We start from the raw sequence: 57027 nt of genomic DNA on the forward strand, positions 1-57027 counted from the left end.
CATGGACGAGCCGTTCGGGGCCCTCGACGTGCAGACCAAGGCGATCATGCAGACCGAACTGCTCGGGCTGTGGGAGCAGTCGCGCCCGTCGGTCCTGTTCATCACCCACGACCTGGACGAGGCGGTGGCCCTCGCCGACCGCGTGCTCGTCATGACCAGCAGCCCCGGGTCGATCAAGGAGAGCTTCGACATCGACCTGCCGCGCCCGCGCGGCGAGGTGCAGGAGATCCGCCACGAGCGGCGCTTCCTCGAGCTGCAGGGCCAGATCTGGGCGTCGCTCAAGGACGAGGTCGAGCGGGCGTACGCCCTGACGGCAGGTGCGGCATGACCGACACCGCACTCCAGCTCGAGCTGGCGTCACGCGCGGGCGGGGAGGCCGGCATCAAGGCCGCCGCCGTGCACGCGAGACGACGCCGGACGGTGCTGCTGCGCCTGACGCAGGTGGCCGTGGCCGTCGTCATCTTCGGCGGCTGGCAGTGGTTCACCACCGAGAACTGGCTCGACCCTTTCTTCTACGGCCAGCCGTCGGGCATCTGGCACTCGCTGGTGCACCTGTTCACCAAGGGCACCGAGTTCGGCTCCATCTGGGACGACCTCGGCGTGACCCTGCGCGAGGCCGTCTACGGCTTCGGTCTCGGTGCGCTGGTCGGCGTGTTCTTCGGGCTCGTGCTCGGCCAGAGCCGCTTCCTCGCCGACGTGCTCGGGCCCTACATCAAGATCGTGAACGCCGTCCCGCGCATCATCCTGGGCTCGATCTTCCTCGTCGCCTTCGGGCTCGGGACGCTGCCCAAGGTGCTTCTCGCGGCCGTCCTCGTCTTCTTCATCGTCTTCTTCAACGCCTTCCAGGGCGTCCGCGAGGTCAACCCGAACCTGGTCGCCAACCTCAAGGTGCTCGGCGCCTCGCCGGTGCAGATGGCCCGGCACGTCACGATCCCGTCGGCGCTGACCTGGATCATCGCCAGCCTGCACACCGCGTTCGGGTTCGCGATCATCGGCGCCCTGGTCGGCGAGGTGCTCGGCTCGCAGCGCGGCATGGGGCTGATCATCAGCCAGGCCCAGAACCGCTTCGACCCCGACACCGTCTTCGCCTGCATGGCGATCATGGCCGTCGTCACGCTCGTCGCCGAGTTCCTGATCTCCCGCTTCGAGCGACGGGTGCTGTCCTGGCGCCCGCCGACGCACACCGCAGCCGCCGGCATCTGAGCCGACCGGGCACCGCACCCGCTCAACCCTAACCAATCGAAGGGAACACCCATGTTCAAACGTGCCATCACGGCCGTGGCGATCGGCGCCCTGGCCCTCGGCTCGACCGCGGCCTGCTCGAGCAGCGGCGCCGGCAGCTCGTCGCTGCCGACGGTCCGGCTCATGGTCGGCGGCATCGACAAGCAGATCTACCTGCCCTACGAGCTCGCCCAGAAGCTCGGCTTCTACACGAAGTACGGCGTCAAGATGGAGCTCTCCACCGAGACCAACGGCGGGGTCGGGGCCGAGGACGCCATGGCCTCGGGCCAGGTCGACATGGCCGGCGCCTGGTACATCCACACCATCGACTTCCAGTCGAAGGGCAAGAACGTCATCGACGTGGTCCAGCTCTCCGGCGCCCCCGGCGAGCGGATCATGTGCTCGCCCAGCAGCAACGTCACGACGGCCGCCGACTTCAAGGGCAAGACGATGGGCGTCACCGACCTCGGGTCGGGCACCGACGAGCTGACCCAGTTCCTCGCCGCCCAGAAGGGCGTGAAGCGCAGCGAGTACCACACGCTCGCGGTCGGCGCGGGCACGACGGCGATCGCCGCGATCCAGCGCAAGAGCGCGCAGTGCGTCATGACGACGCAGCCCACGGTGGGCGCGCTCGAGAGCAAGAACCTGGCGACGTCGGCCGTCGACCTCGCCACCACCCAGGGCGCGCAGGCCGCTCTCGGCGGAGCGTGGCCGGCGGCGAGCGTGCTCGCCCAGGCCAGCTGGGTGAACAGCCACAAGGGCACGGTGCAGAAGGTCGTCGACGCGCTCGTCGCTACGATGCACTGGATCAGCACGCACTCGGCCGCCGACATCGCGAACAAGCTGCCGAGCGACTACGTGCAGAACGCGACGATCACCAAGGCGCAGTACATCGCCGGGCTCAGCACCGACAAGGCTCAGTTCCTGCCCGACGGCGTCATGCCGGCCGGCGGCCCGAAGACCGTCTACGCGATGGAGAAGCTGATCGGCACCGACGTGTCGAAGGTGACGATCGGCAACACCTTCACCAACGAGTTCGCCATGCAGGCCAACAAGACCGAAGGCTTCACGCCGTCGACGCCCCCGGCGGGCCCGACCGGCTGAGGTTCACGACCCCCGGCGACGGCCGGCTGCCCACGAGGCGGCCGGCCGTTGCCGCGTTCAGCCGAGCGCGATGGTCACGTCCCCCGCTGCGGGCTCGACGGCGCCGAGGATCGCGGAGGGGACGCGGAAGACGCGGCCGGGGGAGGCGGGCCAGGGCAGGCGCCGGCGGGCGATGACGGTGCCACCCTGACGCAGCACCACCGTCGGGCGGCGGACGAGCGCGCCGGTCGAGAGGAGCAGGCGCCCGCGCGCCGGCGTTCCCGCGGCCGGGTCGACGACGCCCGGCGAGACCCACTGCAACGGTGCCTCGGGCCGGAGCCGCACGCCGTCGGCGCGCCAGCGGCGCGTCCCGAGCCAGTCCTGCACCGGGGCGACGAGGTGGCGGCCGTCGAGGGCGGCGACGTCGGCGGTGTCGACCGGGTGGATCACGTTGCCGGCGGCGAAGAAGCCCGGCCGGCTCGTGCGCAGCGCGGCGTCGACGAGCGGGCCGCGGGTGCCGGGGTCGATGAGCAGGTCGGCCTGGCGGGCGAGCTCGCTGTCGGGGATCCAGTCGCCGGTGAAGACGACGGTGTCGCAGTCGACCGTCCGGCGCGCGCCGGTGCGGGTGTTCTCGACCTCGACCGCCTCGAGCCGGCCGAGCCCGACGAGCCGGACGACGCGCGTGGTCGGCGCGACCGGCGTGCGCAGCAGGGTCCGGCCGGCGACGGTGAACGCGGCGTAGGACTCGGGCCGGCGGTGTGTCGTGGTCATGAGGACGGTGCGGCACCCCGCCTCGCGCAGCGTGAGGACCGCCGACCAGCTGACGAGTTCGGCGCCGACGACGACGGCGCGGGTACCGGGCACGCCGTGGTGGAGATGCACGAGGTTCTGCAGCTGCCCGGTCGTGTAGACGCCGCGGGGCCGGTCGCCCGGCACGAGCCGCGCCGCCCGTGGACGTTCCCGCGCCCCGGTCGCGAGCACCACCGCACCGGCGGCGATCTCGAGCCGGCCCTGCGGTGTGGTGACCGATGCCGAGCCCGTCGGGGTCCAGGACGTCACCATCGCCTCGGTGCGCACGACGGCCCCGGCCGCGAGGGCACGGTCGACGAGGCGGTGCGCGTACTCGGGGCCGGAGACGAACCGGCGCAGGTCGCGCAGGCCGTAGCCGGGGTGATCGCTGTGCCGCGGGATGCCGCCCGCCTCGCGTTCGCGGTCGAGCACGAGCACCGGACCGGTGCCGGCGCGGGCGAGGGATGCGGCCGCCGTCAGCCCGGCCGGCCCGCCGCCGACGACCAGCACGGCCGGCGTCAGTACCTCGCTCATGAGGGCGTCACCGCCGCGTCCAGCCGGGCGCTCACCTCGGCGCCGCAGTAGAACCCCTGGCACCGGCCGTTGAGTGCGCGGGTCCGGCGGCGCAGCCCGTCGAGCGTCGTCGGCGGGATGGGCGAGGCGAAGGCGTCGCGGATCTCGCCCGCGCTCACCCGCTCGCAGAAGCAGACGATGCGGCCGTACTCGGGATCGCCGGCGATCAGCGCGCTGTCCTGGTACGGCCGGCGGAACGCCTCACCGATGTTCGGCACGCGCGGCGGCGCCGGCAGCGAGGCCTTCGGCGTCAACTCCGCGCCGCCCTCGCGCAGCCGGTCGCGCACGTACTCGGCCACGCCCATCGACGACGACAGCCCGGTCGAGCGGATGCCCCCGACGAGCAGGTAGCGCAGCTCGGCCGAGCACTCGATCAGGTAGTCGCCGTGGTCGACCGCGGCCCGCAGCCCGGCGTAGGTGGCGGTGACCTCCTCCTCCAGCAGGCGGGGCATGAGCTGCTCGGCCCGGCCCCGCAGGAACGCGAGGCCGGCCTCGGACGTCGCGGTGGCGGTCTTGTCGGTGAGGTCCTCGGCGGTCGGGCCGAGCATGACGTTGCCGTAGATCGTCGGGCTCACCAGCACGCCCTTGCCCATCTTCGACGGCACGGGCAGGACGATCGTCGGCGCCAGGGGGCGGGCCAGCTTGTCGAAGACCAGCAGCTCGCCGCGGCGCGGGGTCACGGTGAAGCGGTCGAAGCCGAACGAGCGGTCGATCTCGTCGCTGCCGAGCCCGGCGGCGTTGACGACCCATGTCGCCTCGACCCGGCCGGCGTCGGTGTGCAGCACCGTGGAGGCGCCGCCGGCCTCGACCCGCTCGACGCGGTGCCCGAGCAGCAGGTCGGCGCCGCGCATCCGGGCCTCGGTGGCCAGCGCGAGGGTGGTCGTCCAGGGACAGATGATCGCCTCGTCCGGCACGGTCATCCCGCCGAGCGCACCCGGCCCGAGGGCGGGCACCTGCCGGTAGACCGCGGCGGCGTCGATCAGCTGGCAGGACGGGTAGCCGTTGCGCCCGGCCTTGGCCCGCAGGCCGGGCAGGGCGGCGAGCTCGTCGGGGGTCCAGGCCACCATCAGCGCGCCGGTGCGCTCGACCGGGATACCGGTGACCCCGGCGTACTCGGCGAGCAGTTCGCTGCCGCGCCGCACCAGCCGCGACTCGAGCGTGCCGGGGGAGGCGTCGAAGCCGGTGTGCAGGATCGCCGTGTTCGCCTTGCTCGTGCCGTCGCCGACGTCGTCGGACGCCTCGACGATCGCGACGCGCAGCTCGTGGGCGAGCAGCTCGCGGGCGATGGCCACCCCGACCACGCCGCCACCGATCACCGCGACGTCGTACCGGACCCCGGTCATCGGCCCTCCGGGGCGAGGTTGGCCGCCAGCGCCGCGTTCCAGCGCTGCCGGTAGGCGGTGGCCCGCGCCGGCGACCACTGCGGTTCGTAGCCCTGCGCCGGCGTCCAGGCCAGGGCGGCGGTCGCCGTCGGGTCGAGGGCCCGCTGCCCCGCCGCGGCCGCGCCGAGCGCGGTCGCGTGCACGTAGGGGTAGACGTCGACGGGCACCTGCAGCAGGTCGGCGGTGGCCTGCATGAGCGTGCGGCACCGGGCCAGGCCGCCGTCGACCCGCAACCGTTCGATCGGCGCACCTACGTCCGAGCCGACGAGACCGGCGAGCTCGGCCACCTGGGCCGCGATGCCGAGCACGACCGCGAGCACGAGCTGCTCGCGCGAGGTCGACAGCGTCAGCCCGACGAAGCTCGCCGCCGCGTCGGCCCGCCACCACGGCGCGCCGAGTCCGGCGAGGGCGGGCACGCACAGTACGTCGTCGGCCGCCCCGACCTCGATGCCGTCGATGTCGCGCACGTCGGCGATCAACCCGACGTCGACGAGCCAGCGCACCGCCGACGCGGCGGTGAAGACCTGACCGTCCAGGCAGTACGAGGTCTCGCCGGCCAGACGCCACGCGACCGAGCTGCTCAGCCCGGACGGCGAGCGCACCGCCCGACCGCCGGTGTTGGCGAGCAGGAAGGCGCCGGTGCCGAACGTGCACTTGGCGCTGCCGGCCGTGGTGCAGCCCTGGGCCAGCAGCGCGGCCTGCTGGTCGACGATCAGCCCGGCCACCGGCACCTCGGCGCCGAACGTGCTCGTCGTGCCCACCACGGTGTCGCAGTCGACGATCGCCGGCAGCGTCTCGTCGCCGAGACCGAACAGCGCCAGGAGCTCGGCGTCCCAGCGCACGGAGTCGAGATCGACCAGCAGCGAGCGGCTGGCGGTCGAGGCGTCGGTCACGAACGCGCCGGTCAGCCGGTGCACCAGCCAGCTGTCGCTCGTCGTCACGACGCCCGCGCCGGTGAGATGGCGGCGTACCCACGCCATCTTCGGGGCGGAGAAGTACGGATCGAGCACGAGCCCGGTGCGCTCGTGCACCCACTCGCCGGCACCGGCCAGCGACGCGACGAGCGACTCGCTGCGCCGGTCCTGCCAGACGACGGCCGGCGACAGCGCCGCGCCGGTCGCGGGATCCCACGCCAGCACCGTCTCGCCCTGGTTGGCCAGGGCCACCACGTCGACCGGGCGACCGGCGGCTGCGATCGCCCGGCGACCGGTGTCGAGGACGGACTCCAGCAGCTCCTCGGGGTCCTGCTCCACCCCGCCGCCGGGCAGGTAGACCGGCCGGATCGCGGCCTCGGCGAGCCCCACCACGCCGTCGACGGGGTCGACGACGACGGCCTTGGTCCCGGACGTCCCCTGGTCGAGCGCTAGCACCGTTGGCACGCGCGCACCCGACGAATCAGCCTTCGGCTCACGCCGACACGGTACGGCCTTCCGAAACCCTCGGTGCATACGGATGTCGTCACTTTTTCCCGACGCGCCGGCCCGACAGCCAGTCGTCAGCCATCCCGGGCAGATCCTCGACGCGGTCGCTCTCGTGCAGCATCTGCTGGGCGAGCAGGGCGATCTCGCGGGTGGCCGGCGACAGCGGCCGGTTCTCGCGCCGCACCAGGGCGATCGTGTCGTAGATCGGCGGGTCGAAGGCCACGCTGCCGAGCCCGGGAGGGCAGCCCGGGCTCGCCGCCACCGCGCGCGAGGTGAACGTGTCGCCCGCCCCGGCCGCCACCAGGTTGAGGGCGGTCTCCACGTGCTCGACCTCGATCCAGGGCTGCAGCTTGAGCCCGGCCAGCGCGGCCCGTTCGGCGATCTGACGCCGCGTCGGGTCGTGCCAGCCGGAGTGCGCGTCGTAGAGGATCAGCCGCATCTCGGCCAGGCGCTCGACCGTCATCGGCGCGGCCACCCGGGCCGGGTCGGAACTGACGAAGATCACCTCGTCCCGGACGAGGGGGGTGACGATGAGCCCCTCGGTGGCCACCGGCAGCACGACCAGCCCCGCCTCCAGCGTGCCGGCCGCGACCTCGCCGGCCACCTGCACCGAGTTGAGCCCGACCATCCGGGTGCGCACGTGCGGATGGGCGGCGTGGAAGCGCGCGACCAGACCGGACAGCAGGTAGTAGTCGGCGTTGCGCAGCACCCCGAAGGTCGCGACGCCACCGCGCAGCGATTGCACCGAGCGCAGTGCGCGGCTCGCGTCGTCGGCCGCGGCGACCGACTGCTCGGCGTGCGGGACGAGTTCCTGACCGGCGTCGGTGAGCACGAGGGTGCGCCGCCCGCGCTGGAACAGCGTGACGTCGTGCTCCTGCTCGAGCCGGCGCACGAGCTCGGAGACCGCGGCCTGCGACAGCTGAATCTCGGCCGCGGCCGCGGTGAACGAGCCCGTACGCGCGGCCGCGAGAAAGGCGCGCAGCTGGTTGAGCGTCACAAGGAAACCCTATGGCAATCACGGGATCACTGGGTGTTGTTACTGGAAAGTCCCGTCAATACTGTCGCCGCATGTACTTCACCCCCGCCGCACTGACCGAGCTCGACGGACCGTGCACCTTCGTCAAGCTGCCCGGTCACGACGGACCGCCGGCCCAGCGTGACCCGGCCGTCATCGCGACCGTGTCGGAGATGCTGAGCGCGATCTCGGCCAACGGCCTGGACGCCGTGCTCAAGTACGCCGAGCAGCTCGACAATTTCACCGGCCGCGACATCGAGCTCGACGCGAAGACGATCGCGGCGTCGGGCGACCGGCTCACCCCCGAGCTGCGCCGCTCGATCGAACTCGGTGCCGAGCGCACCAAGGCCTTCGCCGAGGCGCAGCGCGCGCACCTGTCCGACTTCGAGATCGAGCTCGTGCCCGGGCTGGTGACCGGCCAGCGCTACATCCCCATCCAGCGGGTCGGGGCGTACCTGCCGGCCGGGCGCTTCCCGCTCACGGCCAGTGCGTTCATGACCGTCAACGTGGCCAAGGTGGCCGGCGTCGACTCGGTCATCGCCTGCACCCCGCCGCAGCCGGACGGTCACGCGAACGCGGCCGTGCTGTACGCCGCCCACGTCTCGGGCGTCGACCGCGTCTTCGTGCTCGGCGGGGTCCAGGCCCTGGCCGCGATGGCCTACGGGCTGCTGGGCGAGCGGCCGGCCGACATGATCGTCGGCGCCGGCAACGCCTACGTCGCCGAGGCCAAGCGGGCCCTGTTCGGCCGCAGCGCGATCGACCTGCTGGCCGGCCCGTCCGAGGTCGCGGTCATCGCCGACGAGACCGCCGACGTCGAGCTCGTCGCGGCCGATCTGCTCGGCCAGGCCGAGCACGGTCTCGATTCGCCGGCCGCGCTCATCACCACTGACGAGGCGTTCGGCCGCGCGGTCGCCGCCGAGGTCGAGCGCCAGATCCCGACGCTGTCGACCGACTGGGTGTGCGGCCCGGCCTGGCGCGACTACGGCTCGATCACCGTGGTGTCCAGCCGCGAGGACGCGGTGCGGCTGATGGACGACCTCGCCCCGGAGCATCTCGAGATCCAGACCGCCGACGACGCCTGGTACCACGACCACCTGCGCAACTACGGCTCGATCTTCCTCGGTCCGTGGAGCACGGTGGCCTACTCCGACAAGGGCATGGCCGGCACCAACCACGTGCTGCCCACGGCCGGCGGGGCCCGGCACAGTGCCGGGCTGTCCGTCTCGCGCTTCCTCAAGCCGCTGACCTACCAGCGGGTCAGCAAGGAGGCGACGCACGACCTCGCCGATGCGGTCGACGTCATCTCCGAATCCGAGGGAATGGCGGCCCACCGGGCCACCGCGACGCTGCGGCTGACCCGACTGGACTGACGCTGCACCCCCGCCGGGAGGCGCGGGATCTCGGCTGGGAACGCATATGTTCCAAGGCGATTGCACCTGTTGACACCGGTTATGCATACGTATACGTTCTCGCCCGAGCCACCACAACGTCGTGATCGAGAACGAGCCAGGCACGGACGCGAGCACGCGTTGCTCGACCACCCAGTACGCATCGAGCAGTTGACGATCGACGGAGGCCTTACGTGGTGTACCAGCTGGAAGCACGCGGAATCGTCAAGCGGTACGGGCACGTCGAGGTGCTCCGCGGCACCGACTTCACCGTCGAGGCCGGCAAGGTCACGGCCCTGATCGGCGACAACGGGGCCGGCAAGAGCACCCTGGTCAAGATCCTCTCCGGCGTGATGCCGCCGCAGGGCGGCGAGATCCTGCTCGCCGGCAAGCCGATCAGCCTGAGCTCACCGAGCCATGCCCGCGAGCTCGGCATCGAGACGGTGTACCAGGATCTCGCCCTGGCGCCCGACCTCGGCCCGGCCGAGAACGCCTACGTCGGTCGGGAGCTGGTCAAGCCCGGCCTGCTCGGCAAGCTCGGCGTCCTCGACAAGAAGAAGATGCGGACCGAGGCGTTCAAGACCTTCACCGCCATGGGCACCGACGTCAAGGACATGGATGCCGCGGTCGCGGCGCTGTCCGGAGGCCAGAAGCAGAGCGTGGCCATCTGCCGCTCGGTGATGTGGGCCAAGGGCCTGATCTTCATGGACGAGCCGACGGCCGCGCTCGGCGTGCGCCAGACGCGCCGGGTCCTCGACCTGATCCGCCGCGTGGCCGACCGGGGGATCGCGGTCGTGCTGATCAGTCACAACATGCCGGAGGTGCTCGAGGTGTCGGACTCGATCCAGGTGCTGCGCCTGGGCCAGCGGGTCGCGGAGTTCACCGCCGCCGAGGCCACGGTCGACCAGCTCGTCGGGGCGATGACGGGGTCGCTCGAACTCAGTGCCAGCACCCAGGCGAAGTTGGGTGACTCCTGATGAGCATGTTCGAGAAGAACGACGGTGTCGGGACGACCGCGGCCGAGGCGCCGTCGGAGTGGATGATCACCACGCCCAGCGGCGGACCCGACGACGGCGTCGTGAGCGAGCGGGCCGACGGCGGCGACATCGGCCTGCCGCTCGACGCGGTCGCGCTGAGCGGCATGTCGCCGCGGGCCCGCATGATCCGCCGCGGGCTCAACTCCTCGCCGGCGTACATGTTCACCGCCCTCGTCGTCATCTTCGCCGTGTTCTCCTTCCTCGCCCCCGACACGTTCCCGCACTGGGACAACGTCCAGCTGGTCATCTCCAACTCGGCCGTGCTGATGACGATGGCCGTCGGCATGACCTTCGTGATGGTGGCCGCCGGGTTCGACCTGTCGATCGGCTCGGTGCTCGTCTTCAGCGGCGTGATGGCCTCCAAGGCGATGACCAGCTTCGGCGGCCAGGGCTACGGCACGTTCGTCGTCGGCCTCGCCGCCGCCCTCGTCAGCGGTGCGGCGTGGGGACTGTTCAACGGCTTCTGCGTGACCCGCCTCAAGGTGCCGGCGCTGATCACCACGCTCGGCTCCCTCGGGGCGGCACTCGGCATCGCGAACCTGATCACCAACGGCAACGACGTGTCGACGGTGCCGAACTCGCTGATCTCGATCCAGACGCAGAGCTGGTTCGGCTTCCCGCCGATCTTCTACATCGGCCTGCTCGTCGTGCTCGTCGGCGGGGCCACCCTGCGCTTCACCAAGTTCGGCCGGCACACCTATGTCGTCGGCTCGAACGACGAGGCCGCCCGCCGCGCCGGCATCAACGTCAACAACCACCTGCTCAAGCTGTACATGCTCAGCGGCACGCTCGCCGGGCTCGCCGGGATGATGTCGCTGATCCGCTTCTCGACCACCACCATCGGCGGTCACGGCGACGACGCCCTGAACGTGATCACCGGCGTGATCCTCGGTGGCACCAGCCTCTACGGCGGCGCCGGCACGATCCTCGGCACGGTCATCGGGTTGTTCATCCCGGCCGTGCTGCAGGACGGCTTCAACATCAAGGGCCTGCAGTCCTTCTGGCAGCAGGTGGCGACCGGCTTCATCCTCGTGCTCGCCGTCTACATCGACCAACTCAAGCGCAAGTCGCGCGATCGAGCTTGACCCGCAACAACCACGTCCGCCCAGGCACCACCCCGAGAGGAATGTCATGAGAGCAGTAAAGAACTGGACCGTGCTCGGCGCGGCCGTGGCCGCGACCGCCCTGGTGGCGGCGTGCAGCAGCAGCGGCGGCACGACGACCACGAGCAGCACCGCCGGCGGCGCCAGCACCCCTGCGGCGGGTGGCTCGTCCACCTCGTCCGGTGGGAGCACGACCAAGGCCGGCAAGATCGTCTACATCCCGGGCCTGACCGGCAACCCGTTCTACAACACGGTCAGCTGCGGCGCCGGCACCGAGGCCAAGGCCAAGGGCGTCGACTTCGAGTACCTGGGCTCGCCGACGTTCGACGTGCAGAAGCAGACCGCGGTCGTCCAGCAGGTCACGCTGACCAAGCCGGGCGCGATCCTGATCTCGGTCACCGACCCGAAGGCCATGGAGGCGCCCCTCAAGGCGGCCAAGGACAAGGGCATCAAGATCATCACGATCGACGGCGACCTCGCCGACACCAGCGTCGGCATCTCCAACATCCAGTCCGACAGCCTCGCGGGTGGCAAGCTCGCCGGCATCGCGATGGCGCAGGCGGTCGGCAAGAAGGGCACCGTGCTGCCGATCGACAACTCGACCGGCTTCGTCCCGTCCAAGCAGCGCACGGACGGCTTCGCCGCCGGAGTCAAGTCGGTGTCGCCCGACATCACGGTCCTGCCGGTGCAGTACTCCAACAACGACCCGGCCAAGGCGGCGAGCTTCGTGCAGCAGGCCGCGGCGGCGCACCCTGACCTGGTCGGCGTGTTCGGGGCCGAGACCAACAACACGCAGGGCGCCCTGACCGGCGTCCGCGAGGCCGGCAAGCAGAACAAGATCAAGGTGACCGGCTACGACACCTCGGACCCGATCGTCACCGCGCTCAAGCAGGGCCAGCTGCTCGGCGTCGTCGTGCAGAACCCGCGCGGCGAGGGCGTGCAGGGCGTCGACAGCGCGCTCGCGGCGATGCAGGGCCAGTCGGTTCCGCGCAACCAGGCGGCGGATGCCCTGTTCGTCACGCCGGCAACGGTGAACAGTGACAAGGCGAAGTCCTACATCTACGACGTGAACTGCAAGATCCAGTAGTAGCCCGCACCCCCACCGCACCAGTCGGCCCGCAGGGCCAGAAACGGCCAGGATCGTGACCGAGAAGACCGCGGCATCGGAGGCGGCGCGCACCGCCGCCTCCGATGGCGCCACCCCCGTCCCGGCAGTCCAGCGCAACGGGGTCGCCACCCCCCGTCCCCACCACCCCCCGATGCAGGCATCGTTGGTGGGCGACGGGCCGTCGCGGCGCACGATGCCCACGGACTTCTCGATCGCGGTCCGGCCCAACGCCGGATCCGACACCCTGCGGGCCGAACGGGCGCGCGGCGAGCGCGTCCAGTCGATGCGGGGGTTCGAGGACACCTTCACCGACATCGTCGACTACATCGTGCGGATCACCGACCGCATCTGGGAGTTCCAGGACGTCGGCTACATCTACGACACCTACGCCCCGGGCTGCATGGTGTACGACGACCACGGCCCGAACATCGGCGTCGAGCGGGTCGTCACAGGCACGATCAACTCGATCAACGCGTTCCCCGACGCCACGCACATCGCCGACGAGGTCATCTGGGCCGGCAACGACGAGGAAGGCTTCGTCACCTCGCACCGCTACGTCGGCACCGCCCACCACCTCGGCGCCTGGCGCTACGGCCCGGCGACCGGCCGCAAGGTCAACCTCTGGGGCATCGCGAACTGCGTCGTCAGCGAGAACGAGATCTACGAGGAGTGGGTGCTCTACAACAACTGCTCCCGCTTCATGCAGCTCGGCATCGACGTGCGCTGGGCCGCTCGCGAGTACGGCAACGAGCTGCTGGCCACCGCGGCCGACCGGCAGGTGCCCGAGATCCAGCGCCTCGACGGCGGGCGCCACCCCGAGTACTACCCCGAGTCGACGTCGTCGCACTTCGACGTCGAGCACTTCGTGCGCAAGCTCTGGCACGACGCCTACAACCGGCGCGACCTCAGCGCGGTCGACCGCGCGTACACCGCGACGGTGCGCTGGAACGGCACCTCGAACCGTTCGGGCTACGGCCGCAGCTTCGTGCGGGGCCAGGCGCTGAGCCTGCTCGCGACCTTCCCCGACCTCGGCATGCACGTCGACGAGGTCTACTGGATGGGCAACGACGTCGACGGCTACCGCGTCTCGGTGCGCTGGACCGCGATCGGTACCCACCGCGGCTACGCGATGTACGGCGCCCCGACCGGCCGGCGGGTGCACCTCTGGGGCATCAGCCAGCTCTACCTGAGCGACTTCCGGATCACCGAGGAGTGGTCGTGCTTCAACGAGTTCGACGTGCTGTGCCAGCTGCTGGCCGACGAGCCGCCGACGATGATCAGCTGACGCGGTGACCCGCCCGTGATCACGGTGACCTGCGTCCAGCTCGCGCCGGTCGCGGGCGATGGCGCGGGCAACCGCGCGCGGAGCACCGCCGCCGTCGCCGCCGCGGCCGGCGCCGACGTCATCGTCCTGCCCGAGCTGACGACGAGTGGCTACGACTTCGAGAGTGTCGAGCAGGCCCGGGCCTCGGCGATCACCGCCGACGATCCGGTGTTCGACGACTGGGCCCGCGCCGCCGGGGGCGCGGTGGTCGTCGGCGGCTTCGCCGAGCGCGACGAGAACGGCGTGCTGCGCAACAGCGCGATGCTCGTCGACGGTTCGGGCCGGCGGGTGCGCTACCGCAAGACGCATCTCTGGGACGAGGAGGCGCTGTACTTCACACCCGGGGACGAGTCGCCGCCGGTCGTCGACACCCGGGCCGGGCGGATCGGCGTGATCGTCTGCTACGACCTGGAGTTCCCCGAACTCACCCGCTCGCTCGCCCTGCGCGGCGCCGAGCTGCTCACCGTGCCCACCAACTGGCCGCTGGTCGACCGGCCCGAGGGCGAGCATCCGCCGGAGCGGATCATCGCGATGGCCGCGGCGCGGGTGAACCGCATAGCCGTGGCCTGTGCCGACCGCACCCACCTCGAGGGCGGGCGCCGCTACACCGAGGGCACCGCGATCGTCGACGCCAACGGGTGGACGGTGACCGAACCCCTCACCGGCCCCGGTTCGGTGACCGCCCGCATCGACCTCGGTGTCGCCCGCGACAAGCGCATCTCGACCCGCAATCACCTGTTCGACGACCGTCGACCGGAGATCTATCGCTAGCCCTGTACGACACCGACGATCGGATACCGTGTCCGAGTCGTCCGGCCGACACTCCGTGTGCCGCCGGGCGGCTTCGGGTCCCGGGGAAGGCGGCGGACGTGAGCGTGACGAGCCGCGATGTCGCACGTCTCGCCGGCGTCTCGCAGCCGACGGTCTCGCGGGCCCTGCGCGGCGACGGCCGCATCGCCGAGGCGACGCGGGCCCGCATCGAGCAGGTGGCGGCCGAACTCGGTTACGTGCCGAGCGAACCGGGCCGCAGCCTGTCGACCCGCTCGACCCGGCAGATCGCCATGGTGGCCGACTTCGAGAACCCGCTCTACCCGACGCTCGTCGGGCCGCTGCACGACACCTTCGCCGAGCACGGCTACCGCATGGTGCTGCTGGCCGAGCGCGGCGACGACCAGGTGACCTATGCGCGGTTGCTCGACCGTTCCGTCGACGGCGCAGTGCTCACCACGACGCTCGTCGACTCCTCGCTCTCGCAGCTGCTCATCGACCGCCGACTGCCGTTCGTCGAGCTCAACCGGCGCAGCGGCCTGCCCGGCGCCAACAGCCTGACGGCCGACAACGAGGGCGGCGCGGCGTCGTGCGCCGAGCTGCTGGTCGGCCTGGGGCACCGCCGCATCGGGGCGATCTTCGGGCAGGCCCGCACCAGCACCGCGCGCGATCGCGAGAACGGGTTCCGCTCCGCGCTCGGCGCGGCCGGGCTGGCCCTCGCCGACGACCACGTCAGCAGGGGCAGCTTCGCCTACGAGGACGGCGTGCGCGGCCTGTCCGAGATCATGAGCTCGCCCACGCCGCCGACCGCGATCTTCTGCGGCAACGACATGGTGGCCGTCGGGGCGCTCAACCAGGCGTTGAACCTGGGCATCGACGTGCCGGGTGACGTGTCGATCGTCGGCTTCGACGACCTCGCCATCGCGTCGTGGCCCTGCTTCCGGGTGACGACGGTGCGGGTCGACCTCGCGAGCATGGCCCGCGCCGCGGCCGAGGCGATCGTCGGGCAGCTGCAGGGTCGGCGGGTCGTCGCCGCCAAGGCGTACCCGACCGAACTCGTGCTGCGCCGCACCCACGCGTCGATCTCGTAGCTCACAAACGCCCGGTCCGAGGCTTGACTCCGCTGTGCGCATACGTATACATTCCCGGGCAGCCGCCACCGACCGGAAGGGCCACCGTGCCGACCTACCTGAAGACGCCCGTCGCCACCGTGAGCGATGCCATCGCCAGCCGCGACGAGGTCGCCGCCACCGTGCGCGACGTCATCGCCGACATCCGCGAGAACGGCGACTCGGCCGTCCGGGCGTACTCGGAGAAGTTCGACAACTGGAGCCCCGAGTCGTTCCGCCTCTCGCCGCAGCAGATCGACGAGATCGTCGCGACCGTGCCCGAGCAGGTCATCCGCGACATCGAGTTCGTGCAGGCCCAGGTGCGCAACTTCGCGACCAAGCAGCGCGAGTCGGTCGTCGACTTCGAGGTCGAGACGCTCCCCGGCGTGCGGCTCGGCCAGAAGAACATCCCGATCCAGGCCGTCGGCGCCTACGTGCCCGGTGGTCGCTACCCGCTGACCGCCTCGGCCCACATGACGATCGTGACGGCCAAGGTGGCCGGGGTGCCGCGGGTCGTGGCCTGCACGCCGCCGATCCGGGGCGAGATCCCGGCCGCGACAGTGGCCGCGATGGCGATGGCCGGCGCGGACGAGATCTACCTGCTCGGCGGCGTCCAGGCGATCGCCGCCCTCACCGTCGGCACGGAGACGATCGAGAAGGTCAACCTGCTTGCCGGTCCTGGCAACGCCTACGTCGCCGAGGCCAAGCGCACACTGTTCGGCGAGGTCGGCATCGACCTGTTCGCCGGCCCGACCGAGATCCTGGTCATCGCCGACGACGACGCCGATCCCTTCGTCGTCGCGGTCGACCTGCTGAGCCAGGCCGAGCACGGGCCCGACTCGCCCGCGGTTCTCGTCACAACCAGCGAGAGCGTCGCCCGCGCGGCGATGGCGCACATCGACGAGATCCTCGTCGACATGCCGACGAAGGACTTCGCCGAGCCGGCCTGGCGCAACCACGGCGAGGTCGTCGTCGTCGACACCCTCGACGAGGCGTTCGCGGTCGCCGACAGCTACGCCTCCGAGCACGTCGAGGTGCTGACGGCCGAGCCGCGCCAGGCGCTGGACAAGATGCACGACTACGGCGCGCTGTTCCTCGGCGAGGGCACCTGCGTGAGCTACGGCGACAAGGTGATCGGCACGAACCACGTGCTGCCGACCCGCGGCTCGGCTCGCTTCACCGGCGGCCTCTGGGTCGGCAAGTACCTCAAGACGGTCACCTATCAGGAGGTCACCGATCTCGGGTCGAGCGCGATGCTCGGCGAGCTGTGCGGCCGGGCCGCGCGCGTCGAGCTGTTCGAGGGCCACGCCCGTTCGGGTGACGTGCGCGCGGCGAAGTACCGCGGCGCGACGCTGAGCTGGACGGAGCACGAGTTCGATACCGTCGGCGCCGGTTCGTGACGGGCGGCCGACGACGAGGGCGGGGAGCGCATCGATGATCGAGGGCCGCACGGCGCTGGTCACCGGTGCCGGCAACGGGCTCGGCCGGGCGATCGCGGTGGCGCTGTCCACCGCCGGGGCCCGCGTGGTGCTCGCCGGGCGAGGGGTCGACGCGCTCGAACAGACCCGGGCGCAGCTCGACGGTCCGGCGCGCGTCGCGGCGGTCGACGTCGCCGACCCGGACTCGGTCGCCGCGGTCGCGCGGAGTCTCGTCGACGAGACGATCTCGATCCTGGTGAACAACGCCGGCGTGCCCGGACCGGTCAAGCCGCTTGTCGAGATCGAGCCCGACGAGTGGGACGCCGTCTTCGCCGTCAACGTCCGCGGCATGTACCTGATGTGCCGGGCCTTCCTCCCGCCGATGATCGAGCGGGGCAGCGGCGACGTCATCAACCTCGCGTCGGTGTCGGGCAAGCGCCCGCTCGCCCTGCGCACGCCGTACACCGCGTCCAAGATGGCGGTCCTCGGCCTGTCGACCACGCTCGGCGCCGAGGTCGGGCCGGCCGGGGTGCGGGTGAACACGCTCTCGCCCGGTCCGGTGCGGGGACCGCGGATGGCCCGCAACTTCCGCCTCGAGGCCGAACGGCTCGGCATCACCGAGGAGGCCGCCGAGCAGGCGTTCGCCGGCCGGGCCGCCCTCAACCGGTTGGTCGAGGAGGACGAGGTGGGCGCGGCCGTCGTAGCCATGCTGCACATGACCGGACTGCACTGCGCCGACATCGATCTCTCGGCCGGCATGGTCGCGCGATGACGCCGTTCGCCACCCGCTTCCGCCGCGGTGACCGGCTGCTCGGCGCCCTGGTGCGGATGCCCAACGAGAACCTGGTCGAGCTCGCCGGACTGGTCGGCCTCGACTACCTCGTGATCGACACCGAGCACGGGCCGGGCGACCAGCTGGCCCTGACCCATCACGTCGTCGCGGCCCAGGCGAACGGCATCGCCGTGATCGTGCGGGTGGGGCGCCCGGACGAGGTGCTGCGGGTGCTCGACCTCGGTGTCCACGGCATCCTCGCGCCGCACGTGTCGAGCGTCGACCAGGCGCGCGCGTACCTCGACGCCGTGCACTACCCGCCTCTCGGCCGGCGGGGCTTCGCGGCCTACACCCGGGCCGGGAACTACGGCCTGCGCACCGCGACCGAGCACCTCGACGCCTCGCGCGAATCCCTCCTGATCACGATGATCGAGGACCCCGACGGGCTTGCGGCCGCCGGTGACATCGCTGGGCTCGACGGCGTGGACGGGCTGATGCTCGGGCCGGCCGACCTCGCCTGCGAGCTCGGGGCCGTCGGGCGTCCCGACGACCCGCGCATCGCCGCCGCGGGGCAGGCCGTGCGTGACCGCGCCCGGGCCGCGGGCATCGTCCCCGTCTCCATCGTCGGCGCACCGGAAGCCGCCGAGCGCGCCTTCGCCGCCGGCGACACGGCGGTCATGTTCAACGTGCAGCTGCTGCTGGGGCAGCTGTTCACCCGGCTCGCCGCATCGGGTCCGGAGCCGGCCGAGGCGGCGCCCGAGCCGCTCGTGCTGCTGCCCGGCATGCTCGGTGACGCAACCGTGTGGGAGGGCGTCGCCACCGAGCTCGGCCGCGTCGCCGAGCCCCGCTTCGACCGCATCGACCTCGACGCCTCGATTCCCGGCATGGCCGACTCGGTGCTCGCCGTGGCACCGGAGCGCTTTGCGCTCGCCGGGCACTCGCTCGGCGCGATCGTCGCGCTGGAGATCGTGCGCCGCGCGCCCGAACGCGTCACGCGATTGGCGCTCGTGAACGCCAGCGGGCGCGGGCCGTCGGACGACCAGCAGGCCGCGTGGTCGACCCTGCTCGAACACCTCGACAGCGACGGATTCGACGGCGTCGCCGCCGATCTGGCCCGGGCCACGCTGCCACCGACCCGGCGCGCCGACCCCGCCCTCGTGGCAGCGGGGGAGCGCATGGCTCGCGCCGTCGGCCCCGACGGCCTGCGCCGGCAGCTGCGCGCGCAGCAGGCCCGTACCTCCTACCTCGACGACGTCGCCGCGATCGACGTGCCGGTGCTGATCGTGAGCGGCGCCCTCGACGAGGTCTGCCCGCCGGCCCGGCAGGACGAGCTGCTGGCGCACTGCCCGCGCGCGCGCCTCGTCACCCTCGACGACGCCGGGCACATGGCGCCGCTGGAGCGACCGGCCGAGGTCGCCGCCGCCCTGCGCCGCTGGCTGGCCGAGTAGGGCCGAAAGCGTTGACAACCCGGGAGGGCATGAAGATCATGCATACGTATACTCACTGCTCGTGCCACGATCGTGCTGAAGGAGTCCGATGACCACCGACGTCGTCGTCACCCGCGATGAACTCTCGTCCCGGACGATCCTGCGCCAGGATCTCAAGCCCGACCGCGCCGCGTTCCTCGACACGAAGATCCCCGGCTCGCAGGACAAGATCAACTACCCGCTCATCGGCCCGGGAGTCTCGGAGAACGCCGAGCAGGTCGTGCCCGTCACCGCGCCGCACGGGTTCAACCTCGGCGGCGCCGTCATGCCGGCCGGGGTCGTCAACAACCTGCACCTGCACTTCACCGCCGAGGTGTTCGTCTGCTTCGCCGGTCGGTGGCAGTTCCGCTGGGGCGTCGACGGCAAGGACGGCGAGGCCGTGGTGGCCGCCGGTGACGTCATCTCGATCCCGACCTGGATCTTCCGCGGGTTCACCAGCCTGACCGACGATGCGTGGCTCTTCACCGCCCTCGGCCGTGACGTCAGCGGTGGCCTGATCTGGGCGCCGTCGGTGATCGAGGAGTCGGCCAGGTACGGCAACCACCTCGGCATCGACAACAAGCTCATCGAGACCGAGCCGGGCGAGACGCCGAGCGGGGTCGAGCTGCGCCGCCCGCTGACCGGCGAGCAACTCGCGACCCTGCGCCCGGTGAGCGTGGAGGAGATGCGCGGCCGGCTGGCGCAGCCGGGCGACCTAGTCTGGTCGGAACGTCCGTTCCTCGACTCGACGCTGCCCGGTGGCGGCGCCCACCTCGCCACCGTCGTCGGGTACGGGCTGACCGAGGACCGCTTCCAGTCCCCGCGCCTCGCCGACCCGCACAGCCTCACCCTGGCCTGGCTGCGGTGCGCCCCAGGCACCGGCATGAACCGGCACCGGACGTCGGAGTCGCAGGTGGTGATCGTCAAGGAGGGCCGGCTGCGGGTCACGCTCAACGAGGCCGATCCGGTCTCGGTCGAGCTCGGCCCCTACGACACCCTGTCCGTGCCGCCCGGCGCGTGGCGGCAGTTCGAGGCGGTCGGCGACGAGACCGCCCTCGCCGTCCTGCTGACCAGCGGCGAGAGTCGCGTGTACCTCGAGTGGGAACCCGCCGTCGTCAGCGCGGCCCGGGCCGCCGATCGGGCCCTCGACCCGAACGGCTACGTAGCGCCGGCCAGCATGCTCAACGACTGACGGGGACGGACATGGCCGACGCAGCGAGGACGAAGACCGAGCCGGTCGCGACGATCGACCCGTACCGCCCGCACCGGGCGATGCCGGGCGACTTCGGCATCTCGATCGGCGAGAAGGGCTCGACCCGGCGCTGGCTGCGGGTCGATCAGGGCGCCCGGCGGCAGAGCATGGCCGGCTTCGACGACACCTACGTCGACATCGTCGACTACATCCTCCGGGTCACGCACCGGATCTGGGAGGAGAAGGACATCGGCCAGATCTACAAGACCTACCGGCACAACTCGAAGGTCGTCGACGACTCCGGGCTGCAGTACGGGCGCGACAAGATCGTGGCCGACACCGTGCACACCATCAACGCCTTCCCCGACGTGCGGCTCTACGCCGACGAAGTGATCTGGGCCGGGGACGACCGCGCCGGCTTCCACACCTCGCACCGCACGGTGATCGTCGGGCACAACACGGGGTTCTCGCGCTGGGGGCCGCCGACCGGACGCCTGGTGGTCGTGTGGGCCATCGCGAACTGCGTGGCGCTGGAGAACGAGATCTTCGCCGAGCACGTGATCTACAACCACGTGAGCCTGCTGCGCCAGCTCGGTCTCGACGTGCGGGCGCTGGCCCGCGAGTTCGGCAACCGCGCGCTCGCCGACGCGTCGGGCGCCGATCCGCGCTTCGGCGAGGTCGAGCGGTTGCTGGGCCAAGGCACGCCGAGTGAGACGCCGGGGCCGGTCGCGGCGCACGAGGACGTCGAGGCGTTCCTGCGCTACGCGTACCACCACATCTGGAACTGGCGCAGCCTCAACGTGGTCGACGACGTCTACGCCGCGACGCTGCGGTTCCACGGCCCGGGCGACCGCGAGTACTACGGCCGCGGCGCCTACAAGTCCTTCGTGCTCTCCCTCATCGCCACCTTCCCCGATCTCGCCTTCGGAGTCGACGACGTCTACTACATGGGCAACGAGCAGGACGGCTACCTGAGCTCGACCCGGTGGAGCGCGGTCGGTACCCATCGCGGCTTCGGCAGCTACGGACCGCCGACCGGGCGCCAGGTGCGCATCTGGGGCATCAGCCAGCATCGCATCGTCGGCGGGCGCATCGTCGAGGAATGGCTGATGTTCAACGAGTTCGAGATCCTGCAACAGCTGCTGCGCGACGCGGACACCCGCACCTGACCGCGGCGGCCGATCACCGGTCGAGGCCGAGCGCAGCCAGGTTGTCGACGGCCGGATGCGCGCGCCCGGCCGGGCCAAGCGCGAAGGCGCGCAGCAGGGTGTCGGTGACGGTCCGCACGACCGTGCTCGTGCGGGCCGGGACGGGTTCCTGGCAGCTGTCGCGCACCGCGCAGGCCCACGCCATGGTGCCGGCGTCGAACACGCCGGCGCCGCCGGGCGCCACGAAGTAGGTGGCCTCGGCGTGGTTGAGCGGTCGGTGGTGCTGGCACCGCACCGGCGAATGGAGCAGCACCTCGATCGGACGCGGCGTCGGGTAGGAGAGCTCCACGGCGTCGGTCTCGTGCCAGAGCAGGTCCGGCAGGTGCTCACCGGCGCCGAGACGCAGGCCGGCGAACAGCCAGTTCGACGGGTCCACGACGACCGCCGGCGCGGTCGGGGCACCGGCGAGCACACAGCCGTACTGCGCACCGATGAGCCGCGACTCCGGATCGGCGTAGGGCGCCTCGGGCCAGTTCGCGGTGGTCGCGCGACTCAGCAGCGGATCCTCGAGCGCGTACTTGTAGTTGGTCTCCAGCCGGTCGGGCCCGAGCGTCGTCGCCGCCATGCGGATGCGGCGGTAGATCGCGTTCGCGCCGAGGAAGGCGAGGTTCGTGCCGGCGTCGCGTGCGGCCGTCAGCGCCGCGCGCATGGCCGGCGACCAGTACTCGTCGTGGCCCATCGACACCACGGCGTGGGCGCCGGCCAGCAGGTGCGGGACGGTCGCGAGGTCGAGGGCGGTCACGTAGTCCAGCCGCAGCCCGAGCCGCTCGCCCTCGGCCAGCACCGGCAGCTCGCCGGCGATGAAATCACCCGCGCCCGGCTTCGTGTACGGGCGGTCGAAGCTGACCGCCCTCGAGCGGTTCAGCCAGGTGCCGTCCTCGCCGGTGTACAGGCTGCGTCCGCCCCAGCGGTTGTAGGCCTGCCACGTCGTCACCGGGCTGATCAGCACGACCCGCCCCGCGGCCGATCCGAACCGCACGGTGAGTGGCACGTACTGCTCGCCGCCCCCGGCGCTGTCCAGCCGCAGCAGGTAGTCGCCCGGCGCCCAGGTCGCGGTGTCGATCGACAGCGACGGCGCCCAGGGGGCGACGACGGTGCCCGTCGCGGCCGGCTCGACGATGGCGGCGGGCTGGCGGTGTCCGGGGAGTGAGGGCGACGTCCAGGTGAGGCGGCCGAATTCGCCGCCGTACCAGCCCATCCGGAACGCCCGGACCCGGAACGAGCGGGCCGGGGTGGAGACGAACAGCCGGACCCGCTGCCCCGGCAGCACGCTGATCGGCGCGGCGAAGCCCTCGATGCCGCCGTCGTGCTGGGGCGGGATCTGCCAGGCCAGCCGCTCGCCGACCCCGGCCGGCGGCCGGACGGGCCGCGGCGCCGGGCTGGTCGTGACCGGCGGGGCCGGGTGCAGGGCCCCGCCGGTACAGCCGGTCAGCAGGCCCGCGGCCAACGCCAGCACCGCGAGTGCTCGACGCATTCGTGCACGGTAACCCCGCCGGGCCCGGAAGTCCCTGAGCCCGGCGGGGTCGGTCGTCGGTCAGTCGTCGTGGTGGTGGCGTCCGGTCGACAGGCGCATCACCGCGCCGTTCACGCCGGGGGCGGACGACCCGACGGTGACGTACATGGCGCCGTCCGGCCCCTGCGCGATGTCACCCGGCAGGGCGAGCTGGCCCGCGCCGAAGCGGTCCTGCACGGTGGGGTGCCGGAACGGGATGCGAACGACGTCGCCGGGCGGTGTCGCGCTGAACCCTCCGGCGAACATCTCGGTCGCCCAGAAGTTGCCCCGGCGGTCGAAGGTGCAGCCCGTGACGGTCGTCAGTCCGCTGGCCCACAGCGTCGGCGCGGTCGGGAAGTTGGCGTTCGGGTTCACCCGCCACACGTCGGACAGCCCTCCGGTGCCGGGGGCGATCAGGTTGGCGACGAGGTGCAGGGTGCCGACGTAGAGGTAGCCGTCCGGCCCCTGGGCGATGCAGGTCGGGGTGGCGTCGCGGAACGGGGCGGACGTCTCGTTGGGGATGTAGGCGACGAGGCGAGCCGTGCCGTTGCGCATGATCTCGCTGATCGTGTTCGCCCCCGCGTCGGCCACGAAGGTGCGAGTGCGATCGGAGTGCCCGAAGCGCGTGACCAGCACGCCGAAGGGGTTCGAGTCGGGGAAGTCGCTGGGGAACAGGCTCGTGTGGTCGGACGTGAACTGGTACATCTGCGAGCCGACGTCGGCCTTCTGGGTCGCGGCTCCGGTGCGGCGGTCGAGCTGGTAGAGCTTGCCGGCCTGCGGGGCCGTCACGTGGCCGCCGGTCGCGGCGAGGACACCGGGCGTCGACTCGCTCATGATGAGGGTGATCGGGCAGCTGCCGCGCTCGTCGGAGTTGCACCGGCCGCCCAGCGAGCTGAGTCCCTCGGGCCCGAGAACGTCCGGGGGCGCCGTGGGGTTCTCGGTGACGTAGAGCGAGTCGAAGCCCGTCGACCAGATCGGCGACGAGTGTCCCAGGCGGAACTTGTCCACCTTGCCGCTGGTCGTCGTTCCGACCGGGCCGACCCCGATGACACCGGATTCGGCGACGTACATCGCCCCCCGGCCGTCGAAGGTGATACCGCGTGGAGCGGCCAGGCCGCCGACGACCATCGTGATGTGCGGTGCGCCGCTCGCGGCGGCCGGCGGAGCGCCGGCCAGGAGCGCGGCCGTGACGGTCGCTGCGGTCAGTAGGGCTGTTCGGACTCGGACACTGCGATGTGTCATCTCATGACCCCCGCGTCGTGCGCCGGGCCCGACCCGGTGCCGGGTCCTCGGCGGCAGGGGGGACGGTAGAACCGGCTGTGAGAGCGGGCAACAAGCCGTCCGGAATTGATCGACTCACCCGTGACCCGCGCCCTGGCATAGCCGTCGAACCCGACATACCTCCGTCGTGATCGTGTCGCAATGCTGCCGCCGTGCCCGGGTCGTCCGCTTCGGAATTTCGCTTGCATCGCGGGAATACCGGAGGCATCCTCCGGCTTGACCGGTTATCAGGCCGAGCGGCGGGCAGGTGCGCGATGACACGATCGAGGGACGACGGCTCGGTGATCGACGACGGTTCGCCCCGCGCCGGCCGGGTGGCGTTCGTGTTCCAGGGCGGCGGGAGCTTGAGCGCGCCGCAGGTCGGCATGCTCCGGGCCCTCACCGAGGTCGGCATCGAACCGGATCTCGTGATCGGCACCTCGGCCGGCGCGTTGAACGCGGTCGCGTTCGCGAGCGACCCGACGCCGGCCGGACTCGACCGGCTCGAGGAGCTCTGGCACAGCCTGCGTCGCCGGCACGTCGCCGGCATCTCCAGCCGCACGCTGGCCCGCGCCCTGGTCGGCCGGGTCGACGGCCTGTTCGACCCGGCCCCGCTCGCCCAGCTGCTGGGGGCCGACATGGTGCCGGCCGACCTCGCCGCAACCGCGATCCCGGCGCATGTCGTCGCCACCGAGCTGGTGACCGGTGAGCCGGTGGTGATGTCCGACGGCGACACCGCGTCGGCCCTGCTCGCCTCGGCCGCCTTCCCCGGCATCTACCCGCCGGTGCGCCGCGCCGGCCTGCGCCTCGTCGACGGTGGGGTCGCGGCCGACATCCCGATCCTGCAGGCCGAGGCCCTCGGCGCCACGACCTCCTACGTGCTGCCGGCCGCCGTCGCCGACGACCGGGGCGCCCAGCTGCGCGGACCGCTCGCGATGGCCTATCACGCCCTCGGCCAGATCCTCGACTCGACGGCGCGGCGCGACGCCCTCGCCGCCGCCGGTGAGGTGCACCTGCTGCCGGCGGCGACCAGCCCGGCCACCAACCCACTCGACTTCCGCGAGACCCGCCGCCTGATCCGGGACGGGTACGAGCTCGCCTGTTCCTGGCTCGCCACGCAGGGCGACGGCTCCAGGCGCCCGACGTTCGCATGAGCGTCATCGAGGTCGCCGACCCGGTCGAGGCGGTCGTGGCCGGGTCCGGTCGGCGGTTCAGCTGGAAGGCGGCGGCGATCGGGCTGCTGGCCGCCGGCCTGCTCGTCGAGCTGGACCTGGTCGTGCCCTACCTCGGCCGGGCGCTGTCGACCCTCGACGACCCCGACCTGCGCTGGGTCCTGCTCGCGGTCGCCGCCGAGGTCGTCTCGATGGGCGCGTTCGCCCGCGCCCGACGCCGCATGCTCGCCGCGGGCGGCACCCGGGTGTCGGCCCGCCGGATGGTCGGGCTGACGTACGCCGCGAACGCGGTCAACGCCAGCCTGCCCGGCGGTGCGGCCCTCGCTGTGGGGCTCGTGTTCCGCCGGCTGCGGTCGTGGGGAGCGACGGTGCCCGCGGCCGGCTTCACGATCCTCGCGTCGGGCGTGCTGAGCTCGGTGTCGTTCGCCCTGCTCGCGATCGTCGCCGCGGTGGTGGCCGGCGACGGTGGCACCGGCTCGGTGCTGGTCATCGCCGTCGTCGTGGCCGCGGTGCTCGCCGCGCTGGTCGGCCGCCGCTTCCTGCGTCCCGGCCTCGGGCTGCAGGTCGTCTCGGCCGGGCTGGTGCGGGCGAACCGGGTGCTGCGCCGGCCGGCCGACGCCGGCCTCGCCCAGCTCCGCCGCCTGATCGTCGACGTCACGGCCATCCGGCCCCGGAACCGGGACTGGCTCGCCGGACTCGCTTTCGCCGGGCTCAACTGGCTGGCCGATCTGGTCTGTCTCGTCGCGTCCTGCCGGGCCGTCGACGCGCGCGGCGTCACCCTCGTCGTCGTGCTCGTCGCCTACATCGCCGGCATGAGCGCCGCAGGGCTCTCGTTGCTGCCCGGCGGCCTCGGTGTCGTCGACGCCGCCATGATCTTCGCCCTCACGCAGGGCGGCATCGGGGTCGTCCCGGCCACCGCCGCCGTGCTGCTCTACCGCGCCGTCAGTCTCGTCCTGGTGGTCGCCGTCGGCTGGGTCGCCCTGGGCGTGGCCCGGGTTAGCGCCCGACGTGCCCGGCGCTCACCCGTCGGCATTCAGCCGGTCGGATCGACGACCAGCGCGCTGCCCCCGAACGAGCGCACGGGCTCGGCCGCGGCCTGATACCGCCCGTGGCCGAGCGACTGGATGCCGGTGGCGTTGCCGATCCAGGACTGCGACGGCAGCACCGGACCGGTGAGCGTGTTGAACGTCTCGCCGTACTGCGCGGTCAGCCGCGCCGCGACCGGGCTGGCCGAGAACGCCGGCTCGGCATCGGTCCGGGCCGAGTTGCGTTGCGAGGCGCGCGGGGCCGCGATCGCCGCCGGCAGCGACATGCCGAAGTCGATGTGGTTCAGCAGGATCTGCAGGACGGTCGTGATGATCGTCGCGCCGCCGGGCGAGCCGACCGCGAAGTCGAACCGGCCGTTGCGCAACACGATCGTCGGTGACATCGACGAGCGCGGCCGCTTGCCGGCGGCGGGCAGGTTCGGGTCGTAGGTGCTCGGCGTCGCCGGGGCGAAGTCGAAGTCGGTCATCTCGTTGTTCAGCAGGAAGCCCGCGTGCGGCACGGTGATGCCGCTGCCGGCGAGCTGCTCGATGGTGTTGGTGTAGCTGACGACGTTGCCCCACTTGTCGGCGACGGTGAGGTGGTTCGTCTCCATCCCCTCGTTGTCGGGCGTGCCCGCCTTCGCGGCCGACGTGCAGCCGGTGTACGGCGGGTACGGGCGGCCGGGCAGGACCGGCGAGGTCAGCGCGGTCGAGCCGATCAGGCAGCGACGGGTGGCGGCGTAGGCGGGATCGAGCAGGCCGTGCTGCGGAACGTCGACGTAGTCGGAGTCGCCGATGTAGGCGTTGCGGTCGGCGAAGGACAGCCGCGACGACTCGAGGTAGTGGAACAGCGCCTGGGCCCGGGGCTCCCTCGACAGGTCGTAGCCGGACAGGATGTTGAGCGCCTCGCCGATGGTGATCCCGCCCGAGGACGGCGGCGGCATGCTGTAGATGTCGCGCCCGCGGTAGCTCACCTTTGTCGGCGCCCGCTCCGGAGCGGTGTAGGCGGCGAGATCGGCCCGGGTCATGCTGCCGGGACGGATCGGGAAGGTCGCGACACCGGGGTACACCGGCGGGTGCTGCACCACCTCGGACACGGCGGCGCCGAGCGGGCCCCGGTAGAGGTAGTCCGGACCGTGGGCGGCGAGCTGCTGGTAGGTCCGCGCGAGGTCGGGGTTCTTCAGCGTGCTGCCGACGGGCAGCGGCTGGCCGGCCGCGGTGAGGAACAGCTTGCGGCTGCCGGTGAACGACTGCAGATCGGCCAGCGCGATCCGCTCCTGCTCGTTGAAGTTCGGGTCGATGACGAACCCGCGCCGGGCGACCCGGATCGCCGGCTGCAGGTCGCTGCCGAACGACTTGCGCCCGTAGGCCCGCACCGCGTTCGACCACGTCTTCACCTGGCCCGGGACGCCGACCGAGAGACCCGAGCGCCGTGCCTCCTCGAAGGGCAGCGGCTTGCCCGTCGCCGGGTCGATGAACTGCCGCGAGGTGCAGGTGGCCGGGCACTTCTCCCGCCCGTCGATGGTGACGACACGGTGCTCGCGGGCCAGGTAGACGACCATGAAACCGCCGCCGCCGGGGCCGGCGACGAACGGTTCGGTGACGCCGAGGGCGGCGGCGGTGGCGACCGCGGCGTCGACCGCGTTGCCCCCGCCGCGGAGCACGGCGATGCCCGCCTTCGACGCGTCGAAGTCGGCCGAGGCGACCGCGCCGCCCGCACCGGTGGCGGTGGGTTGCTTGACCTGTCTCGGGGCGGCGGCGCCGGTGGCCGCGGCGACGCCGGTCCCGGCGAGCGCGAGTGTCGTGAACAGGCTGACGAGTGGACGGATCCGCACGGTCGGTCACCTTCCGCTGGGGCGCGTCGGCCGGCTGGCGGGCCGCGCTGCATTTCCCCGCCTACCCAGGAGTGGGCCCGGTGAAACACGATTCGTCCATATATCCAGCGTTTTGCCGGGTCGCCTTGACAGATCGCGTCCTGACCCAATACTTAAGTCCATGCTTAACCAACTGGGCGGGGTGGATGTGCTCTTCCATGCGCTCGCCGACCCCACCCGCCGCGGCATCGTCGAGCGGCTCGGGCACGGCCCGGCCTCGGTCAGCGAGCTGGCAGCGCCGTTGGCGATGTCGCTGCCCGCGGTGGTCCAGCACCTGACCGTGCTCGAGCGCAGCGGCCTCGTCAGCACGCAGAAGGTGGGCCGGGTGCGCACCTGCCGGCTGGAGCTGACCCGGCTCGCGACCGTCCAGGACTGGATCGCGGCCCGGCAGAGCGGCTGGGAGCGCAGCCTCGACCGACTCGGCGACTACCTCGCCGCCCATCCCGACAACCCCACCGAGGAGACCCCGTCATGACCGAACGTTCCGTCGTCCACGCGTCCTTCACCATCGAGCGCACCTTCCCGGCGTCGCCCGAGCGGGTGTTCGCGGCGTGGGCCAGCCAGACCGCGAAGGCGCAGTGGTTCGGTCCGGACGAGACCGATCCCGGCGCCGAGCACACCCTCGACTTCACCGTCGGCGGGCGCGAGCGCCTGCGCGGCGCGATCCCGAACGGGCCGACCTACGCCTACGACGCGGTCTACCAGGACATCGTCCCGAACGAGCGGGCCGTCTGGTCCTACGACATGCACCTGGACGGTCGCCGGATCTCGGTCTCGGTCGCGACGATCGAGATCACCGGCGTGCCCGGCGGCGCCCGGTTGGTCATGACCGAGCAGGGCGCGTTCCTCGACGGTCTCGACACCAACGCCCAGCGCGAACAGGGCACCGCCGAGATCCTCGACAAGCTCGGCACGGTCCTGACCGCGTAGCCCGGGCTGTCGAAATCCGGCCGCCAGGTTCGACGTACCGATGACCCGACCCGCTGAACGCAGGAGAACGCGATGACCGCCGACCGACGCCGCTGGGCCGCCCTGATCGTGCTGTGCACCGGCATGCTGATGATCGTTCTCGACCTGACCGTCACCAACGTTGCGCTGTCGTCGATCCAGGCCGACCTCGGCTTCTCCGACGCCGGGCTGGCCTGGGTCGTCAACGCCTACATGATCGCGTTCGGCGGCCTGCTGCTCCTGGCCGGACGCCTCGGTGACCTGCTCGGCCGACGCCGGGTCTTCCTCACCGGCCTCGCCGTCTTCACCGTCGCCTCGCTCGGCTGCGGGCTGGCCCAGAGCCAGGCGGTGCTCGTGGCGGCCCGCTTCGTGCAGGGCGTCGGCGGGGCGATGACCTCGGCCGTCATCCTCGGCATGATCGTCACGATGTTCCCCGAACCGCGCGAGCTGGCGCGGGCCATCGGCGCCTTCGCCTTCGTCGCCTCGGCCGGCGGCGCGGTCGGCCTGCTGGCCGGGGGCGTGCTGACCCAGACGATCAACTGGCACTGGATCTTCTTCATCAACATCCCGTTCGGGGCGGTCACGGCCGCGCTCGCGCGGCGCCTCGTCGACCACGAGGACGGCATCGGACTCGGGCGCGGGGCCGACCTCGCCGGCGCGCTCACCATCACCGCGTCCCTGATGATCGGCGTCTATGCCATCGTCGGGCCGGCCGCGAGCGACGGCTGGACCGATCCGGCCACGCTCGGCCTCGCCGCCGCGTGCCTGGTCCTCCTCGCCCTCTTCCTCGCCCGCGAGCTCACCGCGGCGCAGCCGCTCGTCCCGCTCGGCATCTTGCGCTCGCGCAACGTCACTGGCGCCAACCTGATCCAGATCGCCAGCGTGGCCGGCATGTTCGGCATCTTCTTCATGCGCTCGCTCTACCTGAAGAAGGTGCTCGGCTACGGCGCGATGGACATCGGCTTCGCCTTCCTGCCCACGACGGTGCTGATGGGGGCGCTCTCGGTGCGCTTCACCGAACCGCTGGTCTCCCGCTACGGCGCCCGCTCGGTCATGGTGACCGGGCTCGCCCTCATCACCGCCGGCCTCGTCTGGTTCACCCAGGCACCGGTCGACGGGACGTACCTGGTGCACGTGCTGCCGGTCATGGTGCTGCTGGGGATCGGCGCCGGGCTCGCCTTCCCGGCGCTCATGACGCTGGCGATGTCGGGCGTGACCGCGGAGAACGCCGGGCTGGCATCCGGTCTCGTGAACACGACGGCCCAGGTCGGCGCCGCGCTCGGGCTGGCCGTGCTGGCCACGCTCTCGGCGTCACGCAGCCTCGACCTGTCCGCCAGCGGCGCGTCGGTGCCGGCCGCGCTGACCGGTGGCTATCACCTGGCGTTCTGGGTCGCGGCCGCTCTGGTCGGGCTGTCGATCGTCATCGCGCTCGTGGTGCTCGAGACCCCGGCGCCGGCCGAGCAGGTCGTGACCGGACGCGAGTTGGTGACCGAACCGGCCTGAGAGCTCTCAGTCCGACGGCTGGACGAAGAGGTCGGCCCCGCGGATCGCGTCGACGACGCGGGGACCGGCGTTCTCGAAGACCAGCATCCCGCCGAGCTCGGCGATCGACCGGTGCGCGTCGACGAGCTGCTCGATGACCGCGGGATCGCCGACCTCGGCGTCGGACAGGTCGACCCGCAGGTAGCGGCGCCCGCTGCAAACGTGGGTGCGCAGGATGCTGACGAGCAGCGCGCTCGTGTGGGGGAGGAGCGCCCCGGTGACCCGGATGCCGGCGCGCAGCGTGTCGGCCGAGAGGGTGGCGACCTCGAGGCCGGCCGCGGCGACGGCCCCGGGGCTCGTCGCGGCGGTGGGCTCGAGCACGGGCTCCGCCACAGCTCCTCCGGAACAGCCACCAGCGCCGTCGCACCCCGCGACGGTCGCTGTCGTCATACCCGGAAGGTGCGGCCGATCAAACCGCCGGACTGCTCCGACCCAGCCGGGCAATAACGGCATCGGCCGCGCGGCGCCCGGAGACGAGCGCCCCCTGGATCGACGCGGTGTCGCGGTGGTCGCCGGCGACGAACCGGCCGTCGCCGAGGTCGACCCGACGTTGCAGCGGCTGCCCCGGCGGCACCGCGGGCAGCGCCCGGCCGATCGCGTAGGTGCCGGCGAGCTCCCACCCGGCGGGCTCGACGCCGTAGATCCGGCCGGCCTGGGCCCGCACCGCGGATTCGAGTTCGGCGCCGTGCGCCCCGAGGACCGTCGTGGCGACGAGCGCCCCGCGGTCGGCGTAACCGGGCGCGACGTTCGAGACGACGGCGGTGTTGACGATCGGACCGCCGCGGTCGAGGTCGATGTGCAGGAGCCGGTTCGTCGCGGGCGGTTGGGCGGCGAGGTGGTAGTAGGTGGTGAGTGCCTTCATCGCCGGCGCCGGCCGCCCCAGCAGCGTCCCGGCGGTCACCGGATCGGCGGCCACGACCACGGCCCGCGCGGCGACCGTCCCGTCGTCGGTGACGACCGACCGGCCGTCGAGGCGGCGCACCGCGGTGTTCAGCCGCACGGTGCCGTCGGGCAGCCGCGCGGCGAGCTGTTCGGGCATGGCCTGCATGCCGCGCGCCGGGACGGCCGGGGTGCCCCGGACGAAGCTCCGCAGCAGGAACTCGCCGAACCGGCGCGACGTGAGCAACTCGTCCTCGGCCACGACGCCGGCCAGGAAGAGCCGCACGATCTCACCGATCTCGCCGGTCAGGCCGTGCCGGTGCAGCGTCTGCTCCAGCGACTCGTCGGGGCAGCGGCGGATGCGCGCGACCGGACCGAAGCCGACCGCCGCGCCCCAGCGGGCCGCGGCCACCTTCTCGCGCAGCGAACCGAACGGCGCCCGCACCGACGGCAGCGCCGCCGACGGCAGCCGCAGCGGGTCGCCGAGGGTGTGGCGCGCGCCGCCGCGGTGCACGGTGACACCGGCGCCGAACGACCGGAGATCGAGGGCGTCGAGGTCGAGCACGCGCCTCGCCTCGGGGTAGGCCGGGTTGAGCAGCTGGAAGCCGTGGTCGAGCTGCAGCCCGTCCCGCCGGTCGGTGCGCACCCGCCCGCCGACGGCGTCCGACGCCTCGAACACCTCGACCTCGAGCCCGGCCAGATGCAGCCGCACCGCGGCGGCCAGCCCGGTCAGCCCGGCTCCCACGATCGCGACGTCCGCCATGCGGTCGACCCTACGGACATCCGGGGTTCAGGTTTGCGCCAGCCGGGCCGATAGGCATGATGATCAAGCGGGATACGTCGGCGGGGAACCGAACATCGCGAAGGACCTCAGTAATGCCCCGACTGCTCACGCGCAGCCTCGTCAGTCTCGTCATCGCCACCCTGGCCGCTGTCGGCCTGGGCGTGGTCGCCCCGGCCGCGCTGGCCACCGCCCCCCGCATCCCGGCCGGGCTGCCGACCTCGATCGAGCCGATGGCCGACTACGTCGAGCAGACGACCTGCGACCCGCACGTCCGGCCCGGCACGCTCGAGCTGGCCCGCCTGCTGGCCGCCACCTACGGCGCGGTCGGTTCCAGCTGGAACTCGACGTACGCGTGCGGCACCGACGGCACCCGCAGCGAGCACTACGACGGCCGGGCCATCGACTGGATGGTCAGCGTGCGCGACACCCGCCAGAACGCCGCCGCCCGCGCGACCCTCACCTGGCTGCTCAGCACCGACAAGGCCGGCAACCGGTTCGCCATGGCCCGTCGCCTCGGGATCATGTACATCATCTTCGACAACAAGATGTGGGGTGCCTGGGACGGCCGCTGGGCGGACTACAACGGCTGCTCGAAGCTGCTCTCCCGGGCGAACGACAACGCCTGCCACCGCACCCACATGCACATCTCGCTCGGCTGGAACGGCGCGATGGGACGCACCTCGTTCTGGACGCGGCGGGTCGCCGCGAACACGGACTTCGGTCCGTGCCGCCCGGCGGATCTGAACTGGGCCCCGCGCTACACCGGCGCGCGCTGGTCGCCGTGCGCCGACTACAGCAAGGTGTCGGCGGCATCGAGCGCGAGCGCGACCAAGAAGGCCCTGGTCAAGTACTCCGGCGCCGAGCTGTACTGGTCGTTCCGCGGCCCGGCGGTCATGGCGGTGCAGGCCGCGCTGCACATCCCGGCGACCGGCGTCTACGACATGAGCACCGTCAACGCGGTCAAGCGCTTCCAGGCGGCGCACCACCTGCCGGCGATGGGCCCGATGTACCCGTCGACCTGGCGCGCGCTGCTCAAGGTCACCCGCTGACGGTCACGCGCCCGGGTCGAGGCACTCCGGGTCGGCCGGACCCCGCTCGACCCGGGCGATGATCGTCTCGCCGATGGCGGCGAGCTGCTCGAGCTGTTCGTCCGACAGCCCGTCGATCACGTAGCGCCGCACCGTGTCGACGTGACCCGGCGCGGCGGACTCGAGCACGGCGAAGCCGGCGTCGGTCAGGGTGGCGATCTGCCCACGCCCGTCGGTCTCGTGTTTCGTCCGGACGACCCAGCCGCGCTCCTCGAGCCGGGCGACCGCGTGCGACAGCCGGCTGCGCGAGGAGAGGGTCAGGTCGGCCAGCTCGCTCATCCGCAGCGAGCGCTGCTCGGCCTCGGACAGTCGCACCAGCACCTCGAAGTACGCGTGCGGCATGTCGGCCTCGCGCTGCAGCTGGCGATCGAGGGCATCGAAGAGCACCTTGGTCGATTCGAGGTAGGCCCGCCACGCGCGCTGCTGCTCGGCGGTCAGCCATCGTGTCGTCGCCACGGCGGGAATCGTACGGATGCGGCTTTGGTTGAACCTTCAACGAAGCGGACGTAGGCTCGTCCGGCCCGATCCACCAGGAGCTGACCCATGGCCATCCACCGCCTGAACCACGCCGTCCTCTACGTCCGCGATGTCGCGGTGAGCGTCGCCTTCTACCGCGACGTGCTCGGGTTCGAGGTGCTGATGGAGCTCGGCGGCAAGGCGGCCTTCCTGCGCGCCCCCGACTCCGCGAACGACCACGACCTCGGCCTGTTCGAGATCGGCGCCCAGGCCGGGCCGTCCCCGGCCGGCCGCTCGACCGTCGGGCTGTACCACCTGGCCTGGGAGGTCGACACGCTCGCCGACCTCGAGACCCTGATGGTGCGGCTCGCCGAAGCGGGCGCGCTGGTCGGCTCGTCGGACCACAGCACCACCAAGTCGCTCTACGGCCACGACCCGGACGGCCTCGAGTTCGAGATCGCCTGGATCGTCCCGGCCGACCGGCTCGACGCCGCTGCGCTCGCCGGTCGCTCGGCGATCCGCCCGCTCGACCTGCGCCGCGAGATCGAGCGTTACGGCGCGACCACCCCGGGCGGCATCGGCATCAGCCGCCCGGCGTCGGTCTGACCTCGTCGATGTATCTGTGACACCGCACAGTTAGGCCACGATCGGGCCGGGGTATCTCCCGGGCAACACTTCAGGAGGTTGTGCCCCATGGGTTTCGTTCTCATGCTGATCCTCGTCGGCCTCATCGCCGGCGCGCTCGCCCGCCTGCTCGTGCCCGGCCGGGATCGCCTCGGCATCGGCGGCACGATCCTGCTGGGCGTCATCGGCTCGTTCATCGGCGGGTTCCTCGGCTACGTCCTGTTCCACAAGGACGCCGCGGCCGGCTTCCTGCAGCCGTCCGGCCTGTTCGGCTCGATCGTCGGCGCGATCATCGCGCTGCTGATCTGGCGCCGCGTCGGCGGTCGCCAGGGGCGGCGCGCCTACCGGTGATGTGTCTGTGACACCCCGGCGCAACGGCGCGCCCGGGCTGTGACCTCGCCCCCGTCCCGAGTCATCGGGGCGGGGGCGGTTCGCGTCCGGCCCTAGACTCGCGAGCGCACCCATACTTCCGTCCAGAGGGTTCTTCATGACCGCCGGCAAGGTCCGCGTCCTGCTGCTCGAACAGATCCACCCCGACGCCGTGGAGATCCTGGTGTCGTCGGGCTTCGAGGTCGAGAGCATCGACCGGGCCCTGGACGAGAACGAACTCATCGAGCGCATCGCCGGCGTGACCCTCATCGGCATCCGGTCGAAGACGCACATCACCGCCCGCGTGCTCGAGGCCGCCACCGACCTCGTCGCGATCGGCGCCTTCTGCATCGGCACCAACCAGATCGACCTCGCCGCCGCGTCCGCGCACGGGGTCACCGTCTTCAACGCCCCGTTCTCCAACACCCGCTCGGTCGTCGAGCTGGCCATCGCCGAGATCATCTCGATGACGCGGCGCCTGACCGAGAAGAACGCGCTCATGCACGACGGCGTCTGGGACAAGTCGGCCGAGGGCGCCCACGAGGTGCGCGGCCGCACGCTCGGCATCGTCGGCTACGGCAACATCGGCACGCAGCTGTCCGTCCTGGCCGAGAGCCTGGGCATGAAGGTGCTGTTCTTCGACACCGCCGACAAGCTCGCGCTGGGCAACGCCCAGCGCTGCCTGACCCTGAAGGACCTGCTGGCCGAGGCCGACGTCGTCACCCTGCACGTCGACGGGCGGCCGGCCAACGCGAACTTCTTCGGCGAGGACGACTTCGCCGCGATGCGGCCGGGCTCGCTGTTCCTCAACCTCTCCCGCGGGTTCGTCGTCGACTACGTGGCGCTGCGCTCGCACATCGAGCGCGGCCACATCGCGGGCGCGGCCGTCGACGTCTTCCCGGTCGAGCCCAAGGGTCGCGGCGACGAGTTCAGGTCCGAGCTGCGCGGGCTGGCCAACGTCATCCTCACCCCGCACATCGGCGGCTCGACCGAGGAGGCCCAGCAGGACATCGGCCGCTTCGTCGCCGGCAAGTTCCGCGACTTCGTGCTCAGCGGCTCGACCTCGATGAGCGTCAACGTGCCCGGCCTCGCCCTGCCGCGGGCCCAGGGCACGCTGCGGCTGATCCACCTGCACCGCAACGTCCCCGGCGTGCTCGCCCGGGTCAACGGCCTGCTCGCGGAGAGCGGCGTGAACGTCGAGGCCCAGATGCTGGGCACCAGCGGCGAGCTGGGCTACGTCGTCACCGACAGCGCGAGCGGCACGACCCAGGCGATCGTCGATCAGATCCGGGCCATGCCCGAGACCATCCGGCTGCGCGTCATCTTCTGAGCGCGCCCGTCCCGGGGTAGCGCGCCGCCCCCGCACATCCCGTTGAGTGGCGAGTTCGGGGGCTGAGTGGCGCGTCTCTCGTCGCCACTCAACCGAGGACTCGCCACTCAACGGGGCCGGGGGGAGCGCGTCTAACGCAGCTGTGGGCCTGCTAACGGTTGCAAGCAGGCCTTGCGACAGTTACTCGCCGGTAATACCCTCGTTGTTACTAGCGAGTAACAGTTGTTGCCCGCCGTCCGTCAGCAGAGCAGGAGCCCTCCGATGGGTCACTTCAAGAGCAACGTCCGCGACATCGAGTTCAACCTCTTCGAGGTCTTCGGCACCGACCAGACCCTCGAGACCGCGCCGTTCGCCGACGTCGACGTCGACACCGCGAAGGGCATGATCGCCGAGGTCGCGAAGCTGGCCGAGGGGCCGCTCGCCGCCTCGTTCGCCGACGCCGACCGCAACCCCCCGGTCTTCGACCCGGACACGAACACGGTGAAGATCCCGGAGTCGTTCAAGAAGTCCTTCAAGGCCCTGTTCGACAGCGAGTGGTGGCGCGTCGAGACGATCCCCGAGCTCGGTGGCCAGCTCGTCCCGCGCACCGTCGTGTGGGCGATCGCCGAGCAGGTGCTGGGCTCGAACCCGGCGCTGCACATGTACATGGCGGGCGCCCCGTTCGCCGGCATCCTCTACGCCAACGGCAACGAGACGCAGAAGAAGATGGCCCAGCGCATGATCGACAACGGCTGGGGCGCCACGATGGTGCTGACCGAGCCCGATGCCGGCTCCGACGTCGGCGCCGGCCGCACCAAGGCCGTCGAGCAGCCCGACGGGTCGTGGCACATCGAGGGGGTCAAGCGGTTCATCACCTCGGCCGTCAACGACATGGTCGGCAACGTGATCCACCTGGTGCTGGCCCGCCCCGAGGGTGCCGGCCCGGGCACCAAGGGCCTCTCGCTGTTCGTCGTGCCGGAGTGGCACTTCGACCCCGAGACCGGTGAGCTGGGCGAGCGCAACGGTGCCTACGTCACCAACGTCGAGCACAAGATGGGCCTCAAGGCCTCGACCACCTGCGAGCTCCGCTTCGGCGAGAACCCGGACGTCCCGGCCCAGGGCTGGCTCGTCGGCGACGTGCACGACGGCATCGCGCAGATGTTCCAGGTCATCGAGCACGCCCGCATGATGGTCGGCACCAAGGCCATCGCCACGCTGTCGACGGGCTACCTCAACGCTCTCGACTTCGCCAAGACCCGCGTCCAGTCGGCCGACCTCACCAAGGCCTCGGACAAGACCGCGCCCCGCGTGGCGATCATCAACCACCCGGACGTCCGCCGCAGCCTGATGCTGAACAAGGCGTACGCCGAAGGGCTGCGGGCGCTCGTCTACTACACCGCGTCGGCGCAGGACCGCATCATCGTCGGCGAGCACAGCGGCGCCGACACCGCCCTGGACGAGGCGGTCAACGACCTGCTGCTGCCGATCGTCAAGGGCGTCGGTTCGGAGCGCTCCTACGACCAGCTCGCCCAGGCGCTGCAGGTCTTCGGCGGTTCGGGCTACCTGCAGGACTACCCGCTCGAGCAGTACATCCGCGACGCCAAGATCGACACCCTGTACGAGGGCACCACGGCCATCCAGGCGCAGGACTTCTTCTTCCGCAAGATCGTCCGCAACAAGGGCGCCGCACTCGGGTTCCTCTCCACCGAGATCACCAGCTTCCTCGAGTCGATCGCCGACGAGGGCCGGCTCAAGGAGGAGGCCGCGGCGCTGAAGAAGGCGCTCGAGGACTTCGGTGGCATCGTCGGCGCGATGTTCCAGCACCTGATGAGCGCGCAGGAGGACGTCGCCAACGTCTACAAGGTCGGCCAGAACGCCACCCGCCTGCTGATGTCGGCCGGCGACCTCATGGTCGGCTACCTGCTGCTCAAGCAGGCCTCGGTGGCGCTCACCAAGCTCGACGGCAACGGCGTCTCGGCCGCCGACCGCGCGTTCTACGAGGGCAAGCCGGCCGTCGCCCGCTTCTTCGCGACGACCGTGCTGCCCGAACTCGCCGCGCGCCGCACGATCGCCGAGTCGATCGACAACGCGCTGATGGACGTCCCCGAGGCGTCCTTCTAGAGCCAGCTCGACGAACGCCCCCTCCGCCCCGTGCGGAGGGGGCGTTCCCCGTTTCAGAGCAGGGCGCGCAGGGTCTCGACGTCGAGACCGGCGCGGGCGGCGACGTCGACCGCGTCGAGGGCCCCGCAGTCGATGCCGCGCAGCAGGAACCCGGCCAGGGCACGGGCCGTGGCCGGCTCGTCGAGCACGCCGCTCCCGGCCCGGTCGCGATAGGCCCGCAGACGCGCGACGGCGGGGTCGGCGCCGTCGCGGTAGAAGGCGAAGGTGGCGGCGAAGCGGGTCGGCAGCTGGGCCGGGTGCAGATCCCAGCCCTGGTAGTAGCCGCGCTCCAACGAGCGCCGGACGAGCCGGGCGTGCAGCGCCCACGCCGCCTGCACCTGCTCGCGTCCGCCGACCGGCAGCACGTTGGTCGAGCCGTCGCAGACGGGCACGCCGGTGCCGGCGGCGGCCACGAGCATGACCGCCTTCGCGTGATCGGCCACCGGGTGCTCCATCGACTGCTGGGCCGCGGCGATGCCGAGCGAGGCGCTGTAGTCGTAGGTGCCGTAGTGCAGCCCGACGCAGCGGCCGAGCGCGGCGTGCAGCATCGGGGCGACGAGGGCGGTGCCGTCAGCGCCGAGGATCGCCTGCGGCGTCTCGATCTGGAGCTCGAAGCGCAGCGTCGGCAGCGTGTACGCCGACTCGAGCGCGGCGCAGAGCTCGACCATCGCCTCGACCTGGCGCACCGAGGTGACCTTCGGCAGCGTGACCCGGAAGCCGCGGGGCAGCGATCCGTAGCCGAGCAGCGACTCGAGGAACAGCTCGAGCGTGCGCAGGCCCCGGCGCCGGGTCGCGCCCTCGAGCGATTTCATCCGCAGCCCCACGAACCGCGGAACGTCGCGCATGCGGCCGAGCGCGATGCCGGCGGCGCGGGCGGCCTCGTCCTCGGCGTCGTCGTCGCGGACGCCGTAGCCGTCCTCGAAGTCGATGCGCAGGTCCTCGATCGGCTCGGCGGCCATCTTGTCGCGCAGGGTCGCCTCGGCGGCGGCATCGACCGCAGGCAGCGGGCCGTGCTGGTCGAGCGCGGCCAGCGCGCCGGCCCGCCACTCGACCACGGTGTGCTCGGCGAAGCGGTCGGCCGGTACGTAGACGGTATGCACGGGCTGGCGCCCCGCGGCCGGCCCGGGGTAGCGGCGCCCGCGCTCGGCGTCGTCGTCGGCCAGCAGCGCGTCGAGCCGGTCGGCGAACGACGGATCGAGCATCCCGTCCCTCCTCAACCGAAGAACTCGGTCGGGTCGACGGCCGCGGCCACGTCGGCCGGCAGGGTGCGCGTCCACCTCGCCGTCACCGCGGCGCGCTGGGCGGGGTCGACGGTGCCGAGCAGGCGCAGCCGGGAGATGCCGCCGTCGGGGTAGATGTCGAGCCGCACCCGCGTGGCGGCCGCGGCGGGGACGGCCCGGAAGCGGTGCTCGGTGTCGGGGACGAGCCGGGTGCGGGGCAGCAGTTCCGCGCCGGTCTCGGCGTCGGTCACCCGGGCCCAGCCCGGGGCGTTGTGCACGAACCGGGTGGTGTCGATGACGATGTGCTCGAGCGCGCCGGGGGCGGCGAGCCGGACCGTCAGCCAGTCGTTGCCGTCGTCCCGGCGGCGCGCGGTCTCCCACCCGTCGGACATCACCTGCGCCCGGCCGGGGGCGAGGGCGTTGGCCGGCGATGCGTAGAACATGTTGCTGCAGCCGTCGACCGCCCCGCCGAGTTCGAGGGCGGCGAGGTCGACCCGGCCGCCCAACCGACGCGGGTCGGGCACGACGTCACCGAAGACGCGCAGCCGGGCGACGCCGCCGTCGGGATGGATGCTCAGGCGCACGTGCGTGGCCAGCTGCGCGGACCCGACCTCGACCAGGTTCGATCCGCCACCGGTCAGCGGGCCGTGGTCGATGACCGTCGCCCATCGGGCGCCGAGCAGTTCGTCGGCGTCCGGGTAGCCGAGCACGGTGGCGATCGCGACCGACGCCGCCGGCGGGTGATTGCCGACGAAGAACGAGGTGTCGACGTCGACCGCGCGGACGACGCCCGGCACGCCGAGGCGGATCAGGGCGACGTCGTCACCCGGCTCGCGGCGCCGCCGGGTCTCCCACCCGTCGTAGACCTTGCCGCGCGGCGCGAAGGCTGCGGGGTCGTGGACGGCCGGCCCGGGCGCGATCAGCGCGTGCACGTCGGCGAACGAGTCGTCGTTGGCGAACAGGACGCTGCCGCCCAGCGCCCGCGAGGCGAGGTCGGTGAGGCGGCTGACGTCGATCACGCGGTTCTCCTCACCGGTGCCCCGTCGCGCTCGCCGGTGAGGCGGCGGCCGGCCAACCAGGTCTGCTCGACGACGCCGCGCAGGGTGCGTCCGGCGTAGGGGCTGATCGGGTTGCGGTGCCTGAGCCGCGCCGGGTCGACGACGAAGGTGTCGTCGGGCGCGAACACGCACAGGTCGGCCCGCCGGCCGGCCGCGACGGCGCCGCGGTCGGTGAGCCGGGTGAGCGTCGCCGGGGCCGCCGCCATCCAGTGCACGACCCGGGCGAGCTCGACGCCGCGGGCGGCGGCCTCGGTCCAGACCGCCGGCAGCCCGAGCTGTACCGACGCGATACCGCCCCACGCGTCGCCGAAGTCGCCGGTGTCGAACCGCTTGGCCTCGACGGTGCAGGGCGAGTGGTCGGACACCACGCAGTCGATCGTGCCGTCGAGCAGGCCGGCCCACAGCGCGTCACGGTTGGCATCGTCGCGGATCGGCGGGCAGCACTTGAACTGGGTCGCGCCGTCGGGGACGTCCTCGGCCCGCAGCGTCAGGTAGTGCGGGCAGGTCTCGGCCGTGACCGGCAGACCGGCCGCCTTCGCGTCGCGGAGCAGCGGCAGGGTGGCCGCACTCGAGACGTGCACGACATGGGTGCGGCAGCCGGTGCGGCGCGTCTCGTCGAGCAGCGCCGTGATGGCCTGCACCTCGGCCGCGTCGGGCCGCGAGGCGAGGAAGTCGGCGTACCGCGGCCCGTGTGCGTCGGCGATCAGCGAGTCGTCCTCGGCGTGGGCGATGAGCAGACCGTCGAACGCGGCGATGGTGCGCATCGCCTCGCCCAGACCGGCGCGGTCGAGCGGCGGGAACTCGTCGACGCCGGACGGCAGCAGGAAGCACTTGAAGCCGACCACGCCCGCGTCGTGCAGCGCGCGCAACTCGCCGGCATTGCCCGGGACCGCGCCGCCCCAGAACGCGACGTCGACCGCGAGCTGGCCCTGCGTCGCCGCCCGCTTCACCGCCAGCGCCGCGACGTCCGTCGTCGGCGGGATGCAGTTCAACGGCATGTCGACGACCGTCGTGACGCCGCCGGCCGCGGCGGCGGCGGTGGCCGTCGCGAAGCCCTCCCACTCGGTGCGGCCGGGCTCGTTCACGTGCACGTGGCTGTCGACCAGGCCGGGCAGCAGCGCGCGGTCGGCGGGCAGCTCGACCACGATCGCGTCGCCCGGATCGGCGGAGTCGACGACGTCGGCGATCAGGCCGTCGCGCACGACCACGTTCGCGACGCGCTCACCCGCGGGCGTCACGACCCGGGACGACCGGAAGATCGTGGCGCGCTCCATCGATCGATCGTGGCACAACGGTCGGCGCGTTAGGTTCAACTGATGACCGAGGCGCTCATCGACACCACGGCCTTCGACCGGGTCTCCACCGCGGCGGCCGAACTGCTGCTCCGCCCGGCCTGCGCGAGCGTGGCCTGGATCGGGGCGATGGCGGCCGACCGTCCCTACGAGAACCTCGATGCGCTGACGGCCCACTCGGCCGAGGTGATCGACCGGCTCGGCTGGCCCGACGTGGAGGAGGCGCTGGCGGCACACCCGCGCATCGGCGAGCGGGCGAGCGGTGACGACCTCGAGTCGGCCTGGTCGCAGCAGGAGCAGTCCGGGTCCGGGACGGCCGAGCAGTCGACGGCGGCGGCCCTGCGCGCCGGCAACGTCGAGTACGAGCAGCGGTTCGGCCACGTCTTCCTGATCTGCGCGACCGGCCGGTCGGCCGAGGAGATGCTGGCGGCGCTGCGCGAGCGCATCGGTCATGACGAGGCGTCCGAGCGTGCGGTCGTCCGCGCCGAACTCACCGCGATCGTGCGCCTGCGCCTCGCGAAGATCCTGCGGTGAGAGGGTTGCCGGCGTGAGCGTGTCGACGCATGTGCTGGACGCCGTCGCCGGACGTCCCGCCGCCGGCGTGCGGGTCGTCCTCGAGCGCCGGGACGAGACCGGCTGGAACGAGATCGCCGCGCGGTCGACCGACACGGACGGACGCGTTGCCGATCTTGCCTCCGGCGCCGATCCGGGCGTGTACCGTCTGCGCTTCGACGTGGAGGGCTACCTCGGGGCCGAGACTTTCTACCCCGAGGTCGCGGTGACGTTCCGGATCACCGACGCGGCGGCGCACCACCACGTGCCGCTGCTGCTCAGCCCGTACGCGTACTCGACCTATCGGGGGTCGTAGCAGGTCCGGGGACGTTGCGTTGATCCACTACAACGGTGTAGGAGGAGACGGCATGACGACGGTGCTCGACGGCGGCGCCGTGGCGACGGTCGACGCCACGGGCACCGAGCACCTGCGCGGCCACGTGGTCATCGACGGCGGTGTGATCGCGGCGGTCGGGGACGGCCCGGCGCCGGCGATCGAGGGCGCCACCCGCATCGATGCCTCCGGCCTGCTCGTCACGCCCGGCTTCGTGAACAGCCACCACCACCTCTACCAGTGGATCACCCGCGGTTACGCCACCGACTCGACACTGTTCGGCTGGCTGACCACGCTGTATCCCATCTGGGCCCGGCTGACGCCCGAACTCGTCCACGACGCCGCGGCGGCCAACCTGGCCTGGCTCGCGCTCACCGGTTGCACGACGTCGATGGATCACCACTACGTCTTCCCGCACGGCGCGGGCGACCTGCTCGAGGCCGAGATCGTCGCGGCGGCGCAGGTCGGTGTCCGCTTCCACCCGACCCGCGGCTCGATGAACCTCGGCCAGTCGCAGGGCGGGCTGCCGCCCGACTCGGTGGTCGAGTCGCACGACGCGATCCTGACCGCGACGGCCGAGGCGATCGACCGGTGGCACGACCCCGGGCCGGACTCGATGCTGCGGGTCGCCGTCGCGCCCTGTTCGCCCTTCTCGGTCACCGCCGACCTCATGCGCGACAGCGCCGCGCTGGGGCGCGAGAAGGGGGTGCGGCTGCATACGCACCTCGCCGAGACCGACGACGAGGAGGAGTTCTGCCGGGCCACCTACGGCCGCACGCCGACCGAGTACGCCGAGGATCTCGGCTGGCTCGGTCCGGACGTTTGGATGGCGCACTGCGTGCACCTCTCGCCCGACGCGGTCGGACGCTTCGCAGCGACCGGCACCGCAGTGGCGCACTGCCCGACGTCCAACGGCCGGCTCGGTGCCGGCATCGCGCCGGTGCGGGCGATGCTCGACGCCGGGGTGCCCGTCGGGCTCGGCGTCGACGGCTCGGCGTCGAACGAGTCGGCCCGCATGGTCGACGAGCTGCACCAGGCGCTGCTCGTCGCGCGTTACGCCGGTGGGCCGCTCGCGCTGTCCGCGCGGGAGTCGCTGCGGATGGCCACGATGGGCGGCGCCCGCTGCCTCGGTCGCGAGGGCGAGATCGGGTCGATCGAGGTCGGCAAGCAGGCCGACCTCGCGCTGTGGCGGGTGGCCGACCTGCCCGGTGCCGGCATCGAGGATCCGGTCTGCACGCTGGTGTTCGGCGCGCCGACGCTGGAGGCTCTGTTCGTGGGCGGCCGGCAGGTGGTGGCCGACGGTGAGTTGCGGACGGCGGACGCCGCGGCGCTCGCTGCTCGTGCCGCCGCCGCGAGCGCGACGATCGCGGGGCGCTGATGGACTTCCTGACCGCGTCGACCTGGGGCGAGGCCCTGGCGCACAAGGCCGAGCGTCCCCATGCGGTCGCGATCAGCGGCGGCACCGACCTGATGGTCGACCTCAACTTCGACCGGCGCCGGCCCGAGGCGCTGCTCGATCTCAACGGCGTCGCCGAGCTGCGCGAGTGGGTCGCCGTCGACGGCGCTGTCCGCATCGGCGCGGCCGTCCCGTTCACCCGCATCATCGACGAGATCGGCGTGCTCGTCCCGGCGCTGGCCATCGCATCGCGCACCGTCGGGTCGCCGCAGATCCGCAACCGGGGCACCCTCGGCGGCAACCTGGCCACGGCCTCACCGGCCGGGGATGCGCTGCCGCCGCTGGTCGTCGGCGACGCGGTCGTCGAGGTCGCGTCGGTGCGCGGCGCGCGCGAGGTGCCGGTGCGCGCGTTCTTCACCGGCCCGAAGCGCAGCGTTCTCGCACCGGACGAGCTGATCCGCGCCGTCACCGTCCCCACCGCCGCCGGGCCGCAGCAGTTCGCGAAGGTCGGCCCGCGCAACGCGATGGTGATCTCGGTCTGCTCGTTCGCGCTGGCCCTGGATCCCGGCCGGCGGCGGGTGGCCGGTTGCATCGGCTCGGCCGGCCCCACGGTGCTGCCGACCCCGGAGGCCGAGTCGTTCCTGGCCGACGAGCTCGACTGGGACGCCGAGCTGGACGACGCGCTCGTGGACCGCTTCGGCGAGCTGGCCGGTGCGGCCGCGCGGCCGATCGACGACGTGCGCGGCAGCGCCGCCTACCGGCGCCATGCGGTCGGGGTGCTGGCCCGACGGACCTTGCGCTGGACGTGGGAGGAGTTCCGATGCGGGTGATCCTCGACGTCAACGGCGAGCAGCAGGTCGCCGATGACGTGTGGCCGGGCGAGAGCCTGCTCTACGTGCTGCGCGAGCGACTGGGCCTGCCCGGCACCAAGAACGCCTGCGAGCAGGGCGAGTGCGGCTCGTGCTCGGTCTACCTCGACGGCACGCTGGTGTGTGCCTGTCTCGTCGCGGCGCCCCAGGCCCAGGGCCGCGACGTCCGCACTGTCGAGGGGCTGGCCGACCCGCATGCCGCCGGTGGCGAGCTGCACCCGATCCAGCAGGCGTTCGTCGACACCGGTGCGGTGCAGTGCGGCTTCTGCACGCCGGGCCTGATCGTCGCCACGCACGACCTGCTGCACCGCGTGCCGGCACCGACCGATCCCGAGATCCGCGAGGCGCTGGCCGGCAACCTGTGTCGCTGCACCGGCTACGAGAAGATCCTCGACGCCGTCCGCCTCGCCGCCTCGCGCCGGTCGGGGGTGGCGTCGTGACCGGTACGCGGTCGGAGACCGCGACCACGACGACGAGCGCGCAGGGTGGCGTCGGCGATTCCCCGCTTCGACCGGACGGCACGGCCAAGGTCACGGGCGATTTCGCGTACTCCTCCGATCTCTGGATGGAGGACATGCTCTGGGGCGTCACGCTGCGCAGCCCGCACCCGCGCGCCCGTATCCGCAGCATCGACATCGGTGCCGCGTTGGCCACCGCCGGCGTCACGGCGGTCCTCACCCACGAGGACGTGCCGGGCGCGAAGCACTACGGCCTCGAGATCGAGGACCAGCCGGTGCTCGCCATCGATCAGGTGCGTTACACCGGAGAGCCCGTTGCCGTGGTGGCAGCGGATCATCCGGAAACGGCACGACGAGCCGCGGCCAGGATCGTGGTCGACTACGAGGTGCTCGAGCCGATCGTCGACAGCCGGGCGGCGATGGTCGAGGGGTCGCCGCTGGTGCACGACGTCCCCACGCAGAGCCACTACCCGGGCGGCGGCAACATCCTGCGTCATGTCCGCATCCGCCGCGGCGACCCGGAGCTCAGCGCCGACGTCGTCGTCACCGGCGACTACGAGGTCGGCATGCAGGACCAGGCGTTCCTCGGACCTGAGTCCGGGCTCGCCGTGCCGGCCGAGGACGGCGGCGTCGACCTGTTCATCGCCACCCAGTGGCTGCACGTCGACCGCCGCCAGGTCGCCCGCTCCCTCGGCCTGCCCGAGGCGAAGGTGCGCCTCACGCTGGCCGGCGTCGGTGGCGCGTTCGGGGCGCGCGAGGACGTCTCGATGCAGATCCACGCCTGCCTGCTGGCGCTGCGTGCGAACCGTCCGGTGAAGATGGTCTACTCCCGCGAGGAGTCGTTCTACGGTCACGTGCACCGGCACCCGGCGAGGATGCACTTCGAGCACGGCGCGAACCGCGACGGGAAGCTCGCCTACGTCAAGGCGTCGGTGATCCTCGACGGCGGCGCCTACGCGTCGAGTTCGCCGGCCGTCGTGAGCAACGCGGCCAGCTTCGCCGTCGGCCCGTACGAGTGCGACAACGTGCTCGTCGACGGCTACGTGCTCTACACGAACAACCCGCCGTGCGGGGCCATGCGTGGCTTCGGTGCCGTGCAGGTCTGCTTCGGCCACGAGTCCCAGATGGACAAGCTGGCTGACCGGTTGAGCATCGACCCGGTCGACCTGCGCATCCGCAACGCGATGCGCGAGGGGTCGCGCCTGCCGACCGGCCAGGTCGTCGACAGCGCCGCGCCGGTGGCCGAGCTGCTGCGCCGGGTGCGCGAGGCGCCAATGCCGCCCGACGCCACCGACTTCGACGTGCGCACGATGCCCGGCGGCGTCTCGAACACCACGCACGGCGAGGGCGTGCAGCGCGGCATCGGCTACGCCGTCGGCTTCAAGAACGTCGGGTACAGCGAGGGCTTCGACGACTACTCGACCGCACGGGTGCGGCTCGAGGTCCTGGGCGACGAGGCCACCGCCACCGTGCACACCGCCGCCGCCGAGGTCGGCCAGGGCCTGAACACGGTGGTGGCCCAGATCGCGCGCACCGAGCTCGGCGTCGGGCAGGTGGTGAACTACCCGGCCGACACGTCGGTCGGCAGCGCCGGATCGACCTCGGCGTCGCGGCAGAGCTACTGCACCGGCGGCGCCGTGCGCGAGGCCTGCCTGGCCGTGCGCGACGGCGTGCTCGCGCTGGCCGCGGCGAAGGGCATCGCGGTCGAGGGGGCGAGCCTGGCCGGCGGCCGGCTGCTCGGCCCCGGCGGCGTCACGCTCGCCGACCTGGTCGACGTGCTGGGCGACGAGGTCGTCGAAGCGACCCGCGAGTTCCACCATCGCCCCACCGTGCCGTTGACCCGCGACCACGGCGGCCCGGGCGACGTCGGGCAGGGCGACGCGCACCTGCAGTTCGCCTTCGCCGCGCACCGGGTGATCGCCGACGTCGACGTCGAACTCGGGCTCGTCCGCCTCGTCGAGGTGACGACGGCGCAGGACGTCGGCAAGGCGCTCAACCCGCAGCTCGTGGTCGGGCAGATCCAGGGCGGCACGACGCAGGGGCTCGGGCTCGCGCTGATGGAGGAGATCCAGGTGCGCGAGGGCAAGATCGCCAACCCGTCGTTCACCGACTACCTGATCCCGACGATCCTCGACACGCCACCGATGCAGGTGCACGTGCTCGAACTGGCCGATCCGACCGCTCCGTACGGGCTGCGCGGGGTGGGGGAACCGCCGACGATCTCGTCCACGCCGGCGGTGGTGTCGGCAGTGCGGGCAGCGTGCGGGCGCGAACTGCCCCGGGTGCCGCTGCGCCCCGAGTACATCAGCGGTGTGCAGTGACGCGCCTCGGGCCCAATCGCTACGGCAAGGCCGAGGTGCGGGTCGTCTCGATCGCGCGTGGCACCGCGCCCGACGGCGGCGATGTCATCCGCGATCGCTGCGTGTCGACCAGCCTGTCGGGTGATCTGGCGGCGGCGCACCGCGACGGCGACAACGCCAACGTGCTCGCGACGGACACCCAGAAGAACGTCGTCAACGTTCTGGCCAAGCGGCTCGGCGACGTCGAGCCCGAGGCGTTCGCGCTGGCCCTGGCGCGGCACTTCGTCGCCGGCCCGATCACCCGTGCCCGGGTCGCCGTCGACGAGTACGGCTGGACCCGCATCGGCACCCACGACCACTCCTTCCACCGCAGCGGCGACCTGACCCGGACGACGGTCGTGGTGCTCGACGCCGACGCCGGCCCGAGCGTCGTCTCCGGCGTCGAGGACCTCGTCGTGCTGAACACGACCGACTCCGAGTTCCACGGCTTCCCGCGGGACGAGTACACGACGCTGGCCGAGACGCACGACCGCATCCTGGCCACCCGGGTCAGCGCGCGGTGGCGTTACCGCAGCGCCGAGGTCGACTGGTCGGGCGCGTTCGGCCTCGCCCGCCGCGCCCTGCTCGACGCGTTCGCCGGCACCTACAGCTACTCCCTGCAGCAGACGCTCTACGCGATGGGCGCCGCGATCATCGAGGCCGTCCCGGACATCTGCGAGGTGCGCCTCGCGCTGCCGAACAAGCACCACTTCCTCGTCGACCTCGCGCCGTTCGGCGAGACCAACGACAACGAGGTCTACTACGCCGCCGACCGTCCGTACGGCCTGATCGAGGGCACCGTGCTGGCCGACGACGCCTCCGACCCCGGCCTCGCCTGGAGTTGAGCCGTCGAGGAGTCGGGACCTTCGCCCCTCCGTCCTCGACCGGGGCGAGGTCGATCATGAGGTCGGCGACGGCCGCCGTCGACTCGGGGGAGAACAGCCATGACGTCAAGCGCGATGGCCACCATCGTCGACGTGGTGCGGGTAGCCGCCGCGTCGTCATCGGCCGGGTCGTCGTCCCCCGGGTCGTCGGCGCCGGGTAGCAGCCCCCGCTCGCCGACCGGTCCCACCACCCTCACGGGGGACCAGACGGTGCTGGCGGTGTTCATCGTCGCGGCGGCGCTGCTCGCCGCCGGCGGGGTCGTGATCTGGGCCCGCACGAAGCAGGGCGCGCATGCCGCTTCGATGGGGTCGAGCTACATCCGGGCCTGGCTCGCCATCGCCCTGGTGCTCGGCCTGCTGATCTTCTGCGCCTTGTCCTTCGGCATCGACGACGCGACGTTGCGCAGCACGCTGATGGGCGGCCTCACGGCGAGCGTCGGCGCGGCGATCGCGTTCTACTTCTCGTCCAACTCGGCCGCGCGGGCCAGCGAGGACCTGCTGACGGCAACCGGGGCCCTCGAGACCGTCCCCAACCTGGTGGGGCTGACCCACGACGCCGCGGTGACAGCCCTGGGGAAGTCGTCGTTCAAGTTCGAGACCGATCCGACCGGTACCACCGACCCGCCGGCCACCACCCTCATCGACCGGACCACGCCCAAGGCCGGCGCGAAGGCGGCCAAGGGGTCGACGATCAGCGCCCATTTCCCGTAGCGAGCACCCGACCGAAGAACGGGGTTGCCTCCGGGCGTCCCCTGATGTGTCGCGCTCCGGTTCGCGGCGACGCTTGAGGACATGGCCTCGGTACCCCGGACCCGATCAGCGACCGCGCGGCTCGCGGTGCACCTCGGACTCATCGCCTCGGCCACCGTCTCGCTCGTGTTCGAGCCGACGCTCAGCCTGCACATCTTCGCCGGCCTGCTCTTCGTCGGCCTCGTCGTCGTCCATCTCGCCCAGCGCCGCCGCGTCTCGGGCCGGCTCGCCCGGCGCCTGCTGGCGATGCGGACGCTGGGTGGCCCGTCCGGCCGACTCGCGGTGTCCGACTCGGTGCTCGTGGTGCTGACCGCAGCCATGCTCGCGTCGGGTCTGTGGGACTGGCTCGCGTCGCCGACCCGCACCCGCTGGCACGCCATCACCGGCGTCGGGCTGACCGGATACCTGGTCGTCCACACCGTGCGCCGACGCCGACGTCTCGCCGGCTCCCGGGTCCGCTGACCGGTCAAGGCAGGGCGGCGAGGAACGCGTGGCTGAGCTTCACCGGGCTGATCTTCGCCGACGCCCCGTCGTAGACGAACACGGCGAAGGCGAGGTCGCCGCGGACGCCGGCGAACCAGGCGTGGCTGCGCGGCGGCGTGGCCGTGCCGTACTCGGCGGTGCCGGTCTTGCCCTCGACGCCGCCGAGGTCGGCCAGGCCGTGACCGGTGCCGCCCGGCAGTTCGACGGTCGCCTTCATCAGCGCGGTCATCTTCGCGACCAGCGACGTCGGCAGCCGGGACGACACCTTCGGGGCGACGCCGGCCTCGAGCGAGGGCGTGACCACGAGCCCCGACGACGCCGCGCCGGCCATGAGCGCCATCAACAGCGGTGAGACGAGGACGCGACCCTGACCGATCGCGTCGGCCGCCCGCTCGGTCTGGCTCGCCGGTACCGGCAGCGAGCCCGGGAAGGACGTGACCGGCAGGGCCCACGACGCGCCGAGACCGAGCGCGGTGGCCGATGCCCGCAGCGCGCCCGCCGGCAGCGTCATCACCTCGTTGATCGCGCTGGTGTTGCACGAGTAGCCGAACGCCGCACTGATCGGGATCGGCGGGTAGCTGAACCGGTTCTCGTTCTCGAAGCGGCGTCCGTCGACGGTGGTGGTGGCCGGGCAGGCGACCGTGCTCGCCGGGGTCAGCGTCGGGTCGGCGGTGAACGCCGCCGCCCACGTGGCGATCTTGAACGTCGAGCCCGCCGGCAGCGCCGCGGACAGCCCGAGGTCGTAGGTGGTGGCGGCGCTGTTCGCGTCGGCGAGGATGCGTCCGGTCGAGCGCTGCACGGCGACGATCGTCGCGGGCTGCTTGATCGACGCGAGCGCGTTCTCGGCCGTCTGCTGGGTGGCGCGATCGAGGGTGAGGGTGACCGGCGTCCCGGGCTCCGCCGGCTGCACGGTGGCGAGCGTCTTCAGGGTCGTCCCGACGTCGTTCACCGCGTCGACGACGATCGCCGCGCGGCCGGCCAGCCGGGATTCGAGCGCCTGCTGCAGGCCGCCGAGCCCGGTGTCGTCGCCGGCGGCGAGACGCCCCTGCGACTTCTGCACCAGTTCGGCGGTGGCCGGGCCGACCGCGCCCAGCAGCGGCTGACCCCAGTGCGCCGAGGGTGGCAGCAGCTGCGTCTCGTCGCGGAAGACGGTGCCGTCGAGGTCGTGGATCGTCGCCCGGATCGGCAGGTACACGCTGCGACGCAACGTGATCACCGGGACGAAGTCGGTGGGGTGGGCCGCGGCCTTCACCGCCGTCGTGATCTCGGCCGCGGTCGACTGCAGCTGCGGGACGGCGGCGAGCGTGCGGGCGAGCGCCGGCAGGTCCTTCACCAGCTTGGGCTCGATGCCGATCGCGACCACCGGGGTGTCGGCGAAGACGGGGCGGCCGTCGCGAGTGTTCAGCGCGGCCCGCGGTGGAGCCACGTGGGCGACCTGCAGGTGGGTGCCCTCGACCAGCCCGGGGTGGATCTCGGCCGGGTTCCACACCACCTGCCACGCCTTGGCGGGACGGCTGAGGCCCAGCTGACCGGTGTAGCGCCACGGCGCGGTGGCGCCGGGGAGCGTCCAGGCCGCGGTGAAGTCGACGGTCGAGCGCGAACCCGAGGTGTGCACCCCCGAGACGTGCAGCGTGCCCTTCGCGCCCAGCCCGGCCAGATCGGCCTTGAGCGCCGGGGTCGCCGTGGCCGGCGACGACGTGAGGGCGCCGGCCGTCGTCGCGTCGCCCGCGCCGACGGCGTCGAGGAACTTCTGGGCCGCGGTCCGCTCCGCCGGCGGGCCGGAGCTGCCGGTGCACGCGGCGAGCGTCGAGGCGAGCAGGACGGTCACGGCCACCGCACCGATGGGGCGCCGGGAGGTTCGGGAGATCACCTTTACAGCGAAGCACAGGGGTCCGACCGACCCGATCGCCTATCGTGACGCGGTGACCGTGGATGCCGTATCGCCGGCGAGCCAGCCGATGGGCATCGATCCCGACGACCTCGCCCGCTGCCTCGAGGTACTGCGCATCGCCGAGGGGCTGCCGTCCGAGCACCCGGACGCGATCGCGGTGCGCCGGGCCACCGGGCGCATCTTCAAGGCGGTCAAGAAGTCCCGGCGCGACGAGCGGCGTGAGGCCATCAACGCCGCCGACCGCGCGGTCGTCGCCGCCACCGCCACCGGCTCGCCACAGCGCATCGACGACGAGACCGAGGGCATCCCGCTCGTGTCGTCGGCCCAGGGGGCGAGCGCCGGCACCTACATCCGGCCGCGTCCCTGCTACATCTGCAAGCAGGACTACACCCAGGTCGACGCCTTCTACCACCAGCTCTGCCCGGCCTGTGCCGCCGAGAACCACGCCCACCGCAACGCCCGCACCGACCTCACCGGACGCCGCGCGCTGCTCACCGGCGGCCGGGCCAAGATCGGTATGTACATCGCGCTGCGATTGCTCCGGGACGGCGCGCACACCACGATCACGACCCGCTTCCCCAACGACGCCGTGCGTCGCTTCGGTGCCATGCCCGACAGCGCCGACTGGCTGCACCGGCTGCGCATCGTCGGCATCGACCTGCGCGACCCGGCCCAGGTCGTCGCGCTCGCCGACTCGGTCGCCGCCGCCGGCCCGCTCGACATCCTCATCAACAACGCGGCCCAGACCGTGCGCCGCTCGCCCGGGGCCTACGCGCCGCTCGCGGCGGCCGAGTCCGAACCGCTGCCCGACGGGCCGCTGCCCGAACTGCTCACCTTCGACCACGTGTCCGACGCGCACCCGGCCGCCCTGGCCGGCTCGCTCTCGCAGCACCCGCTGCCGCACCTGCCCGACACGCTCCGCGGCGCGGAGATCTCCCGGCTCGCGCTCGTCGCCGGCTCGGCCGCACCGGACCGGATCGGTGCGGCGATCGACGCCGGCGGGCTCGTTCCCGACCAGGACACGATCAACAGTTGGACGCAGGTGGTCGACGAGGTCGACCCGCTCGAGCTGCTCGAGGTCCAGCTCTGCAACATGACCGCGCCGTTCATCCTCATCAGTCGCCTCCGCGCCGCGATGGCGGCCGCCCCGGCCCGCCGCAAGTACGTCGTCAACGTCTCGGCGATGGAGGGGGTGTTCAGCCGCGGCTACAAGGGCCCGGGCCACCCGCACACCAACATGGCGAAGGCCGCGCTCAACATGCTCACCCGCACGAGCGCCACCGAGATGCTCACCGACGGCATCCTGATGACTGCCGTCGACACCGGCTGGATCACCGACGAGCGGCCGCACTTCACCAAGGTGCGGCTCGCCGACGAGGGCTTCCACGCCCCGCTCGATCTCGTCGACGGCGCGGCCCGCGTCTACGACCCGATCGTCCAGGGCGAGGCCGGGGTCGACCTCTACGGCTGCTTCCTGAAGGACTACCGGCGCTCGGCCTGGTGAACCGGGCGGCATCGCCCATTTGTATCGTCGGGGGAGTGACGTCCTCTCCCACCATTCCGCAGTGGATCGACCTCGACGGCGCCGACAACGTCCGTGACGTGGGCGGCCTGCCGACCGACGACGGCGGTGTCGTGCGCTCGGGTCGGCTGATCCGCTCGGACAGCCTGCAGCAGCTCAGCCCGGCCGACGTCCGGCACCTCGTCGACACCGTCGGGGTGCGCGCGGTGGTCGACCTGCGCACCGGCGTCGAGGTCGAGTCCGAGGGGCCCGGCCCGATGACGCGCGAGCCGGCGGTCACGATCCGGCACCTCTCGCTGTTCCCCGAGGAGGGCCACAACACCGACGCCGCGGTCACCGACGCCGACGACGACGCCCCGGTCGTGCTGCCCTGGCAGGAGCGCGACAACGCCCTGACCGACGCCGAGCGGCGGCACGGCGCGTCGGCGGTCTACCTGCGTTACCTGAACGAGCGGGCCGACTCGATCGTCGCCGCCCTGCGCACCATCGCCTACACCGACGGCGCGACGATCGTGCACTGCGCCGCGGGCAAGGACCGCACCGGCACGGTCGTCGCGCTGGCCCTGGCCGAGGTCGGCGCCACCCGGGCCGCGATCGTCGACGACTACGCCGCCAGCGCCGAGCGGGTCGAGGCGATCTTCGCCCGCATGCGCACCACTCGCACGTACGCGCACGACATCGGCGACGAACCGGTCGACAAGCACAAGCCGCGCGCGGCGTCGATGCGCCACCTCCTCGACACCCTGGACGAATTGTTCGGGGGCGCGTCCGCCTGGCTGCGCGACCACGGCTGGACCGAGGCCGACGCGGCCGCCCTGCGCCGCGCCCTGCGCGACTGATTCCTCGTCCCGACATGCGGACCGGGCCTTTCGCGCGCACGGTCTGAAGTGCTACGCATTAGTTCCGGTCGACGACCGGATTGAAGAGGCTGGCCCGTTCGGACCCGCCCCGTGACGTCGCACGCCGATGGGAGCGCCAATGAAGACGAAGGCCGCAGTGGTCTACGAGGCCGGCAAGCCGATCGAGATCGAGGAGCTCGACCTCGACGGTCCCAGGGACGGCGAGGTGCTCATCCGCTACACCCATGCCGGTCTGTGCCACTCCGACGTGCACGTCGCCCACGGCGACCTCGAGGCGCGCCTGCCGATGGTGCTGGGCCACGAGGGCGCCGGCATCATCGAAGAGGTCGGTCCGGGCGTCACCCGGGTCAAGCCGGGCGACCACGTGGTCTGCTCCTTCATCCCGAACTGCGGCACGTGTCGCTACTGCGCCTCGGGCCAGCAGTCCATCTGCGACATGGGCGCGACCATCCTCGAGGGGTACCTGCCGGGTGAGCGCTTCGCCTGGAGCGGTCCGCGCGGTGACTACGGCGCCATGTGCATGCTCGGGACGTTCAGCCAGTACGGCGTCATCCACCAGAACTCCGCGGTCAAGGTCGACGACGACCTGCCGCTCGACAAGGCCGTCCTCGTGGGCTGCGGTGTGCCCACCGGCTGGGGTTCGGCGGTCAACACGGCCAACGTGCGGCCGGGTCAGACCGTCGTCGTCATCGGCGTCGGCGGTATCGGCATCAACGCCGTGCAGGGCGCGCGCTACGCCGGCGCGAAGAACGTCATCGCCATCGACCCCCTCGAGAACAAGCGCGAGAAGGCGATGGAACTCGGCGCCACGCACTCGTTCGCGAGCATGGACGAGGCGGCTATGGGCGCGATCGCCGAGATGACGCGGGGCCAGATGGCCGACGCCGCGATCCTGACCCCGGGCCTGATGACCTCGGAGATCGTGGCCGGCGGCTTCCACTCGGTCGGCAAGGGCGGCACGGTGGTGCTCACCGGGCTGAACAAGCTGATGGAGCAGAACATCGAGCTGCCCGGCACGATCCTCACGCTGTATCGCAAGTCCATCAAGGGCAGCCTGTTCGGCGACTGCAACCCGACGACCGACATCCCGAAGATCCTGGGGCTCTACCAGAGCGGTGACCTCAAGCTCGACGAGATCATCACCAGGACGTACACGCTGGACCAGGTGCAGGAGGGTTACGACGACCTGCTGGCCGGCAAGAACGTTCGCGGTGTGGTGGTGCACGAGCATTCGTGAGCGACGCTCGCGGAGCGAGCGGGGGAGAGGAGAACCGCTGAACCCCACGCTGGTACTGGGCCGAGAAAGAGAAGCCGAGCTGCTGACGGCGGCTCTGGACGCGGGCGCCCACGTGGTGCTCGAGGGTCCACCGGGAACGGGCAAGTCGACCCTGCTGCGCGCGGTTGCGGGCAGCAGGGCCGTCCCGTTCTTCCTGGTGGAGGGCAACGCCGAGCTGACCCCGGCGCGCCTGGTCGGCCACTTCGACCCCGCGCAGGTGCTGGCCAAGGGGTACCGGCCGGACATCTTCGTCGACGGCCCGCTGGTCGAGGCGCTGCGCAGCGGCGGTCTGCTGTACGTGGAGGAGATCAACCGCGTCCCGGAAGAGACGCTCAACGTGCTGATCACGGTCATGTCCGAGGCCGAGCTCAACGTGCCGCGCCTCGGTGTGGTGCGGGCCGGTTCGGGTTTCCGGCTTGTCGCGGCGATGAATCCCTACGACGCGGTCGGCACGGCCCGCATCTCCTCGGCGATCTACGACCGCACCTGCCGCATCGCGATGGGCTACCAGTCGGCGACGACCGAGACCGGCATCGTGGCGCTGCGCGACGACGGTGCCGACGACGCCTGGCGGGCCTCGGTCGTCGATCTCGTCCGCGCCACCCGCGAGCACCCCGATGTCCGGGTCGGCTCGTCGGTGCGCGGCGCGATCGACCTCGTCGGCATCGCCGGGCGCCTCGGTGCGAGTCGCGGCGTCGACCCGACCGACTGGTTCGCCGGGCTGGACGCCGCGCTGGTCGCGCTGTCCGGCCGCGTCCGCATGCTGGAGTCGAGCAACCGCACCCCCGAGGACGTCGTGCGCGAGCTCTACGAGAAGGTGTTCGGCCCGCCGCCGTCCACCCCGCCCGCGGGCGACGACCCGGGTTCGACGGGAGCGCCGCCCCCGGGGGAAGCCTGAGCCCGCCGCCACCGGCGGGCGAGCGGGCACGCAAGGGAGGTCGGCCCCAGGGCCGCACCATCGGCCGGAACCAGCTGGCCCAGCACGAGGGCTTCGCCGAGGTGTCGCCCGAGGTCGGCGTGCTCGACGAGGACGCGCTCGCCCGGCTGCTGGACGAGGATCCCGACGACTCGCTGGCGATGCTGGCCGAGATGATGACGGCCACCGACGAGGAGCTGCGGCGTCACGCGCACCGGCTGGCCGCGCGGCTCGTCCTCGAACGCTCGCGCACGGGGCGTCCGGCCCAGAGGGGGACGGGTCGGCCCCGACTCGTGCCGGCCTCGCGCGGCGGTGACCTCGATCTCGACGCCTCGCTCGACGCGGTGATGACCGCGCGGGCCGAGCAGCGGCCGGCCCACTTGGACGAGCTGTCGGCGCGGGACTGGGGTCAGGCCCAGCTCGCGCTGTGCCTCCTGGTCGACGACTCGGGCTCGATGACCGGCGCGCGGCTGGCCGCCGCGGCGATGGTGACGGCCGCGTGCGCGCTGCGGGCGCCGGCCGAGCACGCCGTGCTGGCGTTCGGCCGCGATGTGCGCCCGGTGCGCCG

General features: G+C 72.2%; 52 protein-coding genes and 1 pseudogene (1 of these 53 only partly in view). 39 read left to right on the forward strand and 14 right to left on the reverse strand.

Going from position 1 to position 57027, the window contains the following annotated elements; translation table 11 throughout:
- The 3 genes and pseudogenes from VGN18_RS08215 to VGN18_RS08225 form a co-directional block, all read left to right on the forward strand.
- A pseudogene (locus VGN18_RS08215) lies at positions 1-328 on the forward strand (ABC transporter ATP-binding protein); the annotation flags it as partial.
- Positions 325-1203, forward strand: a complete 879-nt coding sequence (locus VGN18_RS08220) for an ABC transporter permease (protein ID WP_327539186.1) — start codon at positions 325-327, stop codon at positions 1201-1203. The pseudogene VGN18_RS08215 and the gene VGN18_RS08220, both read left to right, overlap by 4 nt.
- A 51-nt stretch (positions 1204-1254) precedes the next feature.
- Positions 1255-2325: an ABC transporter substrate-binding protein gene (locus VGN18_RS08225; RefSeq protein WP_327539187.1), complete on the forward strand. Its 1071-nt coding sequence runs from the start codon at positions 1255-1257 to the stop codon at positions 2323-2325.
- Between the two features lie 57 nt (positions 2326-2382).
- Here VGN18_RS08225 and VGN18_RS08230 read toward each other — a convergent pair whose 3' ends face one another.
- The 4 genes from VGN18_RS08230 to VGN18_RS08245 form a co-directional block, all read right to left on the reverse strand.
- A complete protein-coding gene (locus VGN18_RS08230) occupies positions 2383-3627 on the reverse strand; it encodes an NAD(P)/FAD-dependent oxidoreductase (protein WP_327539188.1) in 1245 nt (414 codons plus the stop codon).
- Positions 3624-5009, reverse strand: coding sequence for an NAD(P)/FAD-dependent oxidoreductase (locus tag VGN18_RS08235; RefSeq protein ID WP_327539189.1), 1386 nt, complete (start codon positions 5007-5009; stop codon positions 3624-3626). Before VGN18_RS08235 ends, VGN18_RS08230 begins: the two co-directional genes overlap by 4 nt.
- The gene (locus VGN18_RS08240) at positions 5006-6427 is read right to left on the reverse strand and encodes an FGGY family carbohydrate kinase (protein ID WP_327539190.1); all 1422 of its coding nucleotides are present in this window, start codon (positions 6425-6427) and stop codon (positions 5006-5008) included. Before VGN18_RS08240 ends, VGN18_RS08235 begins: the two co-directional genes overlap by 4 nt.
- Before the next feature lie 79 nt (positions 6428-6506).
- A complete protein-coding gene (locus VGN18_RS08245; protein WP_327539191.1) occupies positions 6507-7466 on the reverse strand; it encodes a LysR family transcriptional regulator in 960 nt (319 codons plus the stop codon).
- A 71-nt stretch (positions 7467-7537) separates the two neighbouring features.
- Between VGN18_RS08245 and hisD (VGN18_RS08250) the strand changes: the two genes are divergently transcribed.
- The 12 genes from hisD (VGN18_RS08250) to VGN18_RS08305 all read left to right on the forward strand — a co-directional run bounded on the left by hisD (VGN18_RS08250) (position 7538) and on the right by VGN18_RS08305 (position 21338).
- Positions 7538-8854 (forward strand): histidinol dehydrogenase, encoded by a 1317-nt coding sequence (gene hisD / locus VGN18_RS08250; RefSeq protein ID WP_327539192.1) that lies wholly within the window; start codon positions 7538-7540, stop codon positions 8852-8854.
- A gap of 212 nt (positions 8855-9066) precedes the next feature.
- Positions 9067-9849: an ATP-binding cassette domain-containing protein gene (locus tag VGN18_RS08255; protein WP_327539193.1), complete on the forward strand. Its 783-nt coding sequence runs from the start codon at positions 9067-9069 to the stop codon at positions 9847-9849.
- Positions 9849-10994 (forward strand): ABC transporter permease, encoded by a 1146-nt coding sequence (locus tag VGN18_RS08260; RefSeq protein ID WP_327539194.1) that lies wholly within the window; start codon positions 9849-9851, stop codon positions 10992-10994. Before VGN18_RS08255 ends, VGN18_RS08260 begins: the two co-directional genes overlap by 1 nt.
- A 46-nt stretch (positions 10995-11040) precedes the next feature.
- Positions 11041-12099 (forward strand): ABC transporter substrate-binding protein, encoded by a 1059-nt coding sequence (locus VGN18_RS08265; protein ID WP_327539195.1) that lies wholly within the window; start codon positions 11041-11043, stop codon positions 12097-12099.
- 172 nt (positions 12100-12271) lie between these two features.
- The gene (locus VGN18_RS08270; protein ID WP_327539196.1) at positions 12272-13405 is read left to right on the forward strand and encodes an ester cyclase; all 1134 of its coding nucleotides are present in this window, start codon (positions 12272-12274) and stop codon (positions 13403-13405) included.
- A gap of 15 nt (positions 13406-13420) precedes the next feature.
- Positions 13421-14215, forward strand: a complete 795-nt coding sequence (locus tag VGN18_RS08275) for a nitrilase-related carbon-nitrogen hydrolase (protein ID WP_327539197.1) — start codon at positions 13421-13423, stop codon at positions 14213-14215.
- A gap of 98 nt (positions 14216-14313) precedes the next feature.
- Positions 14314-15303, forward strand: coding sequence for a LacI family DNA-binding transcriptional regulator (locus tag VGN18_RS08280; RefSeq protein WP_327539198.1), 990 nt, complete (start codon positions 14314-14316; stop codon positions 15301-15303).
- Positions 15304-15389: 86 nt separating this feature from the next.
- Positions 15390-16721, forward strand: a complete 1332-nt coding sequence (gene hisD / locus VGN18_RS08285; RefSeq protein WP_327539199.1) for a histidinol dehydrogenase — start codon at positions 15390-15392, stop codon at positions 16719-16721.
- Positions 16722-16755: 34 nt separating this feature from the next.
- Positions 16756-17511, forward strand: a complete 756-nt coding sequence (locus VGN18_RS08290) for an SDR family NAD(P)-dependent oxidoreductase (RefSeq protein ID WP_327539200.1) — start codon at positions 16756-16758, stop codon at positions 17509-17511.
- On the forward strand, positions 17508-18959 hold the full coding sequence (locus VGN18_RS08295; protein WP_327539201.1) for an aldolase/citrate lyase family protein: 1452 nt from the start codon (positions 17508-17510) through the stop codon (positions 18957-18959). The genes VGN18_RS08290 and VGN18_RS08295 overlap by 4 nt, the downstream gene beginning before the upstream one ends.
- Before the next feature lie 88 nt (positions 18960-19047).
- Positions 19048-20169, forward strand: coding sequence for a cupin domain-containing protein (locus tag VGN18_RS08300; protein WP_327539202.1), 1122 nt, complete (start codon positions 19048-19050; stop codon positions 20167-20169).
- Between the two features lie 11 nt (positions 20170-20180).
- A complete protein-coding gene (locus tag VGN18_RS08305) occupies positions 20181-21338 on the forward strand; it encodes an ester cyclase (protein WP_327539203.1) in 1158 nt (385 codons plus the stop codon).
- Between the two features lie 13 nt (positions 21339-21351).
- Here VGN18_RS08305 and VGN18_RS08310 read toward each other — a convergent pair whose 3' ends face one another.
- Together VGN18_RS08310 and VGN18_RS08315 are read right to left on the reverse strand one after the other, a co-directional pair.
- A complete protein-coding gene (locus VGN18_RS08310) occupies positions 21352-22851 on the reverse strand; it encodes a N,N-dimethylformamidase beta subunit family domain-containing protein (protein ID WP_327539204.1) in 1500 nt (499 codons plus the stop codon).
- Between the two features lie 60 nt (positions 22852-22911).
- Positions 22912-24111: a ScyD/ScyE family protein gene (locus VGN18_RS08315; RefSeq protein WP_327539205.1), complete on the reverse strand. Its 1200-nt coding sequence runs from the start codon at positions 24109-24111 to the stop codon at positions 22912-22914.
- Between the two features lie 293 nt (positions 24112-24404).
- On the opposite strand from VGN18_RS08315, the gene VGN18_RS08320 reads away from it, so the two are divergent.
- On the forward strand, positions 24405-25283 hold the full coding sequence (locus VGN18_RS08320; RefSeq protein WP_327539206.1) for a patatin-like phospholipase family protein: 879 nt from the start codon (positions 24405-24407) through the stop codon (positions 25281-25283).
- The gene (locus VGN18_RS08325; RefSeq protein ID WP_327539207.1) at positions 25280-26401 is read left to right on the forward strand and encodes a YbhN family protein; all 1122 of its coding nucleotides are present in this window, start codon (positions 25280-25282) and stop codon (positions 26399-26401) included. Before VGN18_RS08320 ends, VGN18_RS08325 begins: the two co-directional genes overlap by 4 nt.
- Here the strand turns inward: VGN18_RS08325 and ggt are convergent.
- Complete coding sequence (ggt, locus tag VGN18_RS08330) at positions 26335-28161, reverse strand: gamma-glutamyltransferase (RefSeq protein ID WP_327539208.1); 1827 nt, start codon at positions 28159-28161, stop codon at positions 26335-26337. The two genes, VGN18_RS08325 and ggt, sit on opposite strands and share 67 nt — an antisense overlap.
- Positions 28162-28321: 160 nt before the next feature.
- Between ggt and VGN18_RS08335 the strand changes: the two genes are divergently transcribed.
- The 3 genes from VGN18_RS08335 (at position 28322) to VGN18_RS08345 (ending at position 30651) form a co-directional block, all read left to right on the forward strand.
- Positions 28322-28675 (forward strand): metalloregulator ArsR/SmtB family transcription factor, encoded by a 354-nt coding sequence (locus VGN18_RS08335; RefSeq protein WP_327539209.1) that lies wholly within the window; start codon positions 28322-28324, stop codon positions 28673-28675.
- Positions 28672-29130, forward strand: coding sequence for an SRPBCC family protein (locus VGN18_RS08340; protein WP_327539210.1), 459 nt, complete (start codon positions 28672-28674; stop codon positions 29128-29130). Before VGN18_RS08335 ends, VGN18_RS08340 begins: the two co-directional genes overlap by 4 nt.
- Positions 29131-29202: 72 nt before the next feature.
- Complete coding sequence (locus tag VGN18_RS08345) at positions 29203-30651, forward strand: MFS transporter (RefSeq protein ID WP_327539211.1); 1449 nt, start codon at positions 29203-29205, stop codon at positions 30649-30651.
- Between the two features lie 6 nt (positions 30652-30657).
- Here VGN18_RS08345 and VGN18_RS08350 read toward each other — a convergent pair whose 3' ends face one another.
- Positions 30658-31011: an STAS domain-containing protein gene (locus tag VGN18_RS08350; RefSeq protein ID WP_327539212.1), complete on the reverse strand. Its 354-nt coding sequence runs from the start codon at positions 31009-31011 to the stop codon at positions 30658-30660.
- An 88-nt stretch (positions 31012-31099) separates the two neighbouring features.
- Positions 31100-32332 carry an NAD(P)/FAD-dependent oxidoreductase gene (locus VGN18_RS08355; RefSeq protein ID WP_327539213.1) on the reverse strand — a complete coding sequence of 411 codons (1233 nt, stop codon included), beginning with the start codon at positions 32330-32332 and terminating at the stop codon, positions 31100-31102.
- Positions 32333-32445: 113 nt separating this feature from the next.
- On the opposite strand from VGN18_RS08355, the gene VGN18_RS08360 reads away from it, so the two are divergent.
- Complete coding sequence (locus tag VGN18_RS08360; RefSeq protein WP_327539214.1) at positions 32446-33402, forward strand: peptidoglycan-binding domain-containing protein; 957 nt, start codon at positions 32446-32448, stop codon at positions 33400-33402.
- A 3-nt stretch (positions 33403-33405) separates the two neighbouring features.
- Here VGN18_RS08360 and VGN18_RS08365 read toward each other — a convergent pair whose 3' ends face one another.
- Positions 33406-33897 (reverse strand): MarR family winged helix-turn-helix transcriptional regulator, encoded by a 492-nt coding sequence (locus tag VGN18_RS08365; RefSeq protein ID WP_327539215.1) that lies wholly within the window; start codon positions 33895-33897, stop codon positions 33406-33408.
- Between the two features lie 87 nt (positions 33898-33984).
- Here VGN18_RS08365 and VGN18_RS08370 point away from each other — a divergent pair, with 87 nt between their 5' ends.
- The 4 genes from VGN18_RS08370 to VGN18_RS08385 all read left to right on the forward strand — a co-directional run bounded on the left by VGN18_RS08370 (position 33985) and on the right by VGN18_RS08385 (position 38320).
- A complete protein-coding gene (locus tag VGN18_RS08370) occupies positions 33985-34503 on the forward strand; it encodes a VOC family protein (protein ID WP_327539216.1) in 519 nt (172 codons plus the stop codon).
- A gap of 87 nt (positions 34504-34590) precedes the next feature.
- Positions 34591-34872 (forward strand): GlsB/YeaQ/YmgE family stress response membrane protein, encoded by a 282-nt coding sequence (locus tag VGN18_RS08375; RefSeq protein WP_327539217.1) that lies wholly within the window; start codon positions 34591-34593, stop codon positions 34870-34872.
- Between the two features lie 136 nt (positions 34873-35008).
- Positions 35009-36220, forward strand: coding sequence for a phosphoglycerate dehydrogenase (serA, locus tag VGN18_RS08380; protein WP_327539218.1), 1212 nt, complete (start codon positions 35009-35011; stop codon positions 36218-36220).
- A gap of 261 nt (positions 36221-36481) precedes the next feature.
- Entirely contained in the window at positions 36482-38320 is a 1839-nt protein-coding gene (locus tag VGN18_RS08385) for an acyl-CoA dehydrogenase (RefSeq protein ID WP_327539219.1), read from the forward strand.
- 53 nt (positions 38321-38373) lie between these two features.
- On the opposite strand, the gene VGN18_RS08390 is transcribed toward VGN18_RS08385, so the two are convergent.
- Genes VGN18_RS08390 through allB form a run of 3 tightly spaced genes read right to left on the reverse strand, consistent with a single transcriptional unit; the run spans position 38374 to position 41911 of the window.
- Positions 38374-39561, reverse strand: a complete 1188-nt coding sequence (locus VGN18_RS08390) for a DUF6986 family protein (protein ID WP_327539220.1) — start codon at positions 39559-39561, stop codon at positions 38374-38376.
- Positions 39562-39572: 11 nt separating this feature from the next.
- Positions 39573-40598, reverse strand: a complete 1026-nt coding sequence (alc, locus tag VGN18_RS08395; RefSeq protein ID WP_327539221.1) for an allantoicase — start codon at positions 40596-40598, stop codon at positions 39573-39575.
- Positions 40595-41911, reverse strand: a complete 1317-nt coding sequence (allB, locus tag VGN18_RS08400; protein WP_327539222.1) for an allantoinase AllB — start codon at positions 41909-41911, stop codon at positions 40595-40597. Before allB ends, alc begins: the two co-directional genes overlap by 4 nt.
- Before the next feature lie 42 nt (positions 41912-41953).
- Between allB and uraD the strand changes: the two genes are divergently transcribed.
- The 9 genes from uraD (at position 41954) to VGN18_RS08445 (ending at position 49973) form a co-directional block, all read left to right on the forward strand.
- Entirely contained in the window at positions 41954-42463 is a 510-nt protein-coding gene (uraD, locus tag VGN18_RS08405) for a 2-oxo-4-hydroxy-4-carboxy-5-ureidoimidazoline decarboxylase (RefSeq protein ID WP_327539223.1), read from the forward strand.
- Between the two features lie 13 nt (positions 42464-42476).
- The gene (gene uraH, locus VGN18_RS08410; RefSeq protein WP_327539224.1) at positions 42477-42797 is read left to right on the forward strand and encodes a hydroxyisourate hydrolase; all 321 of its coding nucleotides are present in this window, start codon (positions 42477-42479) and stop codon (positions 42795-42797) included.
- A 52-nt stretch (positions 42798-42849) separates the two neighbouring features.
- Positions 42850-44193, forward strand: coding sequence for an 8-oxoguanine deaminase (locus VGN18_RS08415; RefSeq protein WP_327539225.1), 1344 nt, complete (start codon positions 42850-42852; stop codon positions 44191-44193).
- Complete coding sequence (locus tag VGN18_RS08420) at positions 44193-45041, forward strand: FAD binding domain-containing protein (protein WP_327539226.1); 849 nt, start codon at positions 44193-44195, stop codon at positions 45039-45041. The genes VGN18_RS08415 and VGN18_RS08420 overlap by 1 nt, the downstream gene beginning before the upstream one ends.
- Positions 45032-45520, forward strand: a complete 489-nt coding sequence (locus VGN18_RS08425; protein ID WP_327539227.1) for a (2Fe-2S)-binding protein — start codon at positions 45032-45034, stop codon at positions 45518-45520. Before VGN18_RS08420 ends, VGN18_RS08425 begins: the two co-directional genes overlap by 10 nt.
- Positions 45517-47859, forward strand: a complete 2343-nt coding sequence (pucD, locus tag VGN18_RS08430; protein ID WP_327539228.1) for a xanthine dehydrogenase subunit D — start codon at positions 45517-45519, stop codon at positions 47857-47859. The genes VGN18_RS08425 and pucD overlap by 4 nt, the downstream gene beginning before the upstream one ends.
- The gene (gene pucL / locus VGN18_RS08435) at positions 47856-48722 is read left to right on the forward strand and encodes a factor-independent urate hydroxylase (protein WP_327539229.1); all 867 of its coding nucleotides are present in this window, start codon (positions 47856-47858) and stop codon (positions 48720-48722) included. Before pucD ends, pucL begins: the two co-directional genes overlap by 4 nt.
- 99 nt (positions 48723-48821) lie before the next feature.
- Positions 48822-49472 (forward strand): PASTA domain-containing protein, encoded by a 651-nt coding sequence (locus VGN18_RS08440; protein WP_327539230.1) that lies wholly within the window; start codon positions 48822-48824, stop codon positions 49470-49472.
- 81 nt (positions 49473-49553) lie between these two features.
- Positions 49554-49973, forward strand: a complete 420-nt coding sequence (locus VGN18_RS08445; RefSeq protein ID WP_327539231.1) for a hypothetical protein — start codon at positions 49554-49556, stop codon at positions 49971-49973.
- Between the two features lie 4 nt (positions 49974-49977).
- Here VGN18_RS08445 and VGN18_RS08450 read toward each other — a convergent pair whose 3' ends face one another.
- A complete protein-coding gene (locus VGN18_RS08450; RefSeq protein ID WP_327539232.1) occupies positions 49978-51864 on the reverse strand; it encodes a penicillin-binding transpeptidase domain-containing protein in 1887 nt (628 codons plus the stop codon).
- 88 nt (positions 51865-51952) lie between these two features.
- On the opposite strand from VGN18_RS08450, the gene VGN18_RS08455 reads away from it, so the two are divergent.
- From VGN18_RS08455 to VGN18_RS08475, 5 genes are all read left to right on the forward strand, one after another.
- Positions 51953-53389: an SDR family NAD(P)-dependent oxidoreductase gene (locus VGN18_RS08455; protein WP_349259856.1), complete on the forward strand. Its 1437-nt coding sequence runs from the start codon at positions 51953-51955 to the stop codon at positions 53387-53389.
- Between the two features lie 35 nt (positions 53390-53424).
- Positions 53425-54246, forward strand: a complete 822-nt coding sequence (locus VGN18_RS08460; RefSeq protein ID WP_327539234.1) for a tyrosine-protein phosphatase — start codon at positions 53425-53427, stop codon at positions 54244-54246.
- A 139-nt stretch (positions 54247-54385) separates the two neighbouring features.
- Complete coding sequence (locus tag VGN18_RS08465) at positions 54386-55504, forward strand: NDMA-dependent alcohol dehydrogenase (RefSeq protein WP_327539235.1); 1119 nt, start codon at positions 54386-54388, stop codon at positions 55502-55504.
- Positions 55497-56441, forward strand: a complete 945-nt coding sequence (locus VGN18_RS08470) for an AAA family ATPase (RefSeq protein WP_414655028.1) — start codon at positions 55497-55499, stop codon at positions 56439-56441. Before VGN18_RS08465 ends, VGN18_RS08470 begins: the two co-directional genes overlap by 8 nt.
- Positions 56442-56542: 101 nt before the next feature.
- A protein-coding gene (locus VGN18_RS08475; protein WP_327539237.1) for a vWA domain-containing protein crosses the window boundary here: on the forward strand, positions 56543-57027 show its 5' portion. 337 nt of this gene lie beyond the right edge of the window; the window shows 485 of its 822 coding nt (coding positions 1-485); it begins with the start codon at positions 56543-56545; its stop codon lies off the right edge, out of view.

The organism is Jatrophihabitans sp. (assembly GCF_036000465.1).
Taxonomy (GTDB): Bacteria; Actinomycetota; Actinomycetes; order Mycobacteriales; family Jatrophihabitantaceae; genus Jatrophihabitans.

Coding starts and splice junctions, on each gene's coding strand:
- VGN18_RS08220 (WP_327539186.1), top strand. CDS start 325: ATGACCGACACCGCACTCCAGCTCGAGCTGGCGTCACGCGCGGGCGGG.
- VGN18_RS08225 (WP_327539187.1), top strand. CDS start 1,255: ATGTTCAAACGTGCCATCACGGCCGTGGCGATCGGCGCCCTGGCCCTC.
- VGN18_RS08230 (WP_327539188.1), bottom strand. CDS start 3,627: ATGAGCGAGGTACTGACGCCGGCCGTGCTGGTCGTCGGCGGCGGGCCG.
- VGN18_RS08235 (WP_327539189.1), bottom strand. CDS start 5,009: ATGACCGGGGTCCGGTACGACGTCGCGGTGATCGGTGGCGGCGTGGTC.
- hisD (WP_327539192.1), top strand. CDS start 7,538: ATGTACTTCACCCCCGCCGCACTGACCGAGCTCGACGGACCGTGCACC.
- VGN18_RS08260 (WP_327539194.1), top strand. CDS start 9,849: ATGAGCATGTTCGAGAAGAACGACGGTGTCGGGACGACCGCGGCCGAG.
- VGN18_RS08265 (WP_327539195.1), top strand. CDS start 11,041: ATGAGAGCAGTAAAGAACTGGACCGTGCTCGGCGCGGCCGTGGCCGCG.
- VGN18_RS08270 (WP_327539196.1), top strand. CDS start 12,272: ATGCAGGCATCGTTGGTGGGCGACGGGCCGTCGCGGCGCACGATGCCC.
- VGN18_RS08290 (WP_327539200.1), top strand. CDS start 16,756: ATGATCGAGGGCCGCACGGCGCTGGTCACCGGTGCCGGCAACGGGCTC.
- VGN18_RS08295 (WP_327539201.1), top strand. CDS start 17,508: ATGACGCCGTTCGCCACCCGCTTCCGCCGCGGTGACCGGCTGCTCGGC.
- VGN18_RS08300 (WP_327539202.1), top strand. CDS start 19,048: ATGACCACCGACGTCGTCGTCACCCGCGATGAACTCTCGTCCCGGACG.
- VGN18_RS08305 (WP_327539203.1), top strand. CDS start 20,181: ATGGCCGACGCAGCGAGGACGAAGACCGAGCCGGTCGCGACGATCGAC.
- VGN18_RS08310 (WP_327539204.1), bottom strand. CDS start 22,851: ATGCGTCGAGCACTCGCGGTGCTGGCGTTGGCCGCGGGCCTGCTGACC.
- VGN18_RS08315 (WP_327539205.1), bottom strand. CDS start 24,111: ATGACACATCGCAGTGTCCGAGTCCGAACAGCCCTACTGACCGCAGCG.
- VGN18_RS08320 (WP_327539206.1), top strand. CDS start 24,405: ATGACACGATCGAGGGACGACGGCTCGGTGATCGACGACGGTTCGCCC.
- VGN18_RS08325 (WP_327539207.1), top strand. CDS start 25,280: ATGAGCGTCATCGAGGTCGCCGACCCGGTCGAGGCGGTCGTGGCCGGG.
- VGN18_RS08335 (WP_327539209.1), top strand. CDS start 28,322: ATGCTTAACCAACTGGGCGGGGTGGATGTGCTCTTCCATGCGCTCGCC.
- VGN18_RS08340 (WP_327539210.1), top strand. CDS start 28,672: ATGACCGAACGTTCCGTCGTCCACGCGTCCTTCACCATCGAGCGCACC.
- VGN18_RS08345 (WP_327539211.1), top strand. CDS start 29,203: ATGACCGCCGACCGACGCCGCTGGGCCGCCCTGATCGTGCTGTGCACC.
- VGN18_RS08355 (WP_327539213.1), bottom strand. CDS start 32,332: ATGGCGGACGTCGCGATCGTGGGAGCCGGGCTGACCGGGCTGGCCGCC.
- VGN18_RS08360 (WP_327539214.1), top strand. CDS start 32,446: ATGCCCCGACTGCTCACGCGCAGCCTCGTCAGTCTCGTCATCGCCACC.
- VGN18_RS08370 (WP_327539216.1), top strand. CDS start 33,985: ATGGCCATCCACCGCCTGAACCACGCCGTCCTCTACGTCCGCGATGTC.
- VGN18_RS08375 (WP_327539217.1), top strand. CDS start 34,591: ATGGGTTTCGTTCTCATGCTGATCCTCGTCGGCCTCATCGCCGGCGCG.
- serA (WP_327539218.1), top strand. CDS start 35,009: ATGACCGCCGGCAAGGTCCGCGTCCTGCTGCTCGAACAGATCCACCCC.
- VGN18_RS08385 (WP_327539219.1), top strand. CDS start 36,482: ATGGGTCACTTCAAGAGCAACGTCCGCGACATCGAGTTCAACCTCTTC.
- VGN18_RS08390 (WP_327539220.1), bottom strand. CDS start 39,561: ATGCTCGATCCGTCGTTCGCCGACCGGCTCGACGCGCTGCTGGCCGAC.
- allB (WP_327539222.1), bottom strand. CDS start 41,911: ATGGAGCGCGCCACGATCTTCCGGTCGTCCCGGGTCGTGACGCCCGCG.
- uraD (WP_327539223.1), top strand. CDS start 41,954: ATGACCGAGGCGCTCATCGACACCACGGCCTTCGACCGGGTCTCCACC.
- VGN18_RS08415 (WP_327539225.1), top strand. CDS start 42,850: ATGACGACGGTGCTCGACGGCGGCGCCGTGGCGACGGTCGACGCCACG.
- VGN18_RS08420 (WP_327539226.1), top strand. CDS start 44,193: ATGGACTTCCTGACCGCGTCGACCTGGGGCGAGGCCCTGGCGCACAAG.
- VGN18_RS08425 (WP_327539227.1), top strand. CDS start 45,032: ATGCGGGTGATCCTCGACGTCAACGGCGAGCAGCAGGTCGCCGATGAC.
- VGN18_RS08440 (WP_327539230.1), top strand. CDS start 48,822: ATGACGTCAAGCGCGATGGCCACCATCGTCGACGTGGTGCGGGTAGCC.
- VGN18_RS08445 (WP_327539231.1), top strand. CDS start 49,554: ATGGCCTCGGTACCCCGGACCCGATCAGCGACCGCGCGGCTCGCGGTG.
- VGN18_RS08455 (WP_349259856.1), top strand. CDS start 51,953: ATGGGCATCGATCCCGACGACCTCGCCCGCTGCCTCGAGGTACTGCGC.
- VGN18_RS08465 (WP_327539235.1), top strand. CDS start 54,386: ATGAAGACGAAGGCCGCAGTGGTCTACGAGGCCGGCAAGCCGATCGAG.